At 44.2% G+C, this 47,903-nt stretch carries 49 protein-coding genes; 39 read left to right on the plus strand and 10 right to left on the minus strand.

Annotation, left to right across the window (positions count from 1 at the left end; all coding sequences use genetic code 11):
* Positions 1-193: 193 nt before the first annotated feature.
* The 29 genes from VIN08_RS00835 to VIN08_RS00975 all read left to right on the plus strand — a co-directional run bounded on the left by VIN08_RS00835 (position 194) and on the right by VIN08_RS00975 (position 28,986).
* Entirely contained in the window at positions 194-637 is a 444-nt protein-coding gene (locus VIN08_RS00835) for a hypothetical protein (RefSeq protein ID WP_331958784.1), read from the plus strand.
* Positions 638-701: 64 nt separating this feature from the next.
* Positions 702-1,367: an alpha/beta family hydrolase gene (locus tag VIN08_RS00840; protein WP_331958787.1), complete on the plus strand. Its 666-nt coding sequence runs from the start codon at positions 702-704 to the stop codon at positions 1,365-1,367.
* A gap of 90 nt (positions 1,368-1,457) precedes the next feature.
* Positions 1,458-1,892 carry a hypothetical protein gene (locus VIN08_RS00845; protein ID WP_331958790.1) on the plus strand — a complete coding sequence of 145 codons (435 nt, stop codon included), beginning with the start codon at positions 1,458-1,460 and terminating at the stop codon, positions 1,890-1,892.
* A 43-nt stretch (positions 1,893-1,935) separates the two neighbouring features.
* Entirely contained in the window at positions 1,936-3,153 is a 1,218-nt protein-coding gene (locus tag VIN08_RS00850) for a GTP-binding protein (protein WP_331958793.1), read from the plus strand.
* Positions 3,154-3,388: 235 nt separating this feature from the next.
* Entirely contained in the window at positions 3,389-4,933 is a 1,545-nt protein-coding gene (locus tag VIN08_RS00855; RefSeq protein ID WP_331958796.1) for an aromatic amino acid ammonia-lyase, read from the plus strand.
* Positions 4,934-4,968: 35 nt separating this feature from the next.
* Positions 4,969-5,697: a 3-oxoacyl-ACP reductase FabG gene (fabG, locus tag VIN08_RS00860; RefSeq protein WP_331958799.1), complete on the plus strand. Its 729-nt coding sequence runs from the start codon at positions 4,969-4,971 to the stop codon at positions 5,695-5,697.
* A 160-nt stretch (positions 5,698-5,857) separates the two neighbouring features.
* Positions 5,858-7,078: a beta-ketoacyl-[acyl-carrier-protein] synthase family protein gene (locus VIN08_RS00865; RefSeq protein WP_331958802.1), complete on the plus strand. Its 1,221-nt coding sequence runs from the start codon at positions 5,858-5,860 to the stop codon at positions 7,076-7,078.
* Positions 7,079-7,083: 5 nt separating this feature from the next.
* Entirely contained in the window at positions 7,084-7,341 is a 258-nt protein-coding gene (locus tag VIN08_RS00870; protein ID WP_331958805.1) for an acyl carrier protein, read from the plus strand.
* 4 nt (positions 7,342-7,345) lie between these two features.
* The gene (locus VIN08_RS00875; RefSeq protein ID WP_331958808.1) at positions 7,346-8,230 is read left to right on the plus strand and encodes a lipid A biosynthesis acyltransferase; all 885 of its coding nucleotides are present in this window, start codon (positions 7,346-7,348) and stop codon (positions 8,228-8,230) included.
* Between the two features lie 45 nt (positions 8,231-8,275).
* Entirely contained in the window at positions 8,276-8,704 is a 429-nt protein-coding gene (locus VIN08_RS00880; protein WP_331958811.1) for a 3-hydroxyacyl-ACP dehydratase, read from the plus strand.
* Positions 8,705-8,761: 57 nt separating this feature from the next.
* Positions 8,762-9,397 (plus strand): hypothetical protein, encoded by a 636-nt coding sequence (locus tag VIN08_RS00885; RefSeq protein ID WP_331958814.1) that lies wholly within the window; start codon positions 8,762-8,764, stop codon positions 9,395-9,397.
* A gap of 98 nt (positions 9,398-9,495) precedes the next feature.
* Complete coding sequence (locus VIN08_RS00890; RefSeq protein WP_331958817.1) at positions 9,496-9,909, plus strand: acyl-CoA thioesterase; 414 nt, start codon at positions 9,496-9,498, stop codon at positions 9,907-9,909.
* Positions 9,909-11,024, plus strand: a complete 1,116-nt coding sequence (locus VIN08_RS00895) for a beta-ketoacyl synthase N-terminal-like domain-containing protein (protein WP_331958820.1) — start codon at positions 9,909-9,911, stop codon at positions 11,022-11,024. Before VIN08_RS00890 ends, VIN08_RS00895 begins: the two co-directional genes overlap by 1 nt.
* Before the next feature lie 10 nt (positions 11,025-11,034).
* Positions 11,035-12,099 (plus strand): methyltransferase, encoded by a 1,065-nt coding sequence (locus VIN08_RS00900; RefSeq protein WP_331958823.1) that lies wholly within the window; start codon positions 11,035-11,037, stop codon positions 12,097-12,099.
* Positions 12,100-12,147: 48 nt separating this feature from the next.
* The gene (locus VIN08_RS00905; RefSeq protein WP_331958826.1) at positions 12,148-13,395 is read left to right on the plus strand and encodes an NAD(P)/FAD-dependent oxidoreductase; all 1,248 of its coding nucleotides are present in this window, start codon (positions 12,148-12,150) and stop codon (positions 13,393-13,395) included.
* 2 nt (positions 13,396-13,397) lie between these two features.
* Positions 13,398-13,997, plus strand: coding sequence for a hypothetical protein (locus VIN08_RS00910; RefSeq protein ID WP_331958829.1), 600 nt, complete (start codon positions 13,398-13,400; stop codon positions 13,995-13,997).
* 4 nt (positions 13,998-14,001) lie between these two features.
* A complete protein-coding gene (locus VIN08_RS00915) occupies positions 14,002-14,259 on the plus strand; it encodes a phosphopantetheine-binding protein (protein WP_331958832.1) in 258 nt (85 codons plus the stop codon).
* A gap of 5 nt (positions 14,260-14,264) precedes the next feature.
* Positions 14,265-15,455, plus strand: coding sequence for a beta-ketoacyl-[acyl-carrier-protein] synthase family protein (locus VIN08_RS00920; protein ID WP_331958834.1), 1,191 nt, complete (start codon positions 14,265-14,267; stop codon positions 15,453-15,455).
* Between the two features lie 47 nt (positions 15,456-15,502).
* The gene (locus tag VIN08_RS00925) at positions 15,503-16,576 is read left to right on the plus strand and encodes a beta-ketoacyl synthase N-terminal-like domain-containing protein (protein ID WP_331958837.1); all 1,074 of its coding nucleotides are present in this window, start codon (positions 15,503-15,505) and stop codon (positions 16,574-16,576) included.
* Positions 16,558-17,331: a polysaccharide deacetylase family protein gene (locus VIN08_RS00930; RefSeq protein ID WP_331958840.1), complete on the plus strand. Its 774-nt coding sequence runs from the start codon at positions 16,558-16,560 to the stop codon at positions 17,329-17,331. Before VIN08_RS00925 ends, VIN08_RS00930 begins: the two co-directional genes overlap by 19 nt.
* A complete protein-coding gene (locus VIN08_RS00935; RefSeq protein WP_331958843.1) occupies positions 17,324-17,986 on the plus strand; it encodes an outer membrane lipoprotein carrier protein LolA in 663 nt (220 codons plus the stop codon). Before VIN08_RS00930 ends, VIN08_RS00935 begins: the two co-directional genes overlap by 8 nt.
* A complete protein-coding gene (locus VIN08_RS00940) occupies positions 17,952-18,587 on the plus strand; it encodes a hypothetical protein (protein WP_331958846.1) in 636 nt (211 codons plus the stop codon). The genes VIN08_RS00935 and VIN08_RS00940 overlap by 35 nt, the downstream gene beginning before the upstream one ends.
* Complete coding sequence (locus VIN08_RS00945) at positions 18,588-18,953, plus strand: hydroxymyristoyl-ACP dehydratase (RefSeq protein WP_331958849.1); 366 nt, start codon at positions 18,588-18,590, stop codon at positions 18,951-18,953.
* Complete coding sequence (locus tag VIN08_RS00950) at positions 18,950-20,137, plus strand: DUF2062 domain-containing protein (protein ID WP_331958852.1); 1,188 nt, start codon at positions 18,950-18,952, stop codon at positions 20,135-20,137. Before VIN08_RS00945 ends, VIN08_RS00950 begins: the two co-directional genes overlap by 4 nt.
* A 105-nt stretch (positions 20,138-20,242) precedes the next feature.
* Positions 20,243-24,079 (plus strand): 1-acyl-sn-glycerol-3-phosphate acyltransferase, encoded by a 3,837-nt coding sequence (locus tag VIN08_RS00955; RefSeq protein ID WP_331958855.1) that lies wholly within the window; start codon positions 20,243-20,245, stop codon positions 24,077-24,079.
* 75 nt (positions 24,080-24,154) lie between these two features.
* Positions 24,155-25,678: an NAD(P)/FAD-dependent oxidoreductase gene (locus tag VIN08_RS00960; protein ID WP_331958858.1), complete on the plus strand. Its 1,524-nt coding sequence runs from the start codon at positions 24,155-24,157 to the stop codon at positions 25,676-25,678.
* A complete protein-coding gene (locus tag VIN08_RS00965) occupies positions 25,659-27,317 on the plus strand; it encodes a C45 family peptidase (RefSeq protein WP_331958861.1) in 1,659 nt (552 codons plus the stop codon). The genes VIN08_RS00960 and VIN08_RS00965 overlap by 20 nt, the downstream gene beginning before the upstream one ends.
* Complete coding sequence (acpS, locus tag VIN08_RS00970) at positions 27,314-27,688, plus strand: holo-ACP synthase (protein WP_331958864.1); 375 nt, start codon at positions 27,314-27,316, stop codon at positions 27,686-27,688. Before VIN08_RS00965 ends, acpS begins: the two co-directional genes overlap by 4 nt.
* Entirely contained in the window at positions 27,685-28,986 is a 1,302-nt protein-coding gene (locus VIN08_RS00975) for a phenylacetate--CoA ligase family protein (protein ID WP_331958867.1), read from the plus strand. Before acpS ends, VIN08_RS00975 begins: the two co-directional genes overlap by 4 nt.
* 364 nt (positions 28,987-29,350) lie before the next feature.
* On the opposite strand, the gene VIN08_RS00980 is transcribed toward VIN08_RS00975, so the two are convergent.
* Both VIN08_RS00980 and VIN08_RS00985 read right to left on the minus strand, forming a co-directional pair.
* Positions 29,351-30,100, minus strand: coding sequence for a hypothetical protein (locus VIN08_RS00980; RefSeq protein ID WP_331958870.1), 750 nt, complete (start codon positions 30,098-30,100; stop codon positions 29,351-29,353).
* A gap of 265 nt (positions 30,101-30,365) precedes the next feature.
* Positions 30,366-30,959: a hypothetical protein gene (locus VIN08_RS00985; RefSeq protein ID WP_331958873.1), complete on the minus strand. Its 594-nt coding sequence runs from the start codon at positions 30,957-30,959 to the stop codon at positions 30,366-30,368.
* A gap of 511 nt (positions 30,960-31,470) precedes the next feature.
* On the opposite strand from VIN08_RS00985, the gene VIN08_RS00990 reads away from it, so the two are divergent.
* On the plus strand, positions 31,471-32,727 hold the full coding sequence (locus tag VIN08_RS00990) for a sialidase family protein (protein WP_331958876.1): 1,257 nt from the start codon (positions 31,471-31,473) through the stop codon (positions 32,725-32,727).
* A gap of 457 nt (positions 32,728-33,184) precedes the next feature.
* Here the strand turns inward: VIN08_RS00990 and VIN08_RS00995 are convergent, their stop codons facing one another.
* On the minus strand, positions 33,185-33,892 hold the full coding sequence (locus tag VIN08_RS00995) for a DsbA family oxidoreductase (RefSeq protein ID WP_331958879.1): 708 nt from the start codon (positions 33,890-33,892) through the stop codon (positions 33,185-33,187).
* 161 nt (positions 33,893-34,053) lie between these two features.
* Here VIN08_RS00995 and ahcY point away from each other — a divergent pair, with 161 nt between their 5' ends.
* Complete coding sequence (gene ahcY / locus VIN08_RS01000) at positions 34,054-35,361, plus strand: adenosylhomocysteinase (RefSeq protein WP_331958882.1); 1,308 nt, start codon at positions 34,054-34,056, stop codon at positions 35,359-35,361.
* A gap of 180 nt (positions 35,362-35,541) precedes the next feature.
* Entirely contained in the window at positions 35,542-35,844 is a 303-nt protein-coding gene (locus VIN08_RS01005; protein ID WP_331958885.1) for a hypothetical protein, read from the plus strand.
* Between the two features lie 83 nt (positions 35,845-35,927).
* Here VIN08_RS01005 and VIN08_RS01010 read toward each other — a convergent pair whose 3' ends face one another.
* From VIN08_RS01010 to VIN08_RS01020, 3 genes are read right to left on the minus strand one after another with little or no spacing between them, the layout of a single operon-like run.
* Positions 35,928-37,262 (minus strand): sugar porter family MFS transporter, encoded by a 1,335-nt coding sequence (locus VIN08_RS01010; protein WP_331958888.1) that lies wholly within the window; start codon positions 37,260-37,262, stop codon positions 35,928-35,930.
* A gap of 51 nt (positions 37,263-37,313) precedes the next feature.
* Entirely contained in the window at positions 37,314-37,835 is a 522-nt protein-coding gene (locus VIN08_RS01015; RefSeq protein WP_331958891.1) for a hypothetical protein, read from the minus strand.
* A 4-nt stretch (positions 37,836-37,839) separates the two neighbouring features.
* Positions 37,840-38,397 (minus strand): RNA polymerase sigma factor, encoded by a 558-nt coding sequence (locus VIN08_RS01020; RefSeq protein WP_331958894.1) that lies wholly within the window; start codon positions 38,395-38,397, stop codon positions 37,840-37,842.
* Between the two features lie 151 nt (positions 38,398-38,548).
* Here VIN08_RS01020 and VIN08_RS01025 point away from each other — a divergent pair, with 151 nt between their 5' ends.
* The 3 genes from VIN08_RS01025 to VIN08_RS01035 all read left to right on the plus strand — a co-directional run bounded on the left by VIN08_RS01025 (position 38,549) and on the right by VIN08_RS01035 (position 40,991).
* A complete protein-coding gene (locus VIN08_RS01025; RefSeq protein ID WP_331958897.1) occupies positions 38,549-38,902 on the plus strand; it encodes a DUF6249 domain-containing protein in 354 nt (117 codons plus the stop codon).
* Between the two features lie 345 nt (positions 38,903-39,247).
* A complete protein-coding gene (locus VIN08_RS01030) occupies positions 39,248-39,553 on the plus strand; it encodes a hypothetical protein (protein ID WP_331958900.1) in 306 nt (101 codons plus the stop codon).
* 82 nt (positions 39,554-39,635) lie between these two features.
* Positions 39,636-40,991, plus strand: coding sequence for a sigma-54 dependent transcriptional regulator (locus VIN08_RS01035; protein WP_331958903.1), 1,356 nt, complete (start codon positions 39,636-39,638; stop codon positions 40,989-40,991).
* A 30-nt stretch (positions 40,992-41,021) separates the two neighbouring features.
* Here the strand turns inward: VIN08_RS01035 and VIN08_RS01040 are convergent, their stop codons facing one another.
* From VIN08_RS01040 to VIN08_RS01055, 4 genes are all read right to left on the minus strand, one after another.
* Positions 41,022-43,523, minus strand: coding sequence for a sensor histidine kinase (locus VIN08_RS01040; RefSeq protein ID WP_331958906.1), 2,502 nt, complete (start codon positions 43,521-43,523; stop codon positions 41,022-41,024).
* A 132-nt stretch (positions 43,524-43,655) separates the two neighbouring features.
* The gene (locus VIN08_RS01045) at positions 43,656-45,119 is read right to left on the minus strand and encodes a DASS family sodium-coupled anion symporter (protein ID WP_331958909.1); all 1,464 of its coding nucleotides are present in this window, start codon (positions 45,117-45,119) and stop codon (positions 43,656-43,658) included.
* 131 nt (positions 45,120-45,250) lie between these two features.
* On the minus strand, positions 45,251-45,514 hold the full coding sequence (locus tag VIN08_RS01050) for an RNA-binding protein (protein ID WP_331958912.1): 264 nt from the start codon (positions 45,512-45,514) through the stop codon (positions 45,251-45,253).
* 170 nt (positions 45,515-45,684) lie between these two features.
* Positions 45,685-45,837 (minus strand): lmo0937 family membrane protein, encoded by a 153-nt coding sequence (locus VIN08_RS01055; RefSeq protein WP_331958915.1) that lies wholly within the window; start codon positions 45,835-45,837, stop codon positions 45,685-45,687.
* Between the two features lie 232 nt (positions 45,838-46,069).
* On the opposite strand from VIN08_RS01055, the gene VIN08_RS01060 reads away from it, so the two are divergent.
* The 4 genes from VIN08_RS01060 to VIN08_RS01075 form a co-directional block, all read left to right on the plus strand.
* Positions 46,070-46,291, plus strand: a complete 222-nt coding sequence (locus tag VIN08_RS01060; RefSeq protein WP_331958918.1) for a hypothetical protein — start codon at positions 46,070-46,072, stop codon at positions 46,289-46,291.
* Positions 46,292-46,639: 348 nt separating this feature from the next.
* Positions 46,640-46,795 carry a hypothetical protein gene (locus VIN08_RS01065; protein ID WP_331958921.1) on the plus strand — a complete coding sequence of 52 codons (156 nt, stop codon included), beginning with the start codon at positions 46,640-46,642 and terminating at the stop codon, positions 46,793-46,795.
* A gap of 249 nt (positions 46,796-47,044) precedes the next feature.
* Positions 47,045-47,488, plus strand: coding sequence for an AraC family transcriptional regulator (locus tag VIN08_RS01070; protein ID WP_331958924.1), 444 nt, complete (start codon positions 47,045-47,047; stop codon positions 47,486-47,488).
* A 56-nt stretch (positions 47,489-47,544) separates the two neighbouring features.
* On the plus strand, positions 47,545-47,903 hold a 359-nt coding region (locus tag VIN08_RS01075; RefSeq protein ID WP_331958927.1), incomplete at its 3' end, for a VOC family protein.

The following is a 47,903-nucleotide window of genomic DNA, read 5'->3' on the forward strand; positions in this document are numbered from 1 at the left end:
GTGGAAGAAACACAAAAGGCTGGTATAAATGGTTTTGTTTTCTATCCGCAGGAATGGATAATTTTGGGCGGAAGTTTGTTATTAGGGTTAATCTGTGCTGTTATACCGGCTATACAGGCGTATCGCACCGATATCTCGAAAGTACTGGCAGGAAATTAGTAGCAGAATTATAGAGACGATAAAAAGATAACTTATGAAGAAAAGCAGTTTGTTGATAGCAATGGTGCTGTGTGCCGGAAGTATACTCGCACAAGGTAAAGTAGATATGTGGGAGAATTTTGCCAAGACCAAGTTCGAACCCAAATATTACGAGAAGCTCGGTGAATATTTATTCTACCCAACATTCCCTGCGGATATAAAAGCATTAGAAGGTAAAGAGATTACCATCCAGGGATTCTATGTTCCGTTTGCTCCGGAAGATGGCACCTATATTATCATCTCCAAATATCCGATGAGTCAATGTTTCTTCTGCGGAGGCGGTGGCCCGGAGTCAATCGCTGAAGTAAACTTTGCTAAAGATTCACGCAAGTTCCAGGTGGATGATCTGATCACCATAAAAGGAAAGTTGAAACTCAATGCTGAAAATATGGATCATGTGAATTTTATATTGACCGATGCTGTGCTCGTTAGCAAGTAAGTTGATGTTCAGACAGATGTAGATAGCTATATCACGCATGGTTCTTTTTTAGTACATTACCCTTATGAAAGAACTACAAGTTGTTGAAACAGATCTTAAGATCGTTGTCTCCGAAAGTATAGGAGAAGTATCTGCCAGTATATTAGAGCCACCTTCCATGAAAGCCATGATGCTGCTGGCGCATGGGGCGGGTGCAGGCATGGCGCACATCTTTATGGTAAAGCTCGCACATGCGCTCGCGAAATTATCCATCGGTACTATCCGCTATAATTTTCCCTATACCGAGCAGGGAAAGAAAAGACCGGATACCCCGGCCGTTGCCCACAAAACAATTGAGCAGGTAATCCTGTATACAGCCGATGCTTATAAATCATCTCCCTTGTTTGTAAGTGGTAAATCATTTGGCGGCCGCATGACGTCACAATTACTCGCTAAGAAATCATTTGATAAAGTTCAGGGAATTGTATTCTACGGATTCCCGCTGCATCCGGCAGGCGATCCTTCCATAGAGCGCGCCGAACATTTGCAAAATATACACTTGCCTATGTTGTTTCTGCAAGGCTCACGCGATGCACTGGCAGAGTGGGATCTGATCAGCAACGTGTGCGCTACACTACCCACGGCTAAACTCGTAAGATTCGAAGGAGCGGACCATTCTTTTAAAGCAGGCAAGAAAGATGTAGTGCCCGAACTGGCAGAAGCTACCGATGCCTGGCTTCAAACATTTTAATCAACAATAGCCGAAAACGGCTTAAAACTATAAATGCAACTTAGTTGCATTTATAGTTTGTATAATTATATTTGCAACATAGTTGCATTTATGAAACATCTTCTAATTCTTATCGCGCTGTATGGATTGGGCATTTCACCAGTAGCCGAGGCTGATGGATGGGATGTATTAGCCAAAGTGAAATTTACCGAGAAGCTTAATAAAGAAGATAACTCCTATTATCTCTATCCTTTTTTCGATAGCAGGATTCGTGCGTATGAAGGGAAAGATTTTGAATTGAAAGGACATTACCTGCCCATGGATTTTGATGACGCACGACTAATCATACTCTCCAAGTTTCCTTCCTCAACCTGTTTCTTTTGCGGAGGTGCCGGGCCGGCATCGGTGGTGGAGGTATATATGAAGACTAAACCTCCGCGATTCAAAGCCGATCAGGTTATTACCATCAAAGGCACTTTGCAATTGAATGATAAAGATATAGAGCACATGAATTTTATTCTGAAAGATGCTACGCTTATAAAGTAAATATATAGTTATACAACGGTGGTTCTAAAAATCTATAGTATATATGATGGATCTGTTTAAACGTAAAGGCAAAAGTAAATTGCCGGTTACCGTATTGTCTGGTTTTTTAGGAGCTGGTAAAACTACGCTGCTGAACCACGTGCTGAACAACCGCCAGGGACTGAGAGTGGCTGTTATTGTAAACGATATGAGCGAGGTAAATATAGACGCGCGCCTGGTGGCAAACGGAGTTAAACTATCGCGCACAGAAGAGAAGCTTGTAGAATTGAGTAACGGCTGTATATGCTGTACGCTGCGCGAAGATCTGATCCGTGAAGTGCAGATGCTAGTAAAGCAAGATAAGTTTGATTACCTGCTGATTGAAAGCACAGGTATATCTGAGCCGATTCCTGTAGCACAGACTTTCAGTTTTGATACAGGCGAAGCGTTGTATGATCTCGCAACGATAACACGTCTCGATACCATGGTAACCGTGGTGGATGCCTTCAACTTCTTTAAAGATTTTGGCAGTGCCGATACTTTGTTAAGGCGAAGACTTACCGCTGATACAGAAGATCAGCGAACCATTGTTAACCTGCTAACCGACCAGATAGAATTTGCCGATGTTATTATTCTGAATAAGACCGATCTGGTGCCAGAGCGTGAGTTGAAATTACTGGAAGGTATACTAGCCAAACTGAACCCAGGTGCCCACCTCATCCGGTCTGAATTTGGTGTAGTAGATCCGCAGCGCATTCTCAATACACATGCCTTTAATTATGAGAAAGCTTCGCAGGGAGCAGGATGGATAAAGGAGCTTAACAACGAACATGTACCTGAAACTGAAGAGTATGGTATCAACTCATTTGTATTTCGCGATCACAGACCTTTTCATCCCGAGCGGTTCTGGGATTATGTTCAGATGGAGTTTCCCGGAAATGTAGTGCGCAGCAAAGGTATATTTTGGCTGGCATCACGGCCTGACTATGCGATGATATGGAGTCAGGCGGGAGGATCATCACAAGCAGAAGTATATGGTAAATGGTGGGCGTCTGTTCCGGTAGAAAAGCGATTGAAGCACCCTGCATTTATACAAGATCAGACGAGCATCCAAAAGAAGTGGGATATTACATGGGGCGATCGTTTAAATGAGTTGGTGATCATCGGTACACAACTTGATAAAAAAATAGTTACCCGCGATCTTACCCGATGCCTGGTGACGGACGAAGAAGCAAAACAATTTCAGGCGGGTATATCTTTTCGCGACCCCTGGCCTGTGTAACAGAAAAGTATACAGTGCTGTGCGCTCGTGGACACGCCCAAACAATAACCATGAAGTCATTTCATCTACAATCAGAACATTCTTGTAAGTGTGCCGAATTTGTTTAAAGATTTTGAGGCCAAAGGATGTTTTAAAGGCAAGCGATTGAACAAAATTGTAGCATAAGGCACACATGCGTGTGAATATTACTATCTCTTTGCTATTTTGCGCGACTTTTGCCTAAATCTCTGTTTGTATGATCACTGTTGGGAACAGAAAATTGTCTGTTGACGATTTTGAAAAATTGCTTTACCAGGATGGTAAGGTTGAGTTGAATAAAGATGCACGTGACCGAGTAAAGGTAAACTTTGACTTTTTGCAGCACTATGCGCAGAACAAAGTTATCTACGGTATCAATACCGGCTTCGGGCCCATGGCGCAGTATAAGATCAGTGAGGAAGATCAGCGTCAGTTGCAATTCAACCTCATCCGAAGTCACAGTGCTGGCTCCGGACAACCGTTCACGGAAGAGCTTGCACGTGCCACCATGCTTGCCAGACTAAACAGTCTGATGCAGGGAGTATCCGGTGTGCATGTAGATGCAGCCGATCTTATCTGCGAACTGCTCAATAAAAAAATCAGCGCCTGTATTTTTGAACGTGGTGGTGTTGGTGCCAGTGGAGACCTGGTACAATTAGCGCACCTCGCGTTGAATCTCATTGGAGAAGGAGAACTCTTTTCAGAAGGTAAATTACTTCCTGCGAAAGAAGTTTACGCTGCACACAAATTAAAACCCCTTGATATTTACTTACGCGAAGGACTTGGTTTGATGAATGGAACATCGGCCATGACGGGTGTAGGTATGGTGAACATCATTCAGGCAAAACGCCTCTTGTCATGCGCCACTATTCTGTCGGCTATCACCAACGAATTGATGAAGTCGTTTGATGATCACTTCTCGGAAGAACTTAATCACGTAAAGCTCCACCCCGGCCAGAGCAAAATTGCGGCAGGCATTCGCCACGTGTTGTCAGACAGCAAACTGGTCCGTAAGCGTCCGGAGCATTTATACCATCGTAAAATTGTAGAAGCTGTATTTACCGATAAGGTTCAGGAATATTATTCATTGCGTTGTGTACCGCAGATTCTCGGACCAGTATACGATACGTTGGCAGAAGTACAGCGCGTGCTCGAAGATGAAGTAAATTCAGCGAACGATAACCCGGTTATCGATCACGAGCGCGAGATGGTTTATCACGGAGGTAACTTCCATGGCGACTATGTATCGCTTGCCATGGATAAACTGAAGATCGTGATCACCAAGCTCACGATGCTTTCCGAACGTCAGTTGAACTACCTGCTCAACGATAAACTCAATCAGAAGCTTCCTCCGTTTATCAACCTTGGTACGCTGGGACTTAACTTCGGTTTGCAGGGTATGCAATTCATGGCTACCTCTACAACAGCCGAGAACCAGACACTGTCATTCCCGATGTACTTGCACAGTATCTCCAACAATAACGACAATCAGGATATTGTAAGCATGGGATGTAACGCAGCGCTCATGACGAAGCGTGTTATTGACAACAGTTTTGATGTGCTTACCATACAGCTCTTTGCTGTGGTGCAGGCCATTGATTTCCTGAAGTGCCAGGCGAGGTTATCAACCTTTACTACCAAAGTGTATGAAGAGTTTCGTGCATTGGTAGGCCCTGTGCTGGAAGACAAGCCCCGGTATAACGACATTCAGACGATCAGAAAGTATCTGGTGAATCTGGGCGCTTCGTTCCCGATTAATTAATTGTATCGCGTTACTTTACCCTATTTCCGTTCAACATGAAATACGCACTCGTTACTGGAGGTTCCCGTGGTATAGGCAGAGCTGTTGCTATTAAACTTGCCGAGCAGGGATATAATATACTGATCAACTATAAAAGCAATGAAGCTGAAGCCTTGAAAACGCTGGAGTTGATCAAAGAGAAAAATGTTACCGGTGAGATCCTGAAGTTCGATGTGTCCAGTAAGGCAGACGTTGAAACTGCACTGGGGAGCTGGATCGAAAAAAATACAGACAAGAACATAGAGGTGCTTGTAAACAACGCAGGTGTCCGCCAGGATACATTGCTGATGTGGATGACCGATGAGCAGTGGGATGGTGTGCTGGGATCGAGCCTCGATGGCTTCTTCTATGTAACCCGCCTCGTAGTAAACAGTATGCTCAAAAAACGTTATGGAAGAATTGTGAACATAGTTTCACTCTCGGGTATAAAAGGAATGCCCGGGCAGGTAAACTATTCGGCAGCGAAGGCAGGTGTTATTGGTGCTACCAAAGCATTGGCGCAAGAGGTAGCGCGCAGAAACATTACTGTAAACGCTGTGGCGCCTGGTTTTATCCGCACGGATATGACACAGGATCTCAACGAGCAAGAGCTGAAAGCCCTTATACCGATGCAGCGTTTTGGTGAGCCTGATGAAGTAGCAGAAGCAGTTGCTTTTCTGGCTTCGCCCAAAGCATCCTATATAACGGCAACTGTACTGTCTATTAATGGAGGCCTTTATTCCTGAAAATTACCGGTTAAAGGTACACCACTGATAAATCTTTATAGTGCAGTAGCGAATTGGCAGTGGCCAATCGGAATTAAAAAATTATTTTTGCGAATAAATTGGTATGCATGCCTAACTCTTAGTTGGGTATTTATACCGTAAATTACCCCTGACCTCCTCTATGAATAGAGTTGTAATTACCGGAATCGGCATTTATTCCTGCATAGGCAAAGACCTGGCAGAAGTAAGACAGTCTCTTTACGATGGCAAGTCTGGCATTTGGCTGGATCCAACCCGTAAAGAAATGGGCTATCGTTCCGGTCTCACCGGTAAAGTTGAAAAGCCTTCCCTGAAAGGTGTGCTTGACAGACGCGCACGCATCATGCTGCCAGAGCAGGGTGAATATGCATTCATGTCTACAACGGAGGCCCTGAAGAGCGCTGGTCTTGATCAGGACTATCTCGATAAACACGAGATCGGTATCATCTTCGGAAACGACAGTTCTGCGCAGCCGGTTATTGAAGCTACCGACATTATCCGCGAAAAGAAAGACACCATGCTTATCGGTTCGGGTTCTGTATTCCAGTCCCTGAACTCTACGGTAAACATGAACCTGGCTACCATCTTCCGCTTAAAAGGAATCAATTTTACAGTAAGTGCAGCGTGCGCCAGTGGTTCGCATTCTATTGGATTAGCGGCTATGTTTATCAAGAACGGCATGCAGGATTGCATCATCTGCGGAGGTGCACAGGAAACCAATAAATATTCCATGGGGAATTTTGATGCGTTGAGTGCTTTCTCCATTCGTGAAAACAATCCTACCCAGGCATCACGGCCTTTCGATAAGAATCGTGACGGTCTCGTACCCAGTGGAGGTGCTGCTACGGTTATACTGGAAAGTCTTGAGTCTGCCCAGCGTAGAGGTGCAACTATACTGGGCGAAGTGATCGGTTATGGATTCTCTTCCAATGGCGAACACATTTCCAATCCTACTGTACAAGGCCCCTCACGTTCGCTGAGCATGGCTATGAAAGATTCCGGGTTGAAGATTTCCGATATAGACTATATCAATGCACATGCTACCTCAACACCGGCAGGCGATGCCAGTGAGGCGAAAGCTATATTTGAAGTTTTTGGTACAGCCGGAACACCGGTAAGTTCTACCAAGTCTATGACAGGACATGAGTGCTGGATGGCAGGAGCGAGCGAAATTGTATATTCTCTCCTGATGATGCAAAATTCATTCATTGCACCGAACATTAATTTTGAAACACCAGACGAAGACTCTGAGCATCTGAACATTGTGACGAAAGCTCAGAATAAAAATATTGACGTATTTTTGTCTAATTCTTTCGGATTCGGAGGAACAAACTCGACCTTAATTGTTAAAAAGTGGAAGTAATAGCAATGAATCAAACAGCAATCATTGAAAAGATCAATGGGTTTTTAGTAGAAGAATTTGAGGTAGAGCCCGGTAAGATTACCCCGGAAGCTAACCTGCGCGAAACGCTGGAGCTTGACAGCCTCGACTACATCGACCTGGTGGTAGTTATCGAAAGTAATTTCGGTTTTAAAGTAAAGCCGGAAGACTTTGTTAACATTGTTACCTTTCAGAATTTTTATGACTACGTGACAAATCGCGTAGGTGAGAAAGTAACCTCCTGATACAATGCCGCAATGGCAAGGTAAATCCAAGGGTAACAAGCTCGGCTACAGAATTTTCGTTTACGTTATACGATACCTGGGTGTAAAGCCCGCGTATTTTCTGTTGCGTTTTGTAGCCGGTTACTACTTTGTTGCTTCCTGGAATTCGTCAAAGCATATATATGCTTATTTCCGGAAGCGACTGCGTTACGGGAAATTTTCATCCTTCTGGAAGATCTATAGCAATTACTATGTGTTCGGGCAGACGCTGCTCGACAAGGTGATTGTTATGGCTGGCATCGAGAATAAATTCACGTATGATTTTGATGGTGAAGAGAACCTCCGCGATATCGTAAAAGGTGGACGTGGAGGTATATTGATCAGTGGCCACGTGGGCAACTGGGAAGCTGCCGGTCATTTACTGAAACGTCTTAACACGCGGGTAAATGTGGTGATGTTTGATGGTGAACATGAGCGCATCAAACAATACCTCGAGCAGGTTACCGGAGGTCATAACTTCAACGTGATCGTTATCAAGAATGATATCTCGCACGTATATGCCATTGGACAGGCATTGCAAAAAAATGAATTGATCTGTTTACATGCCGATCGTTTCCTGGAAGGTAACAAAACACAGTTGATGCCTTTTCTTGGAGACGATGCACTGTTTCCGCTCGGGCCTTTCCAGCTCGCAGCCGGCTTTAAAGTTCCGGTTTCCATTGTGTTTGCCTTTAAAGAATCAGCAACACACTATCACTTTTTTGGAAGTCAGTTGTACGAACGCGGAGAAGATGAATCGAAGCAGGAATTTACTTCCAAGCTTATGAACGCCTTTGTAGGCGATCTCGAACAAAAAGTACATCTCTATCCGATACAATGGTTTAATTATTATAACTTTTGGGATAAATAACCCCTGAACTTGAAACCCTGAACCCTAAAATATTCCTAACCCGAAATGCTGGCCACCAAACAAACCATTACCCAATATATACCGCAGCGCGACCCCATCGTGATGATCCACAACCTGGTGGAGGTAAGCGATGAACATGCTGTTACGCAACTGGCTATAGCTCCGGATAATGTATTTGTGGCCGATGGATATTTTGCAGAGCCGGGACTTGTGGAAAATATAGCACAGACGGCAGCGGTGCATGTAGGCTATCAATGTCAACAGAAAAATATACCGGTGCCCATCGGATATATAGCAGCCGTGCGCGATTTGCAGATTCATAGTTTGCCGAAGCAAAATTCGACCATAACAACTTCCATTCGCATCGTAAACCAGGTGCTTGAGTTGACCATAGCACAGGGCAGAGTAGAGCAGGACGGACAACTTCTCTGTTCGTGCGAAATGAGGATCTTTGCCAAGATACAAACCGCTTAATATATACTATATATACTTTTGAAATAGCTTGCTAAAGTTTAACATGAATATCCGCTTATGAAACAACTCAATGCACTCATCATCCTCTTGTTTGTTGCGTCTATTACTGTTGCACAGGATCGCAGTGATGTTTTTAAAGAAGATGCCAAGATCACCTGGCTCGGCCTTGATTTCTCGGATGCCAAGCTTATTGGCGACCGTGAAAAGCTGGGATCAGAATCAGACATTCGCCACCTGATCGAAGCGTGGAATAACCTCATCGTTTCTGAAGGCGATAAATTTGATGTAGCCGCTGCCATCGATAAAAAGAAAATAGAGAAGAACATTCAAGCTACACTCGATCACAACGCTACACTGGATGTACTCTCCATGTTGTCGAATGCTGAGAAAGACTATATACATCTTAACCGCGATGGTGTAGCAGAAATCATAGCATCATACGATTTTAAAGGAGCATCCGGCATCGGGCTTATGTTCAATGTGGAGAGCTTCAGCAAAATGAACGAGGAAGCTTCCTTCTGGGTAACGTTCATTAATATCGATACAAAAGAAGTACTCTTCAGCGAACGCGTGGTGGCAGAACCACGCGGATTTGGTATGCGTAACTTCTGGGGTGGTGCCATCTTCGGTGCGTTAGAACGTATCAAGAAAAAAGAGTACTCCATGTGGCGAAAAAAATACTATCGCCCGTAAGATCAATCCCTAAAATGTAATATTACAAGTGCACAAAGCTGAAAGTTTATCGAAGAAAGCTTTTAGCTTTGTGCCTTTCTTTTTAACACCCCTGAAGCGTGCTGATCCATCAGACCGAAGTTATTGTGCGATTCAATGAGGCCGACCCGCTCGGAATAGTATGGCACGGCCACTATCTCCGCTATTTTGAAGACGGCCGCGAGGCATTCGGCACTGCCTATGGAATTTCCTATCTCGATTTTTACAAGAATGGACTCGCTGTGCCGGTAGTATCGGTGCAGTGCGACTATAAAAAGCCGCTGCGGTATGGCGATACGGTAATCGTAGAATCAACCTATGAACCAACGGTGGCTGCCAAACTGAACTTCAGTTACAAGATGTATGAATCTCAAACAAAAGAGCTTGTAGCAACCGGCTCAACGGTACAGGTATTTGTCGACATCAAAAACTTTCAGTTGCAGTTGAGCGTGCCCGAGTTTTTTCAGAATTGGAGAACCAAGTATAAAGTGTAATGGCACGGCAGGTATGGTCAATAGCCGATAGCATAGTCTCACCGTTGGGTAACACCAGCGATGAAAACTATGCACGCGTGCGCCAGGGTGAATCCGGTATAAAATCGGTAAGCGATACACGCTGGAACGACAAGCCGTTTATGGCTGCAGCGATTGAAACCATACAGGCAACGGACGAGGCTACACGCTTTGAACAGATCGCTGTAAAAGCATTGGAGAATGCTTTGGCCGGTATAAAAATGCCAGCAGACAAAACGTTATTTATACTCTCCACTACCAAGGGAAATATAGAGTTGCTGGATGGCGAAGAGCGCAATCATCCACGTATCCACTTGCATGCTGCGGCCGATTACCTGGGAAGTAAATTTGGATTCAAACGAAATATAGTCGTATCAAACGCCTGTATATCCGGAGTGCTGGCGCTGATTATAGCAAAGCGTTTTCTGGAAGCAGGTCAATACGATCATGCCGTTGTGTTGGGAGCAGATGTACTGAGTAAATTTGTAGTCTCCGGCTTTCAAAGTTTGCAGGCAATGAGTGCATCACACTGCAAACCCTTCGATGCCAATCGAACCGGCATTAACCTTGGAGAAGCAGCAGGTGTAATGGTTTTGACTGCAGCGCCACAAGCTATAGGAGCGGCAGCCACGGTACGGCTGCTGGGCGGAAGTGTGAGCAACGATGCCAACCATATATCAGGCCCTTCACGCACAGGGGAAGAGTTGGCGCACGCAGTAACACAGGCATTGAGAGTATCGGGTCTTTCAACAAGTGAGATTGATTTTATATCTGCTCACGGAACGGCTACAGTATATAATGATGAAATGGAATCGAAAGCTTTTTATACTGCGGGGATGAGTTCCATTCCATTGAATAGTTTAAAAGGATATTACGGACATACATTGGGAGCAGCGGGAATTATAGAGACGGTTATATCCATACGCAGCCTGCTGCAAAACGAATTGATACCCACTCGGGGATTTGATACTTTTGGCGTTCCGAAAGAGATCTATGTATATAAGGAACTTCAGTCAAAACCATTAAAAAGAATTTTGAAAACTGCTTCCGGTTTCGGAGGATGTAATGCCGCACTTGTTGTGGAAAAAGTTAATTAAACAATTACCCATGAATTTTTTCGAGACAGACAAACTCACTGCTTTACAATCAATCGAAAAGGCGCAATGGATTGCCTTTGCTCCTGCTGTATTTCAGACTACGCGTGTACTGCGTGAAACCGGAATTTTGAAAACAATACAAGCACATCCGGATGGCCTGACGCAGGCGCAGGTAGTGGAGAAGGTCAACGTATCCAAGTATGGTGTACGTGTATTGATGGAAGCAGCATTAGGCATAGGTCTGCTTACTTGCAAGGATGATGTTTACAAAGTAACAAAGACAGCAACATTTATTCTGAACGACAAGCTCACGCAGGTGAACTTCGACTTTATGAACGATGTGTGCTATAACGGATTGTTCACACTCGATGAAAGTATAAAGAACGGAAAACCGGAAGGCTTAAAAGTATTTGGCGATTGGCCAACACTGTATCGCGCGTTAGCACACTTCCCTCCGAAAGTAAGAGAGAGCTGGCTGGCATTCGATCACTACTATTCCGATGCATCTTTTGCCGATGTACTTCCTATTGTATTTCAACACAAGCCTAAATCATTGTTAGATATAGGCGGCAATACAGGCAAGTGGGCGCTCGAGTGTTTTCAATATGATGAAGATGTTACCGTTACCATTTTCGATCTGCCGGGTCAGGTAAATATGGCTAACAAGAATATAACCGAGCGGGGCTTTGGCGATCGTATACGCTTCCACGAAAGTGATATACTCGATGAATCGCTGCCGTTCCCGAAAGGCTTTGATGCTATCTGGATGAGTCAGTTCCTCGATTGCTTCTCCGATGATCAGATCATCTCTATTCTGAAGCGTTGTCGTAAAGCATTGAACCCGGGAGGAAGTGTATATATACTGGAGCCGTTCTGGGATTGCCAGCGATTCCAGGTAGGAGCGTTCGCATTGCAGCAAACATCTATATACTTTACTGCGATGGCCAACGGAAACAGCCAGATGTATCACTCTGATATTTTCAAAGGCTTTATCAAAGAAGCCGGATTTACTGTAGCAGATCAAAAAGATATGCTTGGTGTAGGCAACACGTTGCTGGTGTGCAAGCCCGAGTAAACCAACCTATAGTTAGAAGAACAAAATTCCACAAAGCTGTCAGAGCAAATGAAAGAGCAAATTGATGTTTTGGTAATCGGTGCCGGACCTGCAGGAAGTATAGCTGCAGCCATGGTGCACAAGGCAGGATTTAAAGTTCGTGTAGTAGAGCGTGAAAAATTTCCGCGCTTTGTTATCGGAGAAAGTTTATTGCCGCGCTGTATGGAAGTGCTGGAAGATGCCGAACTGTTGGATGCGATAAAAGCCAAAAACTTTCAGCAGAAGTTTGGTGCTAAATTCCTCAAGGAAGAAAAGGTATCGGATTTCAATTTCAGCGATCAGTTTTCGAAAGGATGGAACTGGACCTGGCAGGTGCAACGTGCCGAGTTCGATCTTGCTCTGGCAACGGAAGTACAACGTAAAGGTGTGCAGGTAGATTTTGAGACAACGGTTACGGCTATAAAGTTCTTTGATGATGAGAGTTCGATAACAACGGTAGAGCGTGTCGATGGATCGAAAGAAGAAATCGCAGCACGCTTCATTATAGATGCCAGCGGATATGGTCGTGTTATACCGCGCCTGTTCAACCTCGATAAACCTTCAAACCTCGATCCGCGCAAAGCGGTATTTGCTCACGTGCAGGATGTGAACCGCGATAACTTTGATGAGCCGAATCGTATCATCGCGATCATGTACGCACCGGGTTTCTGGACGTGGATCATTCCATTCTCCAACGGTGTAACATCACTGGGCTTTGTGGGCAGCTTCGATTATTTCAATGCTATACCAGGCGATCTTTCGGCACAGTATAAAGCTTGCATCGAAGGACATCCGTATCTGAATAAACGTTTTGGCGGGGTGAAGTGGGTGTGGGATGAGCCACGCAAACTCGAAGCATGGTCTGCTACTACCGATAAATTCTATGGTAAAGGATTTGTACTCACCGGTAACGTAACAGAATTTTTGGATCCTATATTTTCATCCGGAGTAATGTTCGCTACAGTATCCAGTCACATGGCAAGCAAGCAAGTGATACGAAAACTGAAAGGCGAATCCGTTGATTGGGATAACGACTATACAAAAGTTATACAACAAGGTGTAGATGTATTCCGCACGTATGTAATGGCGTGGTATGACGGAACACTGGAGAAAGTATTCTTCTCAAAAAATCCTGATCCGGTAATCAAGAGCCAGGTATGTTCTGTACTGGCAGGTTACGTATGGGATCAGACCAACCCGTATGTGCGCGAGCATAGCGTGGCATTGAAACGTCTTGTGAAATTGATTGATGTGAACGAGCGTATCTCACAAGGGTAACTATGTATATATCGGCCACCAGTGTTATTCGCAATCAAACAGTCGTTCACAACGGTAAATCATTGTGGGAAAATAAAACTGTTTCCCTGGATGATTTTCTTAATGGACTATATGATTCGCTGGCACCGGAATATCCGAAGTTTTATAAGATGGATCGGCTCGCAAAGCTTGGCTTCCTGGCAACAGAAGTATTGCTGAAAGAGAATGCGATAAAGCAGTATGCACCGGAAGAAGTTTCATTGGTACTCTCGAATGCGCATGCAAGTCTTGATACTGATGTGCGATATCACGAGGCAGCCAAAACATCTTCGAGCCCTGCTTTGTTTGTATATACATTACCGAACATCGTTTCGGGCGAAATATGTATACGGCATCGCATCAAAGGCGAGAACACATTTTTTGTGTCACCCGCATTTGATGCAGCACTTACGGCAGCGTACGCAGAGCAGGTGATGGCACAATCATCTATGCAGGCATGTATAGCCGGCTGGGTAGAGGTGATGGACAGTCACCACGATGTTTTCTTATATTTGGCAGAGCAATCGCCACGAGGCCTTGCGCTGCCACACACAGCGGAGCAATTAGTAAAATTATACCAGTAGGAATATGGAACAGTTGATGTCCGATCTGAAAAAGCAGATCATTGAAGCATTGAACCTGAAGCATCTTAAACCTGAAAATATAGGCGATGATCAGCCTTTGTTTGGTGATGGTTTAGGACTCGACTCAATTGATGCATTGGAGCTGATCGTGCTCCTGCAGCAGAGTTATAAGGTGAAGATCGATAATCCGCAGGATGGACCGCAGATTTTTCGCTCGGTAAAAACGATAGCAGAGTATATCCGCGCACACCAAACTGCCTGATCGTTTTGAAAGGTTCTGTTCATGTTGCAGGTATAGGGGCTATCACCGCCATTGGTAACTCGGTGGACGAGTGCATGCGCTCTTTCCGGCAGCATACTTCCGGTATTGGTTCTATCACGTTGTTCGATTCGATCCATCGCGGAGTGTTGCCGGTGGGTGAAGTAAAGGCCACCAACGAAACACTGGCCGCTAACGTGGGGCAGCCGGAGTATATATCGCGCACAGCTTTACTTGGTATACAAGCCGCGCGCGAAGCGGTTGCCAGTGCCGGTATAGATATAGCCAAATGGCGCACGGGTCTGATCTCTGCTACAACGGTAGGAGGGATGGACCGCACAGAAAATTTCTTTCCGGATTTTTTACAAGACAACAAGAAAGGTAAACTGCATGATGTAGTAAACCACGCATGCGGAAGATCAACCGAACTGATCGCTGACGATCTCGGTATACATCACTTTATCTCTACCATTAATACAGCGTGTTCATCTTCTGTAAATGCTATAGCATACGGCACGCGATTAATCAACCACGGCATGCTGGATATAGTAGTAGCCGGTGGTTCTGACGCATTGTCAAAATTTACCTTGAATGGTTTCAACAGTTTGATGATCCTCGATCGCGAACCGTGCAGACCATTTGATGCGAGCCGCAAGGGACTTAACCTCGGAGAAGGCGCGGGCTTTGTTGTAATCGTTTCGCAGCGTGTGCTGGAGCAGGAGAAGAAAAAATCACTGGCCGTTGTTGCGGGGTATGGTAACACCAATGATGCTTACCATCAAACAGCTTCATCACCGGAAGGCAGAGGCTCGTATGCAGCGATGCAAAAAGCATTAGCGATGAGCGGACTTTCGCTGGAAGCGATAGACTATATTAACCTGCACGGCACCGGTACCTTGAACAACGATGCTTCGGAAGGTACAGCAGTAAAACGATTCTTTGGCGAGCATTTGCCAAAGCTGAGTTCAACCAAGGCATTTACCGGCCATACACTCGGAGCCAGCGGAGGTATAGAAGCTGTGTTCTCGGTGCTGGCGTTAACACAGCAATGTGTATTTCCGAATCTCCGTTTTGAAACGGCTATGCCGGAAGTAGATATAGTGCCGCAGCAAAAATTTGAAGAGACTACCGTGAATCATGTAATGAGTAACTCTTTTGGATTTGGCGGAAATTGTTCATCGATTATTTTTTCGAAGTAGATTCAATTAGATAGTATATCCAGTAATTCTTAAATCCCTTATAGCAAATGTCTCGCATCTTCGTTACCGGCATGGGCAATATATCACCACAGAAAACCTGGGGCGATGGAACATTGCTGGCGGAGATAACCGCGTATACTACCGACCGACTCTCGTGTGTTGAGCCCGACTACTCACAGTGGTTCGATCCGCGACAGTTACGAAGAATGAGTCGCGTTTTGAAAATGGGGGTAGCTTCCGGATCGATAGCCTTGAAAGAAGCTGGTATAGCGGTACCCGATGCGATCATTACCGGAACAGGCTATGGCTGCCTAGAAGACACTGGTATATTTCTGACGAAGCTGGTAGAGAATCATGAGGAGGCACTCAATCCTACACCATTCATTCAGTCGACACATAATACAATTGGTTCACTCATAGCTTTGCAGTTGCAATGCCAGGGATATAACCAGACCTATACGCAGGATGCTTTCTCATTTGAGAGTTCGTTGCTCGATGCTATACTGATGATTAAGGAAGAGCCGGCATTGAACGTGCTTACCGGTGGTGTAGATGAGATAACTGACTACAGTCATATAATACAAAGACGCTTCGGTAAATTTACCAGCGACAATACTTCGAACCTTGATCTTTTCAAGAACGAGAATGGTATAGTAAACGGAGAAGGCTCAACCTACATTGTTCTTTCAGGAGCGAAGAAAGATTACCACGTATGCGTGGAGTCTGTAGCGACACTATATAAAGCCGATGACGCAGCACTGCGAAAAGCTATCAATGAATTGCTTGGCAACTCAGGACTCACTGCCAAAGATATAGGTTGTTTACTGTTAGGCACCAGTGGTAACGAACGTCACGATAAAGTTTTACTGGACCATGCCGATCAGCTTTTCCCGCAAAGCACTGTCGGAAGATATAAACATTTATGCGGAGAGCATCCTGTAGCTTCTGCCTTTGCATTTTGGCTGGGAGTAAAAATATTGCAGGAACAAACAATTCCCGGTGCTATACTCATGCCGGGTGTTCAGGCTGCATCTGCACCTGAAAATATACTCATCTATAACCAATACGGTGGCACACACCATTCCTTTATCTTGCTGAAGTCATGTCGAGATTCTGGATAGTAAATATTGCCTTTGTCGTTCTGCTCATCGCATTATATCTGCTCGATGTGCAGTATGGCCTGTCCGTTGTATGGTATATAGTGTTGATCGTTGCGCTGGTAGCACTTCACACCGCAGGATCAATTATACTCTCACTCCAGTTTTTTATACCTACCCGTTGTAAAGGTGAATCGGCTAATGCCATCGCTATAACTTTTGATGATGGCCCGATTGCCGGCATGACAGACAAGATACTCGCTATACTAAAAGAGCATAATGTAAAAGCGTCTTTCTTTTGTATAGGTCATCGCGTGGCGCGCGAGCCCATGCTGGCCAAGAGATTACATGAAGAAGGACATTTATTAGGAAACCACACCTACTGGCATAAGGCAACGTTTGATCTGCAGTCGGGCAACACCATTGCCAAAGAGCTGGCAGATACTGATAACGCTATAGTAAAAGCGGTTGGCGTAAAACCGAAATTCTTTCGCCCACCCTATGGTGTTACCAACCCGATGGTAGCCTCGGGTATAAAACGGGGAGGAAAATATACCGTGATTGGCTGGAGTGTGCGCTCGTTCGATACGGTAATAAAAGATCGGGCGAAACTCTTTCAGCGTGTAACCCGCTCGTTGAAAGGTGGTGATATAGTGCTCTTTCACGATTACAGCGAAAGCACCCTGGATATATTATCGGATTTTCTAAATCATGTTTCCAAACTTGGTTTGAAAGTTGTAAGAGTGGATGAATTGTTAAACGAGAAGGCGTATGTTTAAAACACCGGGCAAATCAGCAAGTCAATATATAGGTATAGCAATCATCGGATTGTTATGTATATCCGCGACAGCGTTCGCACAATATCCGGGATATAAATCTGTGAGCGACCTGGCAGCTTTTAAAAAACAGTTTGCCACCGAGTCGGCCAAAGTACAATCCATTACCAGCGATTTTGTGCAGAACAAAGAATTGCTGGCCTTAACAGAAACTATTACTTCGTCTGGTAAATTCTGGTTCAAGCGCAGCAACCGCGTGCGGATAGACTATACCAAACCGTTCACCTACCGCATGGTAATGAATGGTGATAAGATGCTGGTGAAGGATGATCAGAAAGAAAACAGGATCAATGTAAAGTCGAACAAGTTATTTCAGCAAGTAAACAAGATTATGATCGACTGTGTGCAGGGCACTATATTAGACAGCAAGGATTTTACTACGCGTATATTCGAGAATGATAAAAGCTATCTGCTGGAAATGACACCGGTGGCAAAAACACTGAAAGAATTTTTCCAGACGATTGTATTAACGGTAGAGAAGAAAGATTATTCAGTTCGCTCCATTGATATGAACGAGCCTGCCGGCGATAAAACGACTATAACATTTTCTAACAAAGTGCTCAATGCACAAGTGGCAGATGAAGTATTTGCATTATAGTCTGGCGTTGCTCTTGCTGGTCGGCTGCGCTTCCGAGTATAAATCGCGCAAGCCGGTGACACCGGATCAGGCATGCATCGAGAAGATACGGCCAACGGGTGTGAACACTTCGTGGTATACTACTTATATCGATGTTATAGGCAGGCATATCAGCGGGTTGTTGTTGATCAAGCAAATGCCGGATTCATCCAGACGTGTTGTATTTACCAATGAAGCGGGAGTAACGTTTCTCGATTTTCAGTTCAATACCGATGGATCATTCCAGGTAAAGCAAGTGATCAAACAGTTGAACAAGAAAGCTGTGATACAAACCTTGCGAAAGGATTTTGAGTTGATGCTCGGCATTCCGTTTCGTCAGAGTATAACAGAGGCGTGGCTGCAGGATGGCGAAGTTTATTATGGCGTACCTCAAAAAAAGGAAACGGCCTATTTTATTACAACCCCGGATTGTGCTTCTTTGCGGAGAATGGAATTGGGGTCGAGTCGTAAGAAGAAAGTAACGGTGGCGTTGTGGGGAAATGATCTGTCTGCTCCCGATTCTATACAGGTAAAGCACTATACTTTCAACATGGTGATTGGTTTGAAAAAAATTGAACGCTAAATGTTATTGGATAATTTCTACAGCATCGTAAAAAAAGAACCTGCAGCAAGCGGAGGTAATGCCGTAATAGCAATCAACGCCTCGCATAAAATATTGCAAGGACACTTTCCGGGGCAACCAGTAGTGCCGGGTGTTTGCATGATGCAGATCGTGCGCGAGCTTACCGAATTATTTGTAGCGAAGAAGTTAAGAATAACCGAAGGCGATAACCTCAAGTTTCTTTCCATTATCGATCCGCGTCAAAACAACGAGATAGATGTAACACTCAACTGGAAAGAAGAGGGTGGTATATATATAGTAAACGCAACGCTGTTTGCCGGGGCAGTAACATTTTTCAAATTCAAAGGTACATTACAAGCCGCATGATGAACGAGATATTTGAGCAGCATAAGGTTTGTGTATTGATACCTACCTATAACAACAACCGCACACTGGAGAAAGTGTTGCAGGATGTGATGCGCTTTACCTCGCACATTGTAGTAGTAAACGATGGCTCTACAGATAATACTGCAGATATACTCGGTAAATATCCATCGCTGAAAACCATTCAGTATGTAAAGAACCAGGGTAAAGGCCACGCACTTCGTTTGGGATTCAAGAAGGCTGTAGAGTTCGGGTATAATTATGCTATAACGATAGATTCTGATGGACAGCATTTCGCGGAAGACCTCCCGAAGTTTATTGAAAAATTAAAGCAGCATCCACAGGCTATCATTATGGGCGCACGAAACATGAACCAGTCGAGCGTGCCCGGCAAAAGTAGCTTCGGTCATAAGTTTTCCAACTTCTGGTTTAAAGTGGAAACCGGTGTACAGATGGGCGATACGCAAAGCGGCTATCGTTTATATCCTATATCTTTATTGAAAGACTTTAAGTTCATTACAAAGAAATTTGAATTTGAAATTGAGGTGATGGTGCGTGCTGTGTGGAGCGGTATAGAGATCACCGAAGTTCCTGTAAGAGTATATTATGCCGAGAAAGGTGAGCGCGTTTCTCACTTCCGTCCGTTCAAGGACTTTACGCGCATCAGCATTCTCAATACGGTTTTGGTAACACTGGCACTTTTATACTATAAACCCCGCGATCTTTTTCGCAGCATTAAAAAAAAAAACTTCAGGCAGATAGTTCGCGAGCAGCTCTTCAATCCAAATGAGTCGGATGCTATAAAAGCAGCGTCTGTCGGTTTCGGAATTTTTATGGGTATTGTGCCGCTGTGGGGATTTCAGCTTGCTATAGCCATCGCGTTGTCGTTTGCCCTGAAGCTCAACAAGGCATTGGTGATTATAGCGGCCAACATCAGTATACCTCCCATGATACCGATTATACTTTTTCTCAGTCACCGGACGGGAGCGATCTGGATGGGCGACCAGGCAAAAGAGATTCTATTTACCAGCAGCATTACACTGGAAATGGTACACAATAATTTTATGCAGTATGTAGTAGGTGCTGTAACGCTCTCGGTTATAGCCGGTATAGCGTTTGGGGTAGCAACGTATGTGCTGCTGAAGATATTAGGCAAGCGTACAACGCATGGAACAGGTGAGGTATAACGGTGCGTGTAGTGAAGGGATTAAAGTATATATTGATATTGGTGATACAGGAACGGTGATCCGCGCAGATCATGACTGTGCTGAAGCAACCGGGTTGAGAGTTTTATGGAACAAGTATTTATAGCCATTTACGATTTTTTCAAAAGACAGCGCGCTGCCTTCTGGATCGTTTTTGTCAGTACACTGGCCCTGGTAGGGTGGGGCGCTTCGCGCGTTGAACTGGAGGAAGATATTACCAAGTTCTTTCCGGACGATGAGCGTGTAGAGAAACTGAACTATATATTTCGCAATTCAAAATTTGTAGAGCGCGTAGTGGTAATGGTGTCTATGAAAGACAGCACTGCACAGCCGCAGCCGGATAGTCTGGTGGTGTTTGCCGATTCGCTTGTGTCTCGCATGGAGCGCGACTTAAAACCTTATGTAAAGCGAATTGCTGCCAAAGTAGACGATCAGAAAATAATGGAAGTCTTCCAGGCTGTGCAGCAAACCCTGCCGGTATACCTGGATGAAAAAGACTATATATACCTCGATTCCATTACCCGCCCGGAAGTTGCCCGCGAAGTACTGCAGCGTAACTATCAGCAGTTGATCTCGCCTTCGGGCATTGTTACCAAGCGTATCATTGTACAAGATCCGCTGGGGTTTTCTTTCCTCGCGCTTAAAAAATTACAGCAGCTTCAATACGATGAAAATTTCGAATTATACGATAATTATATCATCACCAAAGATCATCGGCATATACTGTTCTTTTTGCAGCCAGCCTATCCACCGGCAGAAACAAAACATAACTCGGAGTTTGTTCATGCACTGCAAAGTATAGTAGAGCAAACATCAACCGGTCATAATCAGATCAAGGCCTCATACTTCGGTGCGGCTATTGTGGCCGTAGGTAATGCGCAGCAACTTCGCAGCGATACTATACTTACCCTCAGCATTATGCTGGTATTGCTGATGGTTGTTATACTCGGTTTCTTCCGCAAGAAACGCGTGCCGTTGCTGATTATGGTGCCCGTAGTGTTTGGAGCATTGTTCTCGCTGGCGTGGATCGCCATAATGCAGGGTACACTTTCCATTCTTGCATTGGCCGTTGGTGCTATCGTGTTAGGTATAGCGGTAAATTACTCACTACACTATCTCACTATACTAAAGCACGAGCATAATGCAAAGAAGGTAATTGAAGAGCTGGCCAAACCATTGACAATAGGAAGCACTACTACGGTGTTGGCGTTTTTGTGTCTGCGATTTACCAATGCTACCGTGTTGGGAGATATAGGTTTATTTGCCGGGTTAAGTCTGGTAGGGGCTGCGTTGTGTTCACTTATTTTCTTACCACACCTGGTTCGTGAGACTATATTTATCAACCAGCCGGATAACAGTCGTATTGAACGTATCACCTCGTTTTCGTTTGAAACAAACAAGTACCTGGTGTATGGTATATTTATACTCACACCGGTGTTCTTTTACTTTGCCGGTAAAGTGCAGTTTAACTCCGATATGAGTAAGCTGAACTTTATGAAAGCGGAAACGCAAGAGGCACAGCAGCGACTCGAAACCATCAGCAAGTCATCGTTAACCGCAGTATATGTAGTATCGGATGGTAATTCATTAGAGGCAGCGTTGCGAAAAAATGAACAGGCTATACCGGTGCTGGATAAACTGCGAACAGCCGGTTTGGTAACAAAAGTATCTTCTCTTTCATCGTTCCTGATTTCCGATTCACTGCAACAACAACGCATTGCCCGCTGGAATACTTTCTGGAGTGATCAGCGAAAAGCCGCACTGCGCACAACGGTATACGAAGAAGGAGCGAAGCTGCATTTCTCTCCACGTGTATTGCAGAATTTTGATACACTCATTACGCGACAATTCAAACCGGCTTTACCGGAAGAAACGCAATCACTGCGCTCGGCTTTCTTCGATGATTTTATTATTGAAAAAGATGGCATAGCCACCGTGATAACGCTTGCCAATGTTAAGCCCGAAAATAAAACAGCCGTATATGAACAACTGGCCAGGACGCCCGCTAAAGGTGTAGACCGCCAGATGATGACTAACCTGTTTGTAGAGTATATCCACAACGATTTCAATTTCATTGTTACGTTTACTTCTATACTGGTATTTGTAGCACTGCTTATTTCATACGGGCGCATAGAACTTACGTTGATCACCTTTGTGCCCATGCTAATCACCTGGATATGGATACTCGGTATTATGGCATTAGCCGGTATAGAGTTTAACATCATCAACGTAATGATCTCCACATTCATCTTTGGTTTAGGAGATGATTATTCCATCTTTACCATGGATGGGTTGCAGCAGGAGTATCAGGCAAACAAGAAAGTACTACCGGTTATCCGCACCTCTATATTTCTCTCGGCTGTAACTACCATCTGCGGTTTGGGTGTACTCATCTTTGCCAGTCATCCGGCCCTGAAGTCGATCGCAGCGATCTCGATCATTGGTATAGTATGCGTCTTTATCATGGCACAAACTATAATGCCCTTCCTGTTCCGCGCACTCATTACCAATCGCACAGCTAAAGGTTTTACACCTATTACCTTCTTCAGTTTCTTTCGCACGTTTGTTACCTATAGCTTCTTTGTAGGCGGGGCACTTGTACTTACTGTGATTGGCTTCGTGTTAAAGCTGGTTCCCGTAGGAAAACATCAGATCAAGCTGGTATATCATTCCATGCTTCGAGCGTGCGCATGGTTTGTAATTTATGTAGAGCCAAATGTGAAGAAACGCATTATCGGTATAACAGAAGAAACCTTTTCGCGGCCGAGTGTGATCATTGCCAACCACACATCGTTCCTGGATATACTGCTCACCGTAATGTTGCACCCTAAACTTATACTGCTCACCAACCAATGGGTGTGGGATTCTCCGGTGTTTGGTGGCGTAGTTCGTCTCGCAGATTATTACCCGGTAAGCGAAGGAGCAGAAGATAGTGTAGATCGATTAAAGGAGCGCGTAAAGGAAGGATACTCGATCGTTGTATTCCCCGAAGGTTCCCGCTCTGTTGATGGAAGGATCAAGCGATTCCATAAAGGCGCTTTTTATCTCGCAGAAACATTTCAGATTCCTATCCGGCCATTGTTGATACATGGTGCGGCCGATGCTATACCAAAGGGAAGTTTTATATTGAATGAAGGTCAGCTTACACTGAAATTTTTACCACCCATAGAACCGGATGATATGCGCTTTGGTGAGAAATATTCCCAGCGCACCAAAGAGATCAGTCGTTACTTTAAAGAAGCGTATAGATCGCTGTCTCGTGAGATTGAAACACCCGATTACTTTGTGAAGCGATTGTATACAAACTATATTTACAAAGGGCCGGTGCTGGAGTGGTATATGCGGGTGAAGTTGCGCCTGGAGAAAAACTATGCACCTTTTGAGAAACTGATCCCCGCCAAAGCAAATATACTCGACCTCGGTTGTGGCTATGGCTTTTTGTGCTATATGCTGCAGTTTCTCTCGGAAGAGCGAACCATTACCGGTGTGGATTATGATGAACACAAAATTACCACCGCGAACAACGGTTACCTGAAGAGTGAGCGTTTGAGATTTTTCTGTGGCGATGCCACCACGTTTCCGGTAGATGGGTACGATGTGATCATCATCAGCGATGTACTGCATTACCTTCCATCGGAAGCACAAGATGCCTTACTCGTCAAATGTTTTCAGGCACTCAATCCCGGAGGTGTATTGATTCTTCGCGATGGTAATGCCGATCTGCAGGAGCGCCACAAGGGCACGAAGCTTACGGAGTTCTTTTCGATCAAAGTAATGAAGTTCAATAAATCCGAAAATGCACTCAATTTCATTTCAGGTAAGAAAATACGGCAATTAGCACAGGATTATGGGATGAAAGTAGATGAAGTAGATGATACAAAGTTTACTTCCAATGTTATTTTTGTGATTCGGAAAACTGCCTGAAGCGAAACAGGTGGTGTCGTGAACATTTGATCACGCGAATGGTTAAAATGTTTGTTAGTATATACGAAAAAGCAGATGATGCAGGAATACGATGTAGTAATTATCGGTAGCGGATTGGGCGGACTTGCCTGTGGTACTATCCTGGCGAAGGAAGGGTACTCAGTTTGTGTGCTTGAAAAGAACAAGCAGATCGGGGGCATGCTCCAGACCTTTGCGCGCGACAAAGTAATTTTTGATACGGGTGTACATTATGTAGGCGGATTGAGTGAAGGCCAGAACCTTTACCAGTTCTTCAAGTACTTCGGTATTATGGATAAACTGAAGCTGCGCAAAATGGATGAAGACTTTGTGGACGGGTTGATATTTGGCGATGACCCTATCACTTACAAATATCCGCAGGGCTACGATAATTTTATCCGGCAGATGCTGGAGTATTTTCCGGACGAAGAAGCTGCTATCAATAAGTACTGCGAAACGATACAGACCATCTGCAAGAACTTTCCGCTATACAACGTACAGGCTGGATCATATACCGATTCGGCACAAGCTTACCAGACGGATACACAGATGTTCCTGGAGTCGCTTACTGACAATAAAAAATTGCAGACCGTATTAGCCGGAACAAATTTGCTCTATGCGGGTGATGCCTATAAAACGCCGTTGTTCGTTCATGCACTTATCGTAAACCATTATGTTGAGAGCTCGTGGAAATTTGTAGATGGTGGTTCGCAGATAGCACGCCTGCTGGCCCGCGAGATCACTTCGCGCAATGGTAAAGTGCTGAAGCATGTAAAGATCGTAAAGCTGAAAGAAGAGGATCGCAGGATCGTATATGCTGAAGATGATAAAGGCCAGCGATACTATGCAAAGACTTTCATCTCGAATGTACATCCGCTGAAAACAGTGGAGATGACAGACAGCCACATGATTAAGAATGCCTATCGTACCCGACTGAAAAGTCTGGAGAGTACTATATCAGTATTCTATGCCAACGTGGTAATGAAGAAAGAGTCCTTCCCCTATATAAACAGTAACTATTACTACTTTGCTGAAGAGAACGCGTGGTGCGGCGATAAATATACTGACGAGACGTGGCCACGCGGATATGCATTGTTCTTTACGCCATCATCGCGCTCACCACATCATTCAGAAGGGATAACGGTTATGTCCTATATGAAAATCGAGGATGTGGAGAAATGGAAAAATACGTTCAATACAGTTTCTCATGAAGATAGTCGTGGCGATGACTACGAAGCTTTCAAACGTGAGAAAGCGGAAAAGTTGTTTGATATGGTGGAGAAACACTTCCCGGGCTTCAAGGATTCCATCAAGTCCTATACCTGCGCTACTCCGCTTTCGGCCCGCGACTATATCGGCACAGATGATGGATCGCTCTATGGCTTTGCCAAAGATTATCGCGAACCGCTGAAAACATTTATAGCGCCTCAAACAAAAATACCCAACCTGTTGCTAACCGGACAGAATATAAATATGCACGGAGTGCTGGGCGTAACGATCAGTGCGATCATGACCTGCGCACAACTCATCGGTTTGGAAAACATTATTCAAAAAGTAAAAGATGCTCAAAAGGTTAGCTAAGATACTGGCATGGATGGCAGGTATACTCGTAGCGATCATCCTGATCCTGCTGGTATATGTGCGCAGTGTAGCCCGGGTAGATGAGCCTGTGCCTACATCGCTTGCTATACTCGATGCTAAAGTAGAGCAGCCTGATTCGGGATTATATACGATTGGCAACAACTGGTTTCGTAAAAGCGAAAGCGGGTTATATGAGCTATATGTAGAGGGAGCACCGTTTGAACGTGGTGTTGTAAATGGCAAACTTACGCACGAGCTGGTGCAATACCAGGAAGAAGTATTTACGCATCAGTTGCATCAACTTGTACCGTCTTCGTTTTACCTGAATATACTGAAGTACTTTGTAGGATGGTTTAACCGCGATCTCGACAAGCATGTATCAGATGAATATAAATTGGAGATATATGGTATATCGCAGGTGGCATCACACGAGTTTGATGATATAGCACCACCCTATCAACGCATTCTGAATTATCATGCTGCCCATGATATAGGGCACGCGTTACAGAATATGTCGCTGGTAGGATGTACATCGTTCGCTACATGGGATACACTCTCGGAAGACAGTACACTCATCATCGGTCGTAATTTTGATTTTTATGTAGGAGATGATTTTGCCCGCGATAAAATTGTAGCTTTCTATAACCCGGAGAAAGGCTATAAATTCATGATGATAACTTTCGGTGGTATGACCGGAGTACTTTCCGGAATGAATGTGGCGGGACTTACCGTAACAATCAATGCAGCCAAATCCAATGTACCATCCGCATCAGCCACTCCGGTGTCGCTGGTAGCGCGCGAGATATTGCAGTATGCTTCTACTATACAGGAAGCGTATGCTATAGCAGAGAAGCACAAGATGTTTGTAGCAGAATCTTTTTTGATTGGCTCAGCGAAAGATGGTAAAGCATCGCTTATTGAGAAAACACCGGAGGGTATAGATTTCTATGAAGTAACAGGCAATCAGATTGTGAGTACGAATCACTTTCAGGGTAAAGTTCTCGGGCAAACGGAGCTCAACCAGGAGCACATGAGAACAAGCGCTTCGCCCTATCGGTATAAACGCGTTGAAGAGCTGTTGAAAGAAAACGGAAAGAACTCTGTGTTGAAAACCGCTGCTATACTTCGCAATCAAAAAGGATTGGGCAATGCCGATATAGGCATGGGCAATGAAAAACTGGTGAACCAGTTAGTGGCGCATCATGGTATAATTTTTCAACCAGAGAAACAACGCGTGTGGATCTCTACCGCTCCGTGGCAGTTGGGTAAATTTGTATGCTATGATCTGAACAAGGTGTTTGCGCGCAAGATGACGAAGAACGAAGAGGTATATGAAGCTTCGCTTACTATACCAGCCGATTCGTTCCTCCATACTCCGGACTATATAAGCTATAGTAAATTTCATCCATACCGGTTTCCGTTCAATCCGCGAACCGATATGCAGCCGGATAGTTTGATGAAATGGAATCCACAGTCGTACCACGCCTATATGCTGGCCGGTGATTATTATTTGCATCACGAGCAGTATAAAGAAGCGATCGATGCATACCAGCGCGGACTTACGAAAGAAATTGCCACGGTGCAGGAGAAGGAACACATGGAGCGTAATCTGAAAACAGCAGAAGAAAAACAGAAATGATCCTGGGCACCGGCATCGATATTATAGAAGTAGCGCGTGTGGCAGAGCGTGTAGGCCGGGAGAATGGTTTCACGGAGAAAGTATTTGCTGTAGCGGAGATTGCCTTTTGTGAAGCAAAGAAAAATAAAGGTGAACACTACGCAGCACGTTTTGCTGCAAAGGAAGCTTTTCTGAAAGCAACAGGCAAAGGATTACTCGCAGGGCATGACCTGCACGAAATTGAAATTGTCGCTGACGAATTAGGTAAGCCCGCTATTAAACTTCACGGTAACTTTCGTGAACAGGCTATACAGAACAACTGGAATAAAATACATGTATCACTCTCGCATGTTAAAGACATGGCATGCGCAGTAGTTATTATCGAGCAATGAAACACGCACCGGAAATTGAATTTAAGTCGAAAGAAGAGATCAGGAGTTTTCAGGAAAAGAAACTGAATGAACTGTTGCAATACCTGCAGCAGCATTCACCTTTTTATCAGCGTCATTTTCAGCAGCACGGTGTAGCGGTGGCGAAGATCAAAACACTGGAAGACCTGGTAAATATACCGGTAACTACCAAAGATGATTTGCAGCAGTTCAACTGGGATTTTCTGTGTGTACCCCGAAGCGAGATCGTAGAGTTTGCCAGTACATCGGGTACGTTAGGTAAGCCTGTTACAGTTCCATTAACGGATAACGATCTTCATCGCCTGGCCTATAACGAGTGTATATCTTTTGCCTGTGCTGATGGTACTGCCGATGATCTATACCAACTGATGTTAACACTCGATCGCCAATTCATGGCCGGTATAGCGTATTATGAAGGCATACGAAAACTGGGTGCAGGCCTTGTGCGTGTAGGCCCGGGGTTGCCTGCTATGCAGTGGGAAACTATTGAGCGGTTGAAGCCTACTACGCTGGTAGCGGTGCCATCGTTTATCGTAAAGCTGATTGAATATGCACGGCAGAATGGAATAGATCCGAACAAGAGCTCGGTAAAGAAAGCTATATGTATAGGGGAGGGCTTACGCACCGGTACAGATTCGCTTGAGCTGAATGTGATTGGTAAACGCATTACTGAATCATGGGATATAAAACTCTATAGCACCTATGCTTCTACGGAAATGCAGACAGCTTTTACCGAGTGTACGCAAGGTAACGGAGGGCACCATCATCCGGAGTTGCTGATCATAGAGGTGCTTGATGAGAGAGGAGTGCCGGTAAAACCAGGTCAGCCGGGCGAAGTAACCATTACAACGCTCGGGGTAGAGGCCATGCCGTTGCTTCGCTATAGAACTGGCGATATAGCAATAGCCTATACAGAGCCTTGTGCCTGCGGAAGAACAACGCTACGATTAGGACCTGTGCTGGGTCGTAAGCAACAGTTGATAAAACTGAAAGGTACCACTATATATCCACCGGGAGTATTTGAGCTGTTGAACGATATGACTTCCATACGCGATTACGTGGTGGAGGCTTCTACAGGCGAGTTGGGTACAGATGAACTAAGACTACATATACTGGTGAGTGAGGATATGAAAGACGATATCCGCCAGCGACTCTCCGTTGTTTTCCAATCGCGACTTCGCGTTGTACCGGAAATATACTTTGCTACACCACAGGAGCTGGAGAAACTTCAGTTTGGCAAGATCGATCGCAAGATCAGGAAGTTTATTGATAACCGGTAAGTAAATTATACGTTAATCGTTAATTGTTATCCGTGAAGAGTCTATTAACAGATAACGGAAAAATTGAATATTGAACAAGGAACATCGATTAATGAATGTTGAAGTATAGTATACACTGACTTTACGACTCTTGCATTAATCTGAGGGAAATAAAAGGTTGTTCATTCTGTGAAATCTGTGGGAGATAATTTCGGCTGTTTAATCTGTGTTATTGAATATCGAACAGGGAGCACCGATTAACGAATGTTGAAGTGAGCGGGTAGAATATACATTAACTGATAACAGCCTTAAAATAAGAAAAGGTGCCACCCCACCTGGGTGCCACCTTAACTCTACTCTAACCTACCTGTCTGAGCAATTTAACCTAACCTACTACTTTTTCTAGCTCGTCAATTTTAGCCTGCGCTTCAGTTTTACCGAGCGACAAGGAGAGCTTGTACAACTCTAAAGCTTCGCGCTGTGTTTCTTTCTTTTTCTTAGGAGCAAACTTGGTACGTTGTGCGGCAGTTTCTAAAGCTGCTGCCTGAGCATAGTACATATCAGCTTGCGTTTTGTTTGCCTGAGCATTGATCTCCACCACCTTGTTTTCGAGGTTGGCAACATCCTGCTCACGCATTTTTATCACGCCTTCTCTTTCAGAGAGCGTTGAATCACGCTGAGAAACCGTCATAGCCAGTTGCTGATTCTCACCGCGCATTTTTTCAACTTCCTGCTGCAGTGATGCGATCTGTTGTGTGCTTACTTCGAGGTCGTTTTTCAAACGCTTAATGGTAGCGTTGTAACCTGCTGAAGCATTCTTGGAGGTCTTCACACTTTTTTCCAGTTCTGCAATCTTCGCTTCAGTTTCCTGAATGTGGCGATTGATGCCTTGCAAACGGCTCTTGTAATCTTTGTATGATGTACCCTCTACTACATCTGTACGGAGCAATTGACGGCTCGCATCGATAGAGTCGATGAGTGCACCTACTTCATCAAGCGTTGCTGCAGTCTGCTGACTCATTTGCAGTTCTGTACGGAGAGAATCAACCTGAGCCCGGAGTTGTTCCTTTTCTTTGGTACCACAACTCCAAAGCATACCTATAACGGGTAGCGCAAATACTATTCTTTTGATCATAGCCATATTGTTTAGTTTCTGAGTCTCCCTCTTTCAAACTTCCTGCACAAACTTTTTGGCAAGGGGCCGAATCAGAGATAAACAGCGTTTTATAGCGATGACAGGTGCTTTGGTAGCCTTGAGCGACTGGTACGGTAAAAAGTGTACTTTACGGATTCTGTGTAAACATTCCTCACATTGGGGAAAATCCTGAGAAAAAATGAGGGCAGCCCACACAGGCTGCCCTCGTTAACCTATAAAAGTTATATATAGTATAGCGTATAGCTTACTTGGTTTCTTTCGCGATCAGCTTGCCGATCTCCTTACCGGATTTAGCATAAGCTTCCTGCAGGCGAACTCCGGTTTCGAAGTCCATACCCATTGCCTGATAACCCAATGCTTTCAGAATAGTGATCTTGGCAATCACTTTAGAAGGATTGGCAGTTTCAACTATTGTTACTTCAGCATCGATATAGGCTGGCTTGCTGGCTACACCTACGTTAAAGCCAACTTCCGTACGGGTGGTGTGGAAGATGAGGGTATATTGAGCTTTCTCATCTACAGAAGACATTTCAGAGTGCTTGGCAAACAATTCACGGAATTGTGGTTCAAAGCGCTCTTTGCGGTCTGCATACCAGGCTTGCTCGAACTTATCGCCACGGCCGGCTTCCTTTTCGTCAAGCTCCTTTTTTCTTTTTTCAATGTACTCTTTCTCAGGGATACTTTTCCCGCCAATCAGCATGTCATCATACGTAAACTGTGTGTTGACAGACTTTTGACCTTTTAAAGGTGCAAGGCTACCTTCAACGATTTTAATCTTCTGAGCATACCCGGCCAGGGACAGAGCCAGTAACGAGATCGTAAAAATTTTCTTCATCATAACTTTAGATTTTAAGGCATGAAGAAAGTCAAACTTCTGTATTTATCACAATAAATCTTCTGTCAAATAATTGTTATTTTCTTCACAACGTACCCGGCAGACGCCCCTGGTAAATCACGGAATAACTATATTTCGCCAAGCCATCCCTATATCCGTATAAAAAGCTGATTTATAGGTCTATAGATCCATATTCGAAGCCCTGTAACCCGATACGCTTGTTTCAACGTGGAGGTCTGAATTTCCGGATGAAAAGTATATCGATAGTATATCCGGAAGAACAAAGGGGCTGGATTAGTCCCGGGTGGAGCCATCCGCCAGGATCAGGGTATAAGAATGAAGCGAATAACGGCAGGTTTGGCATCTCTATACTATATCCTATAGCAGGAAGAAGGGTGATGGGAGCCAGCTGGAATGGGACAGATATAGATAAAATCCTAAATATCTTATATGTAAAGGCTGTTTTAGTTACAGAGGCTTCCTTACTTTTATGGCTATACTTTTGCCCTGTCGTATGAATAAGGTTATTGCTGCTTTCTTTCTCCTTTCGATCTCCATCCATGTTACAGGCCAGATAAAAAATACTACTATAGCGGGATTAGCAGGTGCACCGGTTCGAGCAAGTATCGCCATCAATCCTAAAGACATACAACTGAGCACAGCCGCAGCAGGAAATATAGTCTATTACTCTACCAATGGCGGAGAGACCTGGCAGAAGTCGGCAGCTGTATTTAAAGAGGGTAGCAATGCCGTGCTGGTATCCGACAGCAAGGGCAATCTTTACTATTTACTGCAGGCGACAGAAGGCGGTGTGAACCGGATATGGTGCTATACCTCCGATGATGGCGGACAACAATGGGATGGTGGTAATGCTATCAATGCAGAGTCAACAAAAGACCAGGTGAATCCCAATGTCAGTCTCACTGATAAGAATGATCTGTACGTTACCTATACTCAGTTCGATAAGTTTGGCAATGCCGACCCGAATTGTCTTTCTACGATACAGCTCACCAAATCATCGAACGGAAAGAAGTGGGATAAATCGATGGAGCTCTCACAAACGCCCGGTAACTGTATAGATGATCGTAACACCGCTATAGGACCGATGGCGATTGAAAGTCCGGATGGAAAAGAATATTGTATATGGTCTAATCAAAGCAAGATCTTTATGGATCGTTCCTTCGATGGCAGACAATGGCTTACTAATGATATAGCAATAGCGCGTCAGTCAGAGTCGTGTGATGAAGAAGTAGCGGGCAGCAAGCGTTGTTTTACACCCCCGGTGTTTGTGGTGGATCGTAATAAAAACGGGAGTCGCGGAACACTCTATATAACCTGGAGCGACTTGTTGCAGCACGACACCGATGTTTGGTTTCTGCGCTCGCATAATTATGGCGATAACTGGTCTAGCCTGCTAAAGGTAAATGAAGATATACCGGATGTACACCAGTATAATCCATGGATGACGATCGACCATGCAACCGGCTATATCTATATACTATACTTCGCCCGGAATGGCGATGAAGATACCGATGTATACCTCGCTCACTCTGTTGATGGTGGCAGTAATTTTAAAAACATTAAGATCAGCGAAACACCTTTCAAGTCGAACAACAATGCAGGAGTGAGTGGCTATATAACAGTTAACAAAGGTGTGATCGTGGCTGCCTGGACGAGATGGGATAATGGCAAAGCAAGCTTGTTAACCGCTACCGTTAAGCAGGAAGAGCTGGTGCCTGTTAATAGTGCAAAGCCCGTGGGGAAGAAGTAGCTGCTTCGTTAATCGTTAATAGCTTTTCACTTCAACATTCGTTGATCGGTGTTCCTTGTTCGATATTCAAAATGCAGAAAATTTCCCACGGACCTCACAGATTTTTACAGAATAAACAGCCATTTTCCCGCTGACCTCGCGGATTTACGCAGATGAATACAAACTAAAAGCAAAGCTGAAAGTAAAAAGCAAGCGTGCATTATACTTCAACATTCATTGATCGATATTCCTTGTTCGTTATTCGAAAGCAATGCTATATATAGTGTAGGCAAATTATGGTTCAGTCGGGTGTTTCCATCCGACTGCACCATAAAAGGAAATATACTTTTATATCAGGAAACGATAATCCATAGATCTAAGGGAGGATTCCTTTCCACGCGTGTCAGTTGAGAACAACTGACACCATCCTGAATTCTTCTTTCGAATAACGAGTAACACTTAACGAATCACAACCGCATTAGCAGTTCTTCCCGTCAACATCACAAGCATTGGCCGCGGCTATTTCCTGTCCTACATCGCGTAGTACTTTCACGAATGTTTCAGAAGCCTGTGCTCCGGATACACCGTACTTATTGTTGATGATATAGAACGGTACACCGCTGATGCCAAGTTTATACATCTCTTGTTCATGCAGCGCTATCTGTACAAGCGCATTCTCATCTTTCAATAATTGTTCAACTTCATCCTGGTTGAGGCCGGCCTTTACGGCTACCGCTACGAGATTCTTGTCGTCAGCGAGATTGAGGCCCTCGGTAAAGTAAGCCTTGAATAAAGACTCCACTATATTTAACTGCAACCCTTTTTCCTTGGCGAGTTGGGCGATGGCGTGAGCTTTTCGGGTGTTGGGCGATATACTTTTTTCAGAGAAGTTAAAGTTGAGTCCTTCCGCTGCTGCTACCTGTGCAGTCTGGCCGGTGATCTGCTCATAGCGATCTTCACTGCCAAACTTTTCAATCAGGTATTCTCGGTGGTTGGCACCGGATGCTGGCATGTTCGGGTTGAGTTCGAAGGGATGATATTCAATTTCGAAATCGTATTCGGATGAAAGTTCATTCAACGCTTTCTCCAGTCTTCGCTTGCCGATATAGCACCAGGGGCAAACTACATCGGATACGACATCGATCTTAACAACTGGTTTATTGAGAATTGTAAGTGGCTTATTCATGGCTTTATTTATTTTCTATTGCTTCGTTTCAATGGCCTAACAGGAATATACTTTCAATAGTTCGGAGAAGCGGCCGGGCTTATATATCTGTACTTTAAAGCCTGTGAATGTCAAACCTTTATTGTACTTTTGGGTTCCCAGTTAAGAAAATCCTTACAAAAATGACCGTAGACGAAAAACTCAAATTCAAGGTTAAAGACCTTTCCCTGGCTGCCTGGGGACGTAAAGAAATCAAGTTAGCAGAAGCTGAGATGCCCGGCCTGATGGCCCTCCGCGAGGAGTTCGGCAAGCAAAAGCCATTGAAAGATGCGCGTATTGCTGGCTGTTTGCACATGACGATCCAGACCGCTGTATTGATCGAAACATTGGTTGAGCTCGGTGCTGAAGTATCATGGTCATCTTGCAATATATTCTCTACACAGGATCACGCGGCTGCTGCTATAGCGGCTGCCGGTATTCCGGTATATGCCTGGAAAGGTATGAACGAGAAAGAATTTGACTGGTGTATTGAGCAAACGCTATATGCCTTTAAAGATGGCAAGCCTTTGAATATGATCCTCGATGATGGTGGTGATCTTACCAACATGGTGTTGGATCGCTTCCCTGAACTGGTGGCTGGTATACGTGGTATATCTGAAGAAACTACTACTGGCGTTCACCGCTTGATTGAACGTATGAATGCAGGCAAACTTCCATTACCGGCTATTAACATCAACGATTCTGTAACGAAGTCGAAGTTCGATAACAAATATGGTTGCAAGGAGTCATTGGTTGATGCGATCCGCAGAGCAACAGATGTTATGATGGCTGGCAAAGTAGCCGTTGTTGCAGGATACGGTGATGTGGGAAAAGGTTCTGCTGCGTCATTGCGTGGTGCAGGTGCGCGTGTTATTGTAACCGAGATCGATCCGATCTGCGCATTGCAGGCTGCAATGGATGGTTACGCTGTGAAGAAAATGGACGATGCAGTGAAAGAGGCTGATATCGTTGTTACAGCAACAGGGAACTTCGGTATCGTGCTTGGTCGTCACTTCGAATCAATGAAGGATAAGACTATCGTTTGTAACATTGGTCACTTCGATAATGAAATTGATGTGGCCTGGTTGAACAAGAATGCTTCTAAGGACGAAGTGAAGCCTCAGGTTGATCTTTATACTTTGAAGAATGGCCGTCAGGTAATCCTTCTTGCTGAAGGACGCCTGGTGAACTTAGGTTGTGCTACGGGTCACCCGTCATTTGTAATGTCGAACTCATTCACGAACCAGACATTGGCTCAGCTCGAACTTTGGAATCATACTGATAAGTATGAGAACAAAGTATATATGCTGCCGAAGCACCTGGATGAAAAAGTTGCCAGCCTTCACCTGAAGAAGATCGGTGTAGAACTCGATGTTCTTTCAAACGATCAGGCAAAGTATATTGGTGTAGAAGTAAAAGGTCCGTTCAAACCGGACTACTACAGATATTAATAGTTATAGGTGCAAGCCTGTACAAAGCCCGCAGTTATCCTGCGGGCTTTTTTATTGGAAATATATCGACAGGAAGTATAATGCCCGCGACAAGCTGTTTACCTGCGCGACATGGTGCACATTGATTTTCGCAGTGGTTCCTTATCTTTGAAACCTTCTTGATTAAAAACCTGCAGACACATGAAAGTAATTTTCTATGGCATCCTGGTATCATTCCTGGCCATTACCGGATTTAAAAGTTATGACCAAGGCGATAACATTGAGTTCGCCTGTATGAAAACGCACAAGGCATCAAACACTTGTCACTTTAACTTTAAAGTAGATGGCGCTAAATATCGCTATGTAGATATAGGCTGTAAGTTCAGCAAGAAACGCGATGAGATCATCAAGAAAGCGAAAGAAGGAACGATCGCTCTTTCGAAAGACTGGAAGATCGAATGCCCCGAAGTGAAAGAGGAAGATCAGAAAGCACAAGGTTTATAAGCTTAAAGCAGAAAGCCTAAAGCGGAAAGCTATATATACTTTCCTTTTAAGCTTTTTGCTTTAATCTTTACGCTTACAGCTTATCAATGAATACCGAGATCGCGCTGTATACCTTCCAGCGATTTACCTTTTGTTTCCGGTAATACTTTCCAGGCGAAGATGCCGTGGAGTAGCATCATAATGGCAAACAGCAAGAATGAATAGAAGCCTCCGTTCTCGGATGATTCTACGAGAATAGGAAACGTCCACGATATAGCAGCGGCCATTACCCAGTGGGTGGAACTGCCGAGTGTCTGTCCTTGTGAACGAACTTTGTTCGGAAATATCTCCGATATAAATACCCAGATCACCGCGCCTTGCGAAAAAGCAAAGAAGGCAATGAAGCCCACCAAATATAGCATCACCGCATAGCCACCAAACTGATGGGTATAGAAAGCGTGGGCTACCAGTCCCAGGAATATAACCATACCTACTGACCCGATAACGAGCAACGTTCTTCGTCCGAACTTATCAATGACGGAAATAGCCAGCAAAGTAAATATCATATTCGTTACACCAATCGAAACGGCCTGAAGCAGTGCAGTATCTTTTGCGAGCCCCGTCATTTCAAATATCCGAGGAGCGTAATACATAATGGCATTTATACCGGAGAGCTGATTGAACATAGCCAGTGCCACGGCATATAGTATAGGTTTGTTAAACTGCCCATTGAACAAACTTTCTTTTACATGATGTATATCGGCTTGCAGCGATTCGCGAATGGTGTTGAAGGCAGTTGGTACATCGGGCTCACCAATTTCTTTCAATACTTTTTTCGCTTCTTCCGGATGCTGATGTTTTACCAGCCAGCGCGGACTCTCCGGAACAAAGAATACAAAGATGAAGAACAACAGCGATGGAAATGCCTGCACACCCAACATCCAGCGCCATGCATGTTCGCCTATACCAAAGAGTAAATAATTAGAAATGAATGCGAGCAGTATACCACTTACTATATTAAATTGAAATAACGCCACCAATCGGCCGCGTCTGTGTGCCGGTGATATTTCGGATATATACATCGGGCCTACTACCGATGAAGCGCCTACCCCTATACCTCCCAAAAACCGGAATGCAATAAACAAGGGCCACGAAGGTGTGAGTGCTGTAACAAGCGATGTAACCAAATATAGCAACCCTATAGCCTGCAGTACTTTTTTGCGTCCATACTTTTCAGCGGGCGCACCGGCTGCGAGTGAACCGATCACTGTACCGATCAACGCAGAGGCTACTGTAAAGCCATGCTGCGCGGTGGTAAGTTGCCAGAGCGATTGTATAGATTTTTCGACACCGGATATAACGGCTGTATCAAAACCAAAAAGAAAACCGCCCAGGGCGGCTACAATAGCGTTGCGGAAAGCGGTATTAGACTGGGGCATCGTGCGTTGGTTAGTTATGTAAGATAGCAAGATCCCCGTCACGGAAAAATTCTACGCGCCTGATTCCATCCTCCTGTGAAAATAAGGTCGAAGTATAGTGCGGTCTAGTACAATCCAGGCCAGCACAATATTGAGCATGATAATAACATTTACGATGCGTTTGCCCTGCAGTGTAAGCGAAGGCAGATTTACCTCGAAGAATTTTTTCTGCAGATCAGATTGGTTGAGATTTACCGTTGCCGTGCCATCAAATATACCGGCCGTTACCAGCCAGGCTCCAATACCTGCTGCTGTAAGTATACCGGCTAACAGAAATATAGCATTGCGAATAGACCAGGGCGATGAGGCCGGTGCCTGATGCAGATTTTGCATAACGCGCTCTGTAAAATTCCGCGATGGTTGCTCGGCTGGTATATGCAGCGTTTTATCCAGCAGTCGCAATGCATCCAGTCGTGTGCGTAATATAGTGTTGTGTTGCAGCTCAGCTTCCAGTGCGCGCACTTCAGCATCACTCAGATTACCATCGAGGTAATCCAGTAACTTTTCTTCCAGTGCCTGTGATATTTTTTTCATATCCCTACAAAGTTAATGCTTCGTGGTTTAATAATACTTTCAATTCATCTGCCAGTCGCAGGCGGGCACGGTGAATGCGCACCTTTGCAGTATTGGGCGGTATACCCGTAATAGCAGCAATCTCGTCCAGCGAAAACTCATCCAGATAAAATAACGAGAGGGCTGTGCGGTCTGCTTCGTTCAGTTTGCTCATGGCCTGGTGAAGATATTTAGTCTTGTCCGTTTTTTCCAGCAAACTTTCACCTTCCTGGTTATATACTACTACCGTATTTTCTATACTTTGAAAAACTTTGTTGTTCTTTCTTTTATAGCTGATGGAAGTGTTAAACACGATCCGGTAAAGCCATGTAGAAAATTTTGCCTGCCGGTTAAAGTTCTTCAGGTTATGAAATGCTTTAATAAAAGCATCCTGTGCGGCCTCTTCTGCTTCAGGTCTGTTTTGTAGTATCTTCAGCGCTATGGTATAGGCATAGCTCTTGTGCCGGTTGATCAGCTCTGCAAACGCAGATTGCTCGCCCGACAGAATCCTGTCGATAAAGGGAAGATCCGGATCAGTTATCATGTTGTCGCGTTTGACGCACCATGTTAAGCCGTGGTTACAGGTAGTGGGATGAATTTCCGGAATAAAAAACTTCCTCACAAATTTTATGCGCACCTGTAACGTACTCAAATTCGGCAGCGTCAAAGGGGCAAAACAATAAATCACGAAGACTATGAATGTTGAATTTTTCGCTATCATGATACCGATCATATCGATTGTAGGTGCTTTCATTATGATCATCTATCTGCGCAAGTACGAAAACACCGAACGAATGGCTATGATCGAGAAAGGTGTGGGGCCTGAATTTCTGAATATCCGGAAGCCGCGCAATACCTCTTTCCCTCTGCGTTCAGCCTTGCTGCTGATTGGTGCCGGCCTCGGTTTGCTGATGGGCCACATCCTTGAACGCAATTTCGATATGCAGGAAGAAGTAGCCTACTTCTCTATGCTGTTCATCTTTGGCGGTATAGGGCTTGGTCTTGCCTATATCATTGAAGAAAATAAAAATGCGAAACGGAAAGAGTAAATATATAGGGTAAACAGGTAGCAGATACAGTACTATATTTTTATGCATGTCATAACACAGGCCGGTATATATCCGGCCTTTTTTATACCGTAACTGTAAGCATGCGGTATGCGTTAACTATAGCAACAGATGTTTTATAAAAACTGTGTGAGAGTACCTCGGGCATCGTACCCGATTTCCAACAGGTTGTAGAACTATTCAACACCTGCCATGGATGTAGTATGTTGTATATAATCTGTAAGTAGTTGGTGTGCAGTAAATTATTCAATCATCCTATTGGCTGGCACAGCTTTGTATCCTTCATGGTTCAGAAATCAAATGTTTAACTTTTAATTTTTTAAAACCATGAAAAAAGTAATGTTCGTCCTATTCGCTTTGGTTGCAGGTGTTGGATTTGCTAATGCTCAGGTTGCAAGCGAACCGGCTCCGGCTGCTACAGAGTCTACACAATTGCAAGGTGATAAAGTAAAGATCAAAGCTGAAGAACTTCCACAAACCGTTAAAAAAGCTCTGGAAGGTGAAGACTACCGTGGATGGTTGATCAACGCTGCGTATCATGATAAAACAAAAAATACGTACGAAGTTGAGCTGAAGAACGGTGCTGAAACTAAAACTGTGAAGTTTGACAAGGAAGGTAAAAAGATAGACTAATTGCCCCTCCAAACAATCCCTATTGTTATTTTAGAAGAAGGCCGGAAATTATTCCGGCTTTCTTTTTTATTTTTCGCCTTCTATGACCAGCATTTTAGTAATTGAAGACGATCTGACTTTTTCGCGGATACTGGAAGGATTCCTGAAGAAGCATAAATATTCCGTAGAACTCAGTCACAAAGCAAAGGACGGCCTCAAGGCATTTACTTCGGGTTCGTTCGATCTGGTGCTGCTGGACTACCGCCTGCCCGATGCTACCGGTATGGATATATTGGTAGATATAAAAAATGCATCGCCCGATACACCGGTAATTATGATGACCAGTTTCTCGGATATACGCACAGCAGTAAAAGCGATCAAGGCTGGTGCATTTGAGTATATAACGAAACCGGTAAATCCGGATGAACTGTTGATGATCGTATCGCAGGCACTGAAGAAAAAAGAAAAGCGCAGTATACCGGAAGTTACGGCTGCACCTGTTACCAATAGTTCGTTTGTAGAAGGTAAAAGTATACCTTCTCAACAATTGCACGACTATATACGTCTTGTAGCACCCACCGATATGTCGGTGATCATTGAAGGCGAAAGCGGTACAGGAAAAGAGTATGTAGCGCGTTCTATACATCAGCAGAGTAAACGTGCCAAGCAGAATTTTATAGCAGTTGATTGTGGTGCGCTCTCAAAAGATCTTGCCGCCAGCGAATTGTTCGGTCATGTGAAAGGTGCTTTCACGGGAGCATCGCAAGATAAAACAGGACAGTTTGAAATGGCCAATGGTGGCACACTCTTCCTGGATGAGGTAGGTAATCTTTCGTATGAAGTGCAGGTAAAATTACTCCGTGCTATACAGGAGCGCATCGTACAGCCTGTCGGCAGCAATCGCGAGATAAAAGTAGATGTACGCATCATTACGGCTACCAACGATGATCTGGCAGAGAGTGTAAAGAAAGGTCAGTTCCGCGAAGATCTATACCATCGCCTCAACGAATTTAAAATGCGCGTGCCTTCGTTGCGCGAGCGTGGCAGCGACCTGGAAGAATTTCTTATCTTCTTCAGAAGCGGTGCCAATAAGGAGCTCGGTAAAAATGTTATCGGCTTTGATGATGAAGTGATGTCTATTTTTACTTCGTACGACTGGCCCGGTAATTTGCGCGAACTGAAAAATGTTGTGAAGCGTGCAGTGCTGCTTACCACGGGCGATCGTGTGCAGGTAGATGCTATACCTGCTGAAATGCTCACCGCTATAAAAGAAATGCAGGTAAAAGGACAACCGAAAATTCCGATCTACGATTTGAAAGCATTGCAGGAAGTACAGGAGCGAGAAATGATTGTTCGCACGTTAAAGGAAGCTCGCTATAACAAATCAAAAGCAGCCCGTATACTGAACATCGACCGCAAAACGCTATATCTTAAAATGGAGAAGTACGGTATTGAGTAAATATATAGTATAGCATTTACAGCTATACGGTTACTCTACCACTACACGAACATTTTTTACCAATCGATCGACTTCTTCTTTTAAAGTTTTTATACGAGCAGAGAGGTCTTCCACTTTTTCGCCATTGATCAATGCATGTTCTGTATCGCGCAGTTTCTTGCTGAGACTTAGGGCACCCATCTGGCCGATGCGGCCGGCAAGTTTATGTACTACATCGCGAAGTAACGCAGCATTGCTGTGCTGCAGGTGTTCATCCAGCAGCTGAAGATCAGAAGAGGTTTCTTCTACAAACTGGTTGATAACCGCCTGAAAAAGTTCTTCATCGCCCAACGTCATCTGGCGTACAGCAGAAAAATCCAGCACCGATTCTTCGGCTAACGATGCTGTTGAAGCCGCAGAAGATATACCCAGTAACGATAACAATTCATATTCGTGAAACGGCTTCGATAATACTTTGTCAAATCCTTCATCGAGTAACTTCTGCTGGTCTTGCGGAAACACATGTGCGGTGAGCGCTATAAAGGATGTGGAGGCATCGTATTTTTTTCGCAGCGCTTTGCATAGATCAATACCATTTATATTCGGCATGCGAATGTCAATGAGTATATGTGTTACTTCCGGATCGGGCGATTGTGCCAGGAGTTTCTCTGCCTGCTGATATATACTGTTGGCTATACCATGCTTGTCCAGTATAAGCGCGCCCAGTCGCAGAATCATTGAATCATCGTCCACCAGAATTACCTTGCCGGTGAAAGGGACACTCGTAACAAACTCGGTTGACAGGGGAGTGACCGGTTGTATATCTTCGGCACGCTCGAAGGTAAGCTTTACAGTAAAGGTAGAACCTGATTCCGGCTCGCTATATACTTCCAGGTTTCCGTGCTGTGCTTCCACCAGCGATCGAACAATGGTAAGACCCAGCCCTGAACCTCCACCCTGTTGTTGCATAACAGAAGACCCAGCCTGTTCAAACTGGTTGAAGATGCGTTTTATATCTTCTTTGCGTATACCCACTCCGGTATCGGTCACCTCAAATGTACAGGCTATATGATTGTTTTGCTCTGTTGTTTTTACCATGAGCTTGATATAGCCCTTGCTGGTAAATTTGATAGCGTTACCCAGTAGGTTATAGAGTATCTGGCGCAAACGAAACGGATCTCCTACTACCGTATATTCATTGGCCTGCTCTGTATCCAGCAAAAAGGTGAGACTCTTTTTATCAGCCTGCACGCGCATAGCATCTTCTACTTCCTGCACCAGGCGAAGCAGTTGAAAGGGCTCTTGCACAATGGAAAAATTTCCGGATGAAATGCGGCTATAGTCCAGCACCTCATTTACGATATGCAGTAAATGTTCGGACGAACTGTGTATGGCTTCTGCTGCTTCTTTATGATGGCCTCCCTGTGTACGCAACTGTTCGGCAAAGCCGATAATGGATTGCAATGGCGTACGTATCTCGTGACTCATGTTGGCGAGAAAACGTTCTTTGATCTTGCTGAGCTCTTCGGCTTCATCGCGCGCCTGCTCCAGTTGTTCCTTGTAATAATTACTCTTGCTGATATCCATCCAGATAAAATATACCAGTATAGCCGCAATGAGAAAGAATGCCACTACAAGAATACTGATGCGCGATATATTTTGATTGAAGAGTACACCTGCGCGATTGTTATTGCTGCGCATCTTCTGTAATTCTTCATTTTCCACTTCGTGCAGTGTATTGAGGAGGCGGTTGATGAAAAGACTGTTGGCATGTATCAGCTCCAGTTCGCGATGTTGAAGTCTTTTGTTTTGCGACACCTGGTTTGCTTCCAGCTCCTGCATAATGCGCTCCACTTCTTCCAGCGCTTTGTTCTGCCGCGCAAATGCGAGTGTATCTACTTTTACACTCAGTTCTTCCTGTACCTTGATGTGTGTTTCAGGTATAGGCGTAGTATTTTTCTTTTTGCCAAATAATTTGGCGAGCCCCGAGCGTTCTTTTTCTTTTTGCTGAACGATAGAGTCCGTAAACGTTGTGATTGTTTTTTTCTGTGTTGTTACTACACTGGTATCGATCTGACTTTGTTCTATAATGGTAGAGAGTGTATCGAGCCGGCTGGTAAATTGTTTCTTCTCCGCATACCGCGATTTGAGTTTGAGGTATGAGAAGAAAAGTTTATTCCGCTGATGCAATATCTCTTTCATAGAAGATAGGCGTAGCAATTGCAGACTATCCCACGGCAATAGCATGAGTGAGTCAATCATGTTAGAAACTGTCTTCGATTGATTAAGAAATGTTTTATAGGGCTTGCCCGGATTTTGTATCGCTTCTGCGCGCTGTAGTTGATCGAGTGTAGTGATCTCTTCGAATACACTGTTCAGGATGGAGAGCTTTTCGTTTGGCTCCGAAAGTTCATCAACGGTGTCGAGCATTTCGCGAAACGAAAAATGGGTTATACCCAATGCAAGTATAATAGCAACAAATGCCAGCAGGAAACCTGCCAGTACTTTTTGCTTCATCGAAGCCGGGTCCTGGTTATCTTGGTAATATGGCATATCCGTTCAACTCATCGAAGATCAGTAGTACCGACCCTCTGCATACAACAACATAAAGGTAATGATTGCTAAAACGAATCTGGTAAACCTATATTCTTTTCAGTCAAATTGTTTTTATAATCTGTCAATGTGCTAACGGAATATCCACATCATTAATGTGATCGATGCTATGTGAATAATCAGGATCGAGCATACATCCAGCAAAAATCCTGCGCGCACCATATCTTTCATGCGGATATAGCCGCTCGAAAAAACGATCGCGTTGGGAGGAGTAGCCACCGGAAACATAAACCCGATGCTGGCAGCAAATGTTACCGGCAAGCCCAACAGGATCGGATTTATCTTTAGTCCGTTGGCTATACCGAAGATTACCGGAACAAAAATCTGTACCAATGCTACATTACTCATAAACTCCGAGAGCACTACGGTTACTGTGATCAGCATAAAGATGAGCCAGCCATTAAATGTACTTTGTGCCGCTATATAATCGCCCACCAGTTGAATGATACCAGCTTGTTCAAGACCCTCCGCTAAACACAGGCCGCCTCCAAAGAGTATCAATATACCCCATTGCATTTGCTGCGTGTCTTTCCATGCGAGTAAAAATTTCTTCTCCTTCAGATTTACCGGCACCAGAAACATGGCCATGCCACCGATCATCGCGATGTTGGTGTCGTTAAAAGTATCTTTACCGATTATATAGGTATCAATCGCTTCCTGGAAGATCCAGAGAAAAGAAGTGATCGCGAAAATGATCATCACATACTTTTCTTCTTTTCTGATCCTGCCTAATGTTTCAAGCTTTTCTCCAATGAGTTTATCCGAGCCTTCAATTTTATCGAGATGATTCGGGAAGAGTAAACGTGTTACCATCCAGTACGTCATCAGTAATAATATAGCAGCTACTGGTACACCTACCAGCATCCATTCACCGAAGTCTATCTTCTGGTGATAGAAGTCTTCCAGTAATCCTTTGAATACAACATTAGGCGGAGTGCCGATTACCGTGGCGAGCCCTCCCAGTGTAGAAGCATAGCCAACCGCCAGCATAAGTCCCAAGGCAAAGTTGCGTTCAGCTTTCGGTAGCTCGTGTGGTTGCTGATCTTTATCTTTCTTGAGCAGGTTGATTACCGATAAAGCTATAGGAAGCATCATCATGGCAGTAGCGGTGTTACTGATCCACATACTGATGAAAGCGGTAGCAAGCATAAAGCCGAGTATAATTCCATTGCCGGATGTGCCGGTAATACGAATAAGATTTAGCGCGATACGTTCGTGCAGGCGGTGTTTCTCCAAAGCGAGCGCGATCATAAATCCGCCCATAAATAAAAAGATGATCGGGTTTGCATAAGGCGATGCTGCTTCGGTTGATTTCATTACTCCCAGAAAGGGGAACAAGATCAACGGCAACAATGCTGCTATAGGTATAGCAACGGCTTCGGTTACCCACCAGGTAATCATCCACGCACCAACAGCCAATACTTTGTCAGCACCGGGTGTTATAAAATCGGCCGGTATAAATAGAAGGGCAGCGAAAAATAATATAGGACCAAGAAAGAAGCCGATAACACGGGCGGAGAAATAGGAGTTGTTCACGGGGGGCTCAGGTTTAATAAAACATGGAGTATAAAAATATCATTCTTCCGACAAGATATATACTGTATAAATAAAAAAGTCCTCCGAAATTATCGGAGGACTTACAACCCGAAAAGGTTTCAATAATGTAATCAGTAATTACCGGAAGCAGCAGGTTTGGGGTTAGCCGGTTTCACAATAATTACTTTCCCGTCTAATTCTCTTTCATTCAATGCAGCGATCGCAGAGTTGGCCTCGTCATCATTTGCCATTTCGATAAAGCCATAGCCTTTGGATCGGCCTGTTTCTTTATCGCGTACAATCTTGACAGATGTTACCTGACCAAATTTTGCAAACGCAGCTTCGAGGTCTTCTTTACGAGTCTTGAAGTTTAGTTTTGCAACAAAAATGTTCATGATACAAAATGTTAAGTAATAAATAATGTATGAATGAGCCTTCATGTACCCTTAACAAATATAACGAATTATTCTTGCTTCCGGGAGTAAAAACAGGCGTGTGTAAATAATCAAAAAGGCCCCACGTGATGCGTGAGGCCTTGCCCATAGAAATGAATCCAGAATAACCGCTAAACACTTCTGCCTCGGATAAGCCGAAGCAGTATAGCTATAATGGCTATTACGAGCAGCAAGTGAATGATACTTCCTGCACTAAACACAAATGCTCCGAGCAGCCATCCGATAATGAGGATAACTGCTATGATATACAATAGATCTCCCATACTATAGCGTTTTTGCCGGAAGAAGTATAAAAACCAATGCCACAAGGTGAAGGAAAGATATACTTGTTGAAAAGTTTGATCGATACTAAACGGGTAACAAATGTGTGTCGAATTGGGGAACTGAGTCCGCAGATTTGTGGAGTATTTCAACAGACCCCTGTAAATTACTATAGGAAACGCGTTGAAATTTCTGGCACTCTATTTTCGTTTATAGACTTCAAATTTACTGTCTATGAATGTTTTAACAATAATCCTAACATTTATACTGGCCTACGCACTCTTTATGACGGCTACGTATCTGCTTGCACGCCTTTTCTTCCCTATGGAAGATACTTCACCAAAAAGGGTAAGAAATCATCAGAATACCAGAAACACTTCTCATCTAAGATCTGTACGCAAGCGGGTAGTAGCGAATGCTTCTCCTAAAATTATGGTAACGAAAGCCATGGCATAAGGCTGGTTGTTGCAGAGGTATATAATATATACTTCACTTCATGCCGATGAGAGATGTATATATAGTATTATTTCTTGGAAGGAATATACAGGCTTTTTTGATATAGTTTGTGGGCAGCAGCCTGCGCATGATTTCTGGAAGGCTTATCGTCTGTAAAATATAGAAGCAGTGAAATAATGATTGTAAAGGCTGACCCTATCCAGATACATCTTCGATTGAATTGCTTTCTCATTGCAGATACTTTAAAAGACTTTTTAAGTTAAATTCTTATGCCACCCTTAGATACAATTCAGGTGTAAAAGGTTAACGATCCTGAAAAATAATTATTACGCAAACCTGTTAGAGCCTATGATATTCTTAAAGAAGAGTAACCTGTTCAAGAAAAAGAAAGCGGAACGCACCGCAGTGCAATCGGTAAACCAGGATGATGTTTCCGTACACAATCGTGTTGTAAAAAGCAGACAGGCACTGGTTGACCTGATCAAGTTTCTGGATTCGCTGTAAACATTAACTATAAATTGTATGAAAGCCATCGTAACATTTTTGAAAATTGTAGTATCGGCACTGCTTACTTATGGTTTGCTGGTGCTTACAGCCTGATCCGAACAGGGAATGTATGAGGACGGGTTGATGCTCGCTCAGCCGGCATTGTAGAAATACTGCATCTGGTTGCTGATAAAGTGAACCGATGCCAAAGCCTTGACTATCGTCAGGGCTTTTGTATTTTTAACGCGCGAGTAAATATTTACTGCCATGGCAGAAGAGGAATACCCGAGAGTTTATTTATACAGGCGCGTGGTAAGCGCTAAACTATTTATCGATACACATTACGCACAAGCAATAGACCTCGATAATATTACCGATGAAGCACTCTTCTCGAAATTTCATTTCATCCGGTTGTTCAAAAAAATATATGGCAAAACGCCACATCAATACGTCACTTTTGTGCGGATAGAAAAAGCAACACAGTTATTACGTTCCGGTACAGCGGTAACCGATGTATGTTATGAAGTAGGCTTTGAAAGTATAAGTTCTTTCAGTGGATTATTTAAACGCATGGTTGGTATAGCTCCTTCTGTATATGCGGAGCAGCAGCGTGCCTTGCAGGATCAACTGCGCAAGCAACCGCTTGGTTTTGTACCCGGATGCTTTGCCGGAAAGAATGGCTGGAATAAAAAAGCAATTTTCGAGAAGTGACTTCACTTTATGAGTCTGACCTTTGAGCCAGATTCATTTAATAAACAGGAATATATATGATCAGCAAAATGTCGCACGTATGCGTCTATGTTCTCGACCAGAACAGCGCTTATGATTTTTATGTAAACAAACTTGGCTTCAAGGTTGCCACCGATGCACCGATGGGGCCCGATACCCGATGGCTCACGGTAACTCCTCCCGATCAACCCGAACTGGAAATTACACTGATGCCCGTGAAAGAAGGTATGATGTTCTCCAAGGAAGCTGCAGAACAAATGCGCAGTCTCGTGCAGCGAGGTACATTTGGCTTTGGCGTTTTTGAATGTAAAGATATATATGCCACCTACGAAGAGCTGAAAGCAAAAGGCGTTGAGTTCTCCAAACCACCGAAGAAAGAATTTTACGGAGTAGAAGC

The sequence above is a fragment of the Ohtaekwangia sp. genome, from assembly GCF_036568665.1.
GTDB lineage: Bacteria > Bacteroidota > Bacteroidia > Cytophagales > Cyclobacteriaceae > Ohtaekwangia.

Bases quoted from the DNA above. Each gene is read 5' to 3' on its own strand.
- VIN08_RS00835 (WP_331958784.1), top strand. From the start codon at position 194: ATGAAGAAAAGCAGTTTGTTGATAGCAATGGTGCTGTGTGCCGGAAGT.
- VIN08_RS00840 (WP_331958787.1), top strand. From the start codon at position 702: ATGAAAGAACTACAAGTTGTTGAAACAGATCTTAAGATCGTTGTCTCC.
- VIN08_RS00845 (WP_331958790.1), top strand. From the start codon at position 1,458: ATGAAACATCTTCTAATTCTTATCGCGCTGTATGGATTGGGCATTTCA.
- VIN08_RS00850 (WP_331958793.1), top strand. From the start codon at position 1,936: ATGATGGATCTGTTTAAACGTAAAGGCAAAAGTAAATTGCCGGTTACC.
- VIN08_RS00855 (WP_331958796.1), top strand. From the start codon at position 3,389: ATGATCACTGTTGGGAACAGAAAATTGTCTGTTGACGATTTTGAAAAA.
- fabG (WP_331958799.1), top strand. From the start codon at position 4,969: ATGAAATACGCACTCGTTACTGGAGGTTCCCGTGGTATAGGCAGAGCT.
- VIN08_RS00865 (WP_331958802.1), top strand. From the start codon at position 5,858: ATGAATAGAGTTGTAATTACCGGAATCGGCATTTATTCCTGCATAGGC.
- VIN08_RS00870 (WP_331958805.1), top strand. From the start codon at position 7,084: ATGAATCAAACAGCAATCATTGAAAAGATCAATGGGTTTTTAGTAGAA.
- VIN08_RS00875 (WP_331958808.1), top strand. From the start codon at position 7,346: ATGCCGCAATGGCAAGGTAAATCCAAGGGTAACAAGCTCGGCTACAGA.
- VIN08_RS00880 (WP_331958811.1), top strand. From the start codon at position 8,276: ATGCTGGCCACCAAACAAACCATTACCCAATATATACCGCAGCGCGAC.
- VIN08_RS00885 (WP_331958814.1), top strand. From the start codon at position 8,762: ATGAAACAACTCAATGCACTCATCATCCTCTTGTTTGTTGCGTCTATT.
- VIN08_RS00895 (WP_331958820.1), top strand. From the start codon at position 9,909: ATGGCACGGCAGGTATGGTCAATAGCCGATAGCATAGTCTCACCGTTG.
- VIN08_RS00900 (WP_331958823.1), top strand. From the start codon at position 11,035: ATGAATTTTTTCGAGACAGACAAACTCACTGCTTTACAATCAATCGAA.
- VIN08_RS00905 (WP_331958826.1), top strand. From the start codon at position 12,148: ATGAAAGAGCAAATTGATGTTTTGGTAATCGGTGCCGGACCTGCAGGA.
- VIN08_RS00910 (WP_331958829.1), top strand. From the start codon at position 13,398: ATGTATATATCGGCCACCAGTGTTATTCGCAATCAAACAGTCGTTCAC.
- VIN08_RS00915 (WP_331958832.1), top strand. From the start codon at position 14,002: ATGGAACAGTTGATGTCCGATCTGAAAAAGCAGATCATTGAAGCATTG.
- VIN08_RS00925 (WP_331958837.1), top strand. From the start codon at position 15,503: ATGTCTCGCATCTTCGTTACCGGCATGGGCAATATATCACCACAGAAA.
- VIN08_RS00930 (WP_331958840.1), top strand. From the start codon at position 16,558: ATGTCGAGATTCTGGATAGTAAATATTGCCTTTGTCGTTCTGCTCATC.
- VIN08_RS00935 (WP_331958843.1), top strand. From the start codon at position 17,324: ATGTTTAAAACACCGGGCAAATCAGCAAGTCAATATATAGGTATAGCA.
- VIN08_RS00940 (WP_331958846.1), top strand. From the start codon at position 17,952: ATGCACAAGTGGCAGATGAAGTATTTGCATTATAGTCTGGCGTTGCTC.
- VIN08_RS00945 (WP_331958849.1), top strand. From the start codon at position 18,588: ATGTTATTGGATAATTTCTACAGCATCGTAAAAAAAGAACCTGCAGCA.
- VIN08_RS00950 (WP_331958852.1), top strand. From the start codon at position 18,950: ATGATGAACGAGATATTTGAGCAGCATAAGGTTTGTGTATTGATACCT.
- VIN08_RS00955 (WP_331958855.1), top strand. From the start codon at position 20,243: ATGGAACAAGTATTTATAGCCATTTACGATTTTTTCAAAAGACAGCGC.
- VIN08_RS00960 (WP_331958858.1), top strand. From the start codon at position 24,155: ATGATGCAGGAATACGATGTAGTAATTATCGGTAGCGGATTGGGCGGA.
- VIN08_RS00965 (WP_331958861.1), top strand. From the start codon at position 25,659: ATGCTCAAAAGGTTAGCTAAGATACTGGCATGGATGGCAGGTATACTC.
- acpS (WP_331958864.1), top strand. From the start codon at position 27,314: ATGATCCTGGGCACCGGCATCGATATTATAGAAGTAGCGCGTGTGGCA.
- VIN08_RS00975 (WP_331958867.1), top strand. From the start codon at position 27,685: ATGAAACACGCACCGGAAATTGAATTTAAGTCGAAAGAAGAGATCAGG.
- VIN08_RS00980 (WP_331958870.1), bottom strand. From the start codon at position 30,100: ATGATCAAAAGAATAGTATTTGCGCTACCCGTTATAGGTATGCTTTGG.
- VIN08_RS00985 (WP_331958873.1), bottom strand. From the start codon at position 30,959: ATGATGAAGAAAATTTTTACGATCTCGTTACTGGCTCTGTCCCTGGCC.
- VIN08_RS00990 (WP_331958876.1), top strand. From the start codon at position 31,471: ATGAATAAGGTTATTGCTGCTTTCTTTCTCCTTTCGATCTCCATCCAT.
- VIN08_RS00995 (WP_331958879.1), bottom strand. From the start codon at position 33,892: ATGAATAAGCCACTTACAATTCTCAATAAACCAGTTGTTAAGATCGAT.
- ahcY (WP_331958882.1), top strand. From the start codon at position 34,054: ATGACCGTAGACGAAAAACTCAAATTCAAGGTTAAAGACCTTTCCCTG.
- VIN08_RS01005 (WP_331958885.1), top strand. From the start codon at position 35,542: ATGAAAGTAATTTTCTATGGCATCCTGGTATCATTCCTGGCCATTACC.
- VIN08_RS01010 (WP_331958888.1), bottom strand. From the start codon at position 37,262: ATGCCCCAGTCTAATACCGCTTTCCGCAACGCTATTGTAGCCGCCCTG.
- VIN08_RS01015 (WP_331958891.1), bottom strand. From the start codon at position 37,835: ATGAAAAAAATATCACAGGCACTGGAAGAAAAGTTACTGGATTACCTC.
- VIN08_RS01020 (WP_331958894.1), bottom strand. From the start codon at position 38,397: ATGATAACTGATCCGGATCTTCCCTTTATCGACAGGATTCTGTCGGGC.
- VIN08_RS01025 (WP_331958897.1), top strand. From the start codon at position 38,549: ATGAATGTTGAATTTTTCGCTATCATGATACCGATCATATCGATTGTA.
- VIN08_RS01030 (WP_331958900.1), top strand. From the start codon at position 39,248: ATGAAAAAAGTAATGTTCGTCCTATTCGCTTTGGTTGCAGGTGTTGGA.
- VIN08_RS01035 (WP_331958903.1), top strand. From the start codon at position 39,636: ATGACCAGCATTTTAGTAATTGAAGACGATCTGACTTTTTCGCGGATA.
- VIN08_RS01040 (WP_331958906.1), bottom strand. From the start codon at position 43,523: ATGCCATATTACCAAGATAACCAGGACCCGGCTTCGATGAAGCAAAAA.
- VIN08_RS01050 (WP_331958912.1), bottom strand. From the start codon at position 45,514: ATGAACATTTTTGTTGCAAAACTAAACTTCAAGACTCGTAAAGAAGAC.
- VIN08_RS01055 (WP_331958915.1), bottom strand. From the start codon at position 45,837: ATGGGAGATCTATTGTATATCATAGCAGTTATCCTCATTATCGGATGG.
- VIN08_RS01060 (WP_331958918.1), top strand. From the start codon at position 46,070: ATGAATGTTTTAACAATAATCCTAACATTTATACTGGCCTACGCACTC.
- VIN08_RS01065 (WP_331958921.1), top strand. From the start codon at position 46,640: ATGATATTCTTAAAGAAGAGTAACCTGTTCAAGAAAAAGAAAGCGGAA.
- VIN08_RS01070 (WP_331958924.1), top strand. From the start codon at position 47,045: ATGGCAGAAGAGGAATACCCGAGAGTTTATTTATACAGGCGCGTGGTA.